Annotated in this window: 50 protein-coding genes (2 of these 50 running past the window's edge); 25 read left to right on the top strand and 25 right to left on the bottom strand. The window is 38.3% G+C overall.

Annotated elements, in window-relative coordinates; translation table 11 throughout:
* A protein-coding gene (locus tag H6731_02950) for a TerC family protein (protein ID USN51926.1) crosses the window boundary here: on the top strand, positions 1-275 show its end. The gene continues 445 nt to the left of window position 1, outside the view; 275 of the gene's 720 nt are visible here — the last part of the coding sequence; its start codon lies beyond the left edge, outside the window; the stop codon is at positions 273-275.
* A gap of 271 nt (positions 276-546) precedes the next feature.
* Positions 547-1,530 (top strand): putative beta-lysine N-acetyltransferase, encoded by a 984-nt coding sequence (gene ablB, locus H6731_02945; protein ID USN51381.1) that lies wholly within the window; start codon positions 547-549, stop codon positions 1,528-1,530.
* Positions 1,531-1,613: 83 nt separating this feature from the next.
* Here the strand turns inward: ablB and H6731_02940 are convergent, their stop codons facing one another.
* Both H6731_02940 and H6731_02935 read right to left on the bottom strand, forming a co-directional pair.
* Positions 1,614-2,936 carry a TldE/PmbA family protein gene (locus tag H6731_02940; GenBank protein USN51380.1) on the bottom strand — a complete coding sequence of 441 codons (1,323 nt, stop codon included), beginning with the start codon at positions 2,934-2,936 and terminating at the stop codon, positions 1,614-1,616.
* Positions 2,937-2,938: 2 nt separating this feature from the next.
* Positions 2,939-4,369, bottom strand: coding sequence for a TldD/PmbA family protein (locus H6731_02935; protein ID USN51379.1), 1,431 nt, complete (start codon positions 4,367-4,369; stop codon positions 2,939-2,941).
* 769 nt (positions 4,370-5,138) lie between these two features.
* Between H6731_02935 and H6731_02930 the strand changes: the two genes are divergently transcribed.
* Positions 5,139-5,750: a DUF2059 domain-containing protein gene (locus H6731_02930; protein USN51378.1), complete on the top strand. Its 612-nt coding sequence runs from the start codon at positions 5,139-5,141 to the stop codon at positions 5,748-5,750.
* Between the two features lie 124 nt (positions 5,751-5,874).
* Here the strand turns inward: H6731_02930 and H6731_02925 are convergent, their stop codons facing one another.
* Entirely contained in the window at positions 5,875-7,164 is a 1,290-nt protein-coding gene (locus H6731_02925; protein USN51377.1) for an amino acid permease, read from the bottom strand.
* A 151-nt stretch (positions 7,165-7,315) separates the two neighbouring features.
* Positions 7,316-8,551, bottom strand: a complete 1,236-nt coding sequence (locus H6731_02920; GenBank protein ID USN51376.1) for a hypothetical protein — start codon at positions 8,549-8,551, stop codon at positions 7,316-7,318.
* A 421-nt stretch (positions 8,552-8,972) separates the two neighbouring features.
* Here H6731_02920 and H6731_02915 point away from each other — a divergent pair, with 421 nt between their 5' ends.
* Complete coding sequence (locus H6731_02915; GenBank protein USN51925.1) at positions 8,973-10,646, top strand: ABC transporter ATP-binding protein; 1,674 nt, start codon at positions 8,973-8,975, stop codon at positions 10,644-10,646.
* A gap of 106 nt (positions 10,647-10,752) precedes the next feature.
* Here the strand turns inward: H6731_02915 and H6731_02910 are convergent, their stop codons facing one another.
* Positions 10,753-11,178: a hypothetical protein gene (locus H6731_02910; protein ID USN51375.1), complete on the bottom strand. Its 426-nt coding sequence runs from the start codon at positions 11,176-11,178 to the stop codon at positions 10,753-10,755.
* 620 nt (positions 11,179-11,798) lie between these two features.
* The gene (locus H6731_02905; protein ID USN51374.1) at positions 11,799-12,227 is read right to left on the bottom strand and encodes a MarR family transcriptional regulator; all 429 of its coding nucleotides are present in this window, start codon (positions 12,225-12,227) and stop codon (positions 11,799-11,801) included.
* A gap of 121 nt (positions 12,228-12,348) precedes the next feature.
* Here H6731_02905 and bioB point away from each other — a divergent pair, with 121 nt between their 5' ends.
* The 5 genes from bioB to H6731_02880 are packed head-to-tail and all read left to right on the top strand — an operon-like array spanning position 12,349 to position 16,455.
* Complete coding sequence (bioB, locus tag H6731_02900) at positions 12,349-13,296, top strand: biotin synthase BioB (GenBank protein ID USN51373.1); 948 nt, start codon at positions 12,349-12,351, stop codon at positions 13,294-13,296.
* Positions 13,283-14,371, top strand: coding sequence for an aminotransferase class I/II-fold pyridoxal phosphate-dependent enzyme (locus H6731_02895; protein USN51372.1), 1,089 nt, complete (start codon positions 13,283-13,285; stop codon positions 14,369-14,371). The genes bioB and H6731_02895 overlap by 14 nt, the downstream gene beginning before the upstream one ends.
* Positions 14,368-14,943: a dethiobiotin synthase gene (bioD, locus tag H6731_02890; GenBank protein ID USN51371.1), complete on the top strand. Its 576-nt coding sequence runs from the start codon at positions 14,368-14,370 to the stop codon at positions 14,941-14,943. The genes H6731_02895 and bioD overlap by 4 nt, the downstream gene beginning before the upstream one ends.
* Entirely contained in the window at positions 14,943-15,539 is a 597-nt protein-coding gene (locus tag H6731_02885; GenBank protein ID USN51370.1) for a hypothetical protein, read from the top strand. The genes bioD and H6731_02885 overlap by 1 nt, the downstream gene beginning before the upstream one ends.
* Positions 15,520-16,455, top strand: a complete 936-nt coding sequence (locus H6731_02880) for an aminotransferase class III-fold pyridoxal phosphate-dependent enzyme (protein ID USN51369.1) — start codon at positions 15,520-15,522, stop codon at positions 16,453-16,455. Before H6731_02885 ends, H6731_02880 begins: the two co-directional genes overlap by 20 nt.
* Positions 16,456-16,888: 433 nt before the next feature.
* Here the strand turns inward: H6731_02880 and H6731_02875 are convergent, their stop codons facing one another.
* The 4 genes from H6731_02875 to H6731_02860 form a co-directional block, all read right to left on the bottom strand.
* The gene (locus H6731_02875) at positions 16,889-17,683 is read right to left on the bottom strand and encodes a hypothetical protein (protein USN51368.1); all 795 of its coding nucleotides are present in this window, start codon (positions 17,681-17,683) and stop codon (positions 16,889-16,891) included.
* Positions 17,684-17,943: 260 nt separating this feature from the next.
* Complete coding sequence (locus H6731_02870; GenBank protein ID USN51367.1) at positions 17,944-18,168, bottom strand: hypothetical protein; 225 nt, start codon at positions 18,166-18,168, stop codon at positions 17,944-17,946.
* Between the two features lie 318 nt (positions 18,169-18,486).
* Positions 18,487-19,827 carry an FAD-dependent oxidoreductase gene (locus H6731_02865; GenBank protein USN51366.1) on the bottom strand — a complete coding sequence of 447 codons (1,341 nt, stop codon included), beginning with the start codon at positions 19,825-19,827 and terminating at the stop codon, positions 18,487-18,489.
* Between the two features lie 320 nt (positions 19,828-20,147).
* Complete coding sequence (locus H6731_02860; GenBank protein USN51365.1) at positions 20,148-21,914, bottom strand: hypothetical protein; 1,767 nt, start codon at positions 21,912-21,914, stop codon at positions 20,148-20,150.
* 128 nt (positions 21,915-22,042) lie between these two features.
* On the opposite strand from H6731_02860, the gene H6731_02855 reads away from it, so the two are divergent.
* Positions 22,043-22,519, top strand: a complete 477-nt coding sequence (locus tag H6731_02855; GenBank protein USN51364.1) for a hypothetical protein — start codon at positions 22,043-22,045, stop codon at positions 22,517-22,519.
* A gap of 213 nt (positions 22,520-22,732) precedes the next feature.
* On the opposite strand, the gene H6731_02850 is transcribed toward H6731_02855, so the two are convergent.
* The 4 genes from H6731_02850 to H6731_02835 all read right to left on the bottom strand — a co-directional run bounded on the left by H6731_02850 (position 22,733) and on the right by H6731_02835 (position 28,858).
* Positions 22,733-23,287, bottom strand: coding sequence for an alpha/beta hydrolase (locus tag H6731_02850; protein ID USN51363.1), 555 nt, complete (start codon positions 23,285-23,287; stop codon positions 22,733-22,735).
* Between the two features lie 170 nt (positions 23,288-23,457).
* Positions 23,458-25,731, bottom strand: coding sequence for an aconitate hydratase (locus tag H6731_02845; protein USN51362.1), 2,274 nt, complete (start codon positions 25,729-25,731; stop codon positions 23,458-23,460).
* An 83-nt stretch (positions 25,732-25,814) separates the two neighbouring features.
* Positions 25,815-28,241, bottom strand: coding sequence for a DNA internalization-related competence protein ComEC/Rec2 (locus H6731_02840; protein USN51361.1), 2,427 nt, complete (start codon positions 28,239-28,241; stop codon positions 25,815-25,817).
* Positions 28,242-28,471: 230 nt separating this feature from the next.
* Positions 28,472-28,858: a DUF393 domain-containing protein gene (locus H6731_02835; GenBank protein USN51360.1), complete on the bottom strand. Its 387-nt coding sequence runs from the start codon at positions 28,856-28,858 to the stop codon at positions 28,472-28,474.
* Between the two features lie 440 nt (positions 28,859-29,298).
* Between H6731_02835 and H6731_02830 the strand changes: the two genes are divergently transcribed.
* The 5 genes from H6731_02830 to H6731_02810 all read left to right on the top strand — a co-directional run bounded on the left by H6731_02830 (position 29,299) and on the right by H6731_02810 (position 34,540).
* Positions 29,299-30,099 carry a symmetrical bis(5'-nucleosyl)-tetraphosphatase gene (locus H6731_02830; protein USN51359.1) on the top strand — a complete coding sequence of 267 codons (801 nt, stop codon included), beginning with the start codon at positions 29,299-29,301 and terminating at the stop codon, positions 30,097-30,099.
* 222 nt (positions 30,100-30,321) lie between these two features.
* Positions 30,322-31,872 carry an AAA family ATPase gene (locus H6731_02825; protein USN51358.1) on the top strand — a complete coding sequence of 517 codons (1,551 nt, stop codon included), beginning with the start codon at positions 30,322-30,324 and terminating at the stop codon, positions 31,870-31,872.
* A 236-nt stretch (positions 31,873-32,108) separates the two neighbouring features.
* The gene (locus H6731_02820; GenBank protein USN51357.1) at positions 32,109-32,747 is read left to right on the top strand and encodes a hemolysin III family protein; all 639 of its coding nucleotides are present in this window, start codon (positions 32,109-32,111) and stop codon (positions 32,745-32,747) included.
* 35 nt (positions 32,748-32,782) lie between these two features.
* Positions 32,783-33,766, top strand: coding sequence for a C40 family peptidase (locus H6731_02815; GenBank protein ID USN51356.1), 984 nt, complete (start codon positions 32,783-32,785; stop codon positions 33,764-33,766).
* A gap of 159 nt (positions 33,767-33,925) precedes the next feature.
* Complete coding sequence (locus tag H6731_02810; GenBank protein ID USN51355.1) at positions 33,926-34,540, top strand: inorganic pyrophosphatase; 615 nt, start codon at positions 33,926-33,928, stop codon at positions 34,538-34,540.
* Positions 34,541-34,544: 4 nt separating this feature from the next.
* On the opposite strand, the gene H6731_02805 is transcribed toward H6731_02810, so the two are convergent.
* The 4 genes from H6731_02805 to rpsB all read right to left on the bottom strand — a co-directional run bounded on the left by H6731_02805 (position 34,545) and on the right by rpsB (position 38,233).
* Positions 34,545-35,417 carry a hypothetical protein gene (locus tag H6731_02805; protein ID USN51354.1) on the bottom strand — a complete coding sequence of 291 codons (873 nt, stop codon included), beginning with the start codon at positions 35,415-35,417 and terminating at the stop codon, positions 34,545-34,547.
* Positions 35,414-36,148: a hypothetical protein gene (locus H6731_02800; protein USN51353.1), complete on the bottom strand. Its 735-nt coding sequence runs from the start codon at positions 36,146-36,148 to the stop codon at positions 35,414-35,416. Before H6731_02800 ends, H6731_02805 begins: the two co-directional genes overlap by 4 nt.
* Before the next feature lie 137 nt (positions 36,149-36,285).
* Positions 36,286-37,224 carry an elongation factor Ts gene (locus H6731_02795; GenBank protein ID USN51352.1) on the bottom strand — a complete coding sequence of 313 codons (939 nt, stop codon included), beginning with the start codon at positions 37,222-37,224 and terminating at the stop codon, positions 36,286-36,288.
* 106 nt (positions 37,225-37,330) lie between these two features.
* A complete protein-coding gene (gene rpsB, locus H6731_02790; GenBank protein USN51351.1) occupies positions 37,331-38,233 on the bottom strand; it encodes a 30S ribosomal protein S2 in 903 nt (300 codons plus the stop codon).
* A 317-nt stretch (positions 38,234-38,550) separates the two neighbouring features.
* Here rpsB and H6731_02785 point away from each other — a divergent pair, with 317 nt between their 5' ends.
* From H6731_02785 to H6731_02765, 5 genes are all read left to right on the top strand, one after another.
* Positions 38,551-39,825, top strand: coding sequence for an HlyC/CorC family transporter (locus H6731_02785; protein ID USN51350.1), 1,275 nt, complete (start codon positions 38,551-38,553; stop codon positions 39,823-39,825).
* A 220-nt stretch (positions 39,826-40,045) separates the two neighbouring features.
* The gene (locus H6731_02780; protein ID USN51349.1) at positions 40,046-40,696 is read left to right on the top strand and encodes a hypothetical protein; all 651 of its coding nucleotides are present in this window, start codon (positions 40,046-40,048) and stop codon (positions 40,694-40,696) included.
* Between the two features lie 80 nt (positions 40,697-40,776).
* A complete protein-coding gene (locus tag H6731_02775; protein USN51348.1) occupies positions 40,777-41,364 on the top strand; it encodes a glycerol-3-phosphate acyltransferase in 588 nt (195 codons plus the stop codon).
* Between the two features lie 16 nt (positions 41,365-41,380).
* Complete coding sequence (locus H6731_02770; protein USN51347.1) at positions 41,381-42,514, top strand: tetratricopeptide repeat protein; 1,134 nt, start codon at positions 41,381-41,383, stop codon at positions 42,512-42,514.
* Positions 42,515-42,527: 13 nt separating this feature from the next.
* Positions 42,528-43,421 (top strand): FHA domain-containing protein, encoded by an 894-nt coding sequence (locus H6731_02765; GenBank protein USN51346.1) that lies wholly within the window; start codon positions 42,528-42,530, stop codon positions 43,419-43,421.
* Here H6731_02765 and H6731_02760 read toward each other — a convergent pair.
* Positions 43,407-44,441 carry an asparaginase gene (locus H6731_02760; protein USN51345.1) on the bottom strand — a complete coding sequence of 345 codons (1,035 nt, stop codon included), beginning with the start codon at positions 44,439-44,441 and terminating at the stop codon, positions 43,407-43,409. The two genes, H6731_02765 and H6731_02760, sit on opposite strands and share 15 nt — an antisense overlap.
* Positions 44,442-45,094: 653 nt before the next feature.
* Between H6731_02760 and H6731_02755 the strand changes: the two genes are divergently transcribed.
* Positions 45,095-45,781 (top strand): hypothetical protein, encoded by a 687-nt coding sequence (locus tag H6731_02755; GenBank protein ID USN51344.1) that lies wholly within the window; start codon positions 45,095-45,097, stop codon positions 45,779-45,781.
* A gap of 97 nt (positions 45,782-45,878) precedes the next feature.
* On the opposite strand, the gene H6731_02750 is transcribed toward H6731_02755, so the two are convergent.
* The 3 genes from H6731_02750 to H6731_02740 all read right to left on the bottom strand — a co-directional run bounded on the left by H6731_02750 (position 45,879) and on the right by H6731_02740 (position 49,864).
* Complete coding sequence (locus H6731_02750) at positions 45,879-48,161, bottom strand: DNA translocase FtsK 4TM domain-containing protein (protein USN51343.1); 2,283 nt, start codon at positions 48,159-48,161, stop codon at positions 45,879-45,881.
* A 175-nt stretch (positions 48,162-48,336) separates the two neighbouring features.
* Entirely contained in the window at positions 48,337-49,719 is a 1,383-nt protein-coding gene (locus tag H6731_02745; protein ID USN51342.1) for an FAD-binding oxidoreductase, read from the bottom strand.
* Complete coding sequence (locus H6731_02740) at positions 49,712-49,864, bottom strand: hypothetical protein (GenBank protein USN51341.1); 153 nt, start codon at positions 49,862-49,864, stop codon at positions 49,712-49,714. Before H6731_02740 ends, H6731_02745 begins: the two co-directional genes overlap by 8 nt.
* Before the next feature lie 274 nt (positions 49,865-50,138).
* Here H6731_02740 and H6731_02735 point away from each other — a divergent pair, with 274 nt between their 5' ends.
* Both H6731_02735 and H6731_02730 read left to right on the top strand, forming a co-directional pair.
* Positions 50,139-50,594: a hypothetical protein gene (locus H6731_02735; GenBank protein ID USN51340.1), complete on the top strand. Its 456-nt coding sequence runs from the start codon at positions 50,139-50,141 to the stop codon at positions 50,592-50,594.
* A 90-nt stretch (positions 50,595-50,684) separates the two neighbouring features.
* Positions 50,685-50,957 carry a hypothetical protein gene (locus tag H6731_02730; GenBank protein USN51339.1) on the top strand — a complete coding sequence of 91 codons (273 nt, stop codon included), beginning with the start codon at positions 50,685-50,687 and terminating at the stop codon, positions 50,955-50,957.
* A gap of 265 nt (positions 50,958-51,222) precedes the next feature.
* On the opposite strand, the gene alr is transcribed toward H6731_02730, so the two are convergent.
* Complete coding sequence (alr, locus tag H6731_02725; GenBank protein ID USN51338.1) at positions 51,223-52,356, bottom strand: alanine racemase; 1,134 nt, start codon at positions 52,354-52,356, stop codon at positions 51,223-51,225.
* 29 nt (positions 52,357-52,385) lie between these two features.
* The gene (locus tag H6731_02720) at positions 52,386-53,345 is read right to left on the bottom strand and encodes a hypothetical protein (protein ID USN51337.1); all 960 of its coding nucleotides are present in this window, start codon (positions 53,343-53,345) and stop codon (positions 52,386-52,388) included.
* A 146-nt stretch (positions 53,346-53,491) separates the two neighbouring features.
* Here H6731_02720 and H6731_02715 point away from each other — a divergent pair, with 146 nt between their 5' ends.
* Positions 53,492-54,340, top strand: a complete 849-nt coding sequence (locus H6731_02715) for an acyltransferase family protein (protein USN51336.1) — start codon at positions 53,492-53,494, stop codon at positions 54,338-54,340.
* 119 nt (positions 54,341-54,459) lie between these two features.
* On the opposite strand, the gene H6731_02710 is transcribed toward H6731_02715, so the two are convergent.
* Complete coding sequence (locus H6731_02710; protein USN51335.1) at positions 54,460-56,154, bottom strand: dual specificity protein phosphatase family protein; 1,695 nt, start codon at positions 56,152-56,154, stop codon at positions 54,460-54,462.
* A gap of 546 nt (positions 56,155-56,700) precedes the next feature.
* Between H6731_02710 and H6731_02705 the strand changes: the two genes are divergently transcribed.
* Positions 56,701-57,671, top strand: the 5' portion of a protein-coding gene (locus H6731_02705; GenBank protein USN51334.1) for a hypothetical protein. Its footprint extends 991 nt past the window's final position; the window shows 971 of its 1,962 coding nt (coding positions 1-971); its start codon is at positions 56,701-56,703; its stop codon lies beyond the right edge, outside the window.

The raw sequence follows: 57,671 nt of genomic DNA, 5'->3' as shown, positions 1-57,671 counted from the left end.
TGGTTTCGCACTTAGTCATCATGGCTGCAGCCATTGTTGTTGCGGTTATTGTTATGATTTATTTTTCTCAGTATGTAGCGCAATTTTTACAAAGACATCCTTCCATGAAAGTGTTAGGTCTATCCTTTTTGTTGCTAATCGCTGTGCTTTTGGTGGCCGATAGTTTTGGACACCATATTCCTAGAGCTTATGTTTATTTTTCTTTAGCATTTTCAATGATGGTTGAGGCAATCAATATTATTCATCGTAAAAAAACTCAAAAAAAAAATAAGTGACTTGATTTGTTCTCTACGGCAAAAAATAACTCAGTATTGAACTGCTTTTTATATTTTGGCAAATTCTCACGCGAATAAATCAGACAAATGTTGATTCTTGGGCATAATTATTTTGATAGGTTACACTAAGAAGATAAACGCTATTTTTAATGTCAGATCTAGAAATAGCGATGCACACTTACAAGTCTGCCCTCAAGAATTTTTCAATATTTATAAAAAACGATTTTTATAAGCTCGAGGGCCTTTGCTGTCACAATTTTAGGAGAAAAATATGGCCGCAGAATCTAATACTTTGATTGACGATATCCGTGCAAAGAGAAGTAGACCCCGTTCTAAGATGGGAAAAGTATCGCTTACCATTGATAAGGATCAAAGGGTAAAAGTGGTTGGAGCCGTTTATGGTATTTACTATAGTATTGAAGAAGAGGATTTTTGTGCTGATTTATATTTGGATCACTATAATCAGCGTCTCAAACTCAGCAATATTAGTGGAAGGAATTATAAAAAACTTTTTAAGCGAATTTTGCTTATTGCCCATGAAAATAATTTTGACAAAATTCTGGCAGTTGAAAAAGAAGAAAATCTAAAATTATTTTTGCAACATAACTTTATAATCGAAGCCAAGATAGATAACTTTTATAACCCCAATGTTAGCGCATATTTTTTGGCGCTTTTTTTGAGCGATGATCGAAAAAAATCGCAACTTGAAGAAGTGGAAGAAAATCTTTTATTAAAAGTAAAAAAACACGCTCCACTTAAAATAAATCCGAAAACACATTCTCTTTACACATTTAGACAAGCACGAAGAGAAGATATCCCTAAGTTATTGTCCCTTTATCGGAAAGTATTTGAAAGTTATCCTTCTCCCTTAATTCACAATGATTATTTGGAATTTATTTTTGCCAAGGAAAGTATTTTTTATGTGGCGGTTGAAAATAATTCTTTAGAAAATAACATTGTTGCAGCAGCTAGTGCTGAACTTGTAAAGGGAACTAAGGCTGCGGAAATGACTGATTGCGCCACATTAAAAAATCACAGAGGAAATGGACTCATGATTAATATTTTGTGGCAGTTAGAAAAAGTTCTGAAAGACATGAACTACAGTTGTGCTTATACGTCAGCGCGTGCACGAAGTTATGGTATGAATTTTGTATTTCATAGGTTGGGTTATCAATATTTGGGAAGATCTAAAAATCAGTGTGATATTCAAGGAGCTTTCGAAGACATGAATATTTGGTCAAAAACTTTATGCTAGATGCAGTAAAAAAACTAAAAGTTTTATAAAAAAACTTAAAAGAGTCTTTTAGCACTCAGATAAACTCTGAGTGCCAAACAACTTCACAAAGTGAGTCTTAGTTTATCAACTAAAACGCCTGGTACTTTAGCCCAGCTGGTAGCACGTTCTTCATAGGTAGTATTGTCGATGATTTTCTCTCTCATTTGGCTAATGCCCAAAAGGTTTTCACCAAAAATTCTATAGATAGAATCATCGAAGCGCATGACTGAAAATGGTGCCTCGGCTTTGCCATTTTTTACCGCATAACATAAAAATCTCGTCATGCCGGTCAAGTATCCATTTTGTTTATCAGAAAAATTGAGATACCAAAGATTATTAATGACAAGTCCGTCACCTAAAGTCGGCAATATATCGCTTTCACTCAGATTGCCCGGAAGCATTTCTATTGAGCACATGCTTTCGCCATCATCAGCGCCATTATGGTCAAGCTTGTATTCTCGAGCTGTTTTAGGCGAGATAAGGCTGTTTTTAAGTGTTCCGTTTTCAATAATGGCAAGCTTGTCTTGCTTAATAAATCCATTGGCCTGAAAGTTCGGACCGACGCCCTCTTTTGTGTTTTCGTAGAGAGAAAACATTTCGGAAAGATTTTTTTTTCCTTCAGCCAATAATGTCAACAAAGAACTTTTTAGTTCGAGAGCTTTTCTAGAAAAGCCCTGCCAATTCATCATACAAAGAATTTCATAGACAGCGCTCGGAGCAAAATAAACTCGGTATTCCTGAGGCTTAATGCTGAGTGATGGCTTTTGAAAAAGTTCAAGTCCTTCCCGAGCCTGATTCATTTTTTGTTGAAAGATTTCATGATTAAATGTTGTATCTGAATAACTTTGTTTAATAGCTTTATCGCCGCTGTGATAAACGCTGGTATCAACAATAAAACTGGCACTTTCAAACCAGTTGCGCTGTCCAAATGAGTTGGCAAATCCCTTGTAAATAGGGCCTCCAACGTATGAACCAACCAGGTCAAGTCCAGCTGCTTGATCAAGCACTTGACTGACAACACTAAATTTATCTTCAACTTTATGAGAGCCTATGACTTCACTAGAGCAGGCTTTATCGTTGAGCATCAGGTAGGGATCAGGGCTGCTAAAAATTATTAACTCTCTTAAATGTTTGAGCGCATTGCCAATACAAACAGTATCGACATTGAGATTTTTAGTTAGGCCAAAGGTCATGGAAAGGTGTTTTTCGTCTACGATTAAACTCAGTGTAATATTTTGCTGATATGTTGTGCCTGCTTGGCGAATTTGTGCGTGATTAAAACGAGCATAATCTAGTACTTCGCCAGAAAACCAAAGGGTATATTTCTCTTGGGGCAGAATTTTCTTTTCAAGAATACCAATCACATCGTAAAAATAATTTTTCATGGTTACTCTCCACCAAAAACGTCAACGTTATTAAAAAGGCAAACAGGTGATGCGTGCCCTACGCGAATACATTGATTGGGCTCACCTTTTCCGCAGTAAGGTGTGCCCATCACTTGTCTTGTGGAGATATCACCAACCATTTTAAGATTTCGCCAAAAATTTGCGCTGATACCTCGATAATTAGGGCTTCTTACTACCTTGGTGAGTTTGCCATTTTCGATCAGTTGTCCCCATTCACAACCAAACTGAAATTTATTTCGTGAATCATCGATAGACCACGATGAGTTTGATTTTAGATAAATGCCTTTTTCTACACTAGAGAGCATTTCCTCAAAGCTATGAGAGCCTGGCTCAATATTAAGATTAGCCATGCGATCGATAGGAGGGCGATTCCAAGATGAACACCTGGCGTTGGCAACACCATCTATCTGAGCTCTTTTTTGTGAGACACGAGCGCCGAGAGGGCGCACTAAAATTCCATCTTTGATGACAAATTCTTTTTGCGCTTTGGTCCCTTCGGCATCATAGCCGTAGGATGCGAATTGTTTTTCAATGGTAGGATCAAAACTAACATTGAGTACAGAAGAGCCATACTGGTAGGAGCCAAACATGTCGAGCTTAACAAAACTGGTACCTGCGTAGTTTCGTTCATCACCCAATATTCGATCGAGTTCTATAGGATGTCCTATGGATTCATGAATCTGTAACATCATCTGATCCGGATCAATCAGCACATCCATAGTTTCGCTTGGGCAGTTTTGAGCATGGACCAAATCGACAGCATCTTGAGCGATCATTTTTGCTTGCTCTACAAGATTGATATCAAGCAGGCTTTCAAGTCCACCTTGTTGGCAATAGGCACGCATACCTCCAAGAGTTCGCGCTTGCGTTACTCCTTGGTGGTGAGCAATAGCCGATAATGACGGAACGAGTAAATTAAATTCTTGGGAAATATCAGCGCCAAGAGAATTTTGATAAGTAGTTTGTGTATCGATAGTCCACAAGAGTGCATGGGTATCGACAATATATTTGTTTTTCAAAGCCTCATCAGCTTCTTTTAAAAGATCCAACTTATCTTTGATGGAGACTTTAGAAAGTTTAGTTTCCTTATTGGGCGCATAGCTGCCGTGATTATTTTCAAAAGGAAGATCAATATTTTTGAGCAAAGAATATGTTGAAAGACGCTCAGCCCACTCCAAAGCTGCATCAAAAGCGGAAATAATTCCTTGCTCGCTAAAATCTTGCGTAGAAGCATAGGCTATAAAATTATTTTTTATGACCGTAATTAGAGCGCCCGTATCTTTTTTAACAGAAAATGGTTGCTGCAGTTGAGAGCGAAAACTTAGCTCATTGTGCTGCTCCGATGAAAGATAAAGCGACCAAAAGTCAGCTTTATCGCCATAGTTTTTGAGGGGGTTTTTGAAGTCTAACATGTGGAATCCTAGAAAATATTTTTTTAGGCTTTGGGTGCCAAGCAAGCGCCGCAGAGATATTGTGTCATGCAATGAAAAAGCGTCAAGTATGGGGTGTTTTCAAGAGATTATAGCTTTGGGAAAAAACATCATTGTTCTCATGTATAGTGAAATATAGACAGGTTGGGAAAGATTGATATGATGGCGTGAAATTTTTAAAGCGAGGTTATATGTGCCGTAGAGTTGAGTGTGCCGTTTGTAAAAAGCCATCGTTCGTTGGTTGTGGAAGGCATATTGAAGAAGTTCTTGGTGATGTCCCGAAAGATCAGCGCTGCAAATGCCAAGAAAAGTCGCCAGCTTCTGTTAAAAAAGGATTTAGACTTGGCGAAATGTTAGCAAAATTATGGAGAGGAAAAGGTCTGTGACCCCAGATGGCAAGAGCCATAAATTTTGCTATAAGCGCAAGCCCTCTAAACTTAAAATCATTAGGGCATAATTTTTCAATCAAAGAACTGGAATTGAGATTGCCATGTTTAATAGTTTATAATTATCCTTTTTTTCCTCGATTTAATGAGATTTTGTATGACTGTGTTCGTGCAATTTAAGTTTAATAGCCCTTTGCAACAATAAAATTTGATGATAGCGCAGACTTTATTTTTCTAGTTAATTCATTTTCTTCGTTCTATTTTTTATAACTTTGTTATGCTTCAATAAAATTATCAAACAAAGATGGGATTTTTTTCTCCGAAGCAATGCTTGATAAATAGAACTTTCATTCTGGAGAGTGTAGATGAACACCGGTAAATTTGTAGGTATTATTTCCTTGGCAGCTTTGGTCTCTTTGGGCATTGGTTTTGCTATTGGCTCGTCCATGTGCAAACGAGGCACAAATGCTCCAAATATGTCCGATTTAGAAAATAAAAATGTAGATGAACTCAATGTTATGTTGAGCGACGTTATGTTGCCTCAAGATGAATTTGACAAACTCAGCAGTGCCATTTTGCAAAGTGCCATGGGGCTTTTTATGGCTCAGGCTCAAGGAGCAGGTATTAATGTTGGCGATACAGCAACCAATGAACTTAAAAATAAAATTGAGGCCAAGTACTCGAGAAAATATTTTAGCGATATCAATGCAGAATCGATGAAAGATCTTTCTAAAGAAGAATTAGTTGCAATATTATCTTTTTATGGAACTGATGCAGGTCAAAAGTTTTTGAAATTATCACCTGAGATTATTCAAAAAACCATGAGCACTGTGCAAGCAGATCTATCAAGTTGGCTTCCTAACGCCGTAAATGAGGTGGTAATTAAGCTTAAAGGTGGAGACTCCCAAGCCGCACCTGGTGGCGATTCCGGCAATGACGAAGCTGCTCAACCGATGGAAGATGGAGCACAAGAATAAAATTTTTTGTGAGTATCAGGCTGCGGTGCTATTTAAGGATGCACGCCGCTTAAAATAAAAAACCTTTTAACTTTATAGGCCTCATGGGAAAACTAGAAGTTAAAAGGTTTTTTCGTGCAGGCAATTAATTTGAACGACGTGGCAGTAAAAAGAAAATAGGAATGCCGCTCACTGCAAATAATGATGCTATGCCAATGGTGTGCCATGAAGTTTCAAAGAGTACCCACAGACAAAAAAATCCGCCTATGCATGCTGCAATCAGGTAAGCAAGGTGTTTTATGAGTGTCCTTTCTTTATAAGAAATTCTAAAGAAGGCAGCAACACAAGCAAAATATACAAAGATAAATGCCGTAACTGAAAAATCTATGATGGTGTTAATTTGCTCACTCAAAGTTTCATTGGCTGTTAGAATTAAAATGGGAATAATTCCAATGCAGCTCGATAAAATCCCCCAGCGAGGTGCTCCAAATTTATTTTTTTGTTTAAAAATAGCAGGCATTAATCCTGCTTCAGCTAGTCCCAATGCCGCTTGTCCCGAGGAGAGCGTCCATGCATTAGCGGTACCAATGCAAACTACCGAAGCAATCAAAGAAATAAGTAGGTGCCAATTACCGCCAAACATATGCTGTGCAGCATCTGCATAGGGAGCTCGCGACTGTGCCAGTTCGGCTCCAGCCATCAAGCCCATGATGCCAAGGCTGTTGAAAAAATATAAAATACCCACGCACAGTGTGCCTATAACAATGGCGCGAGGAATAACTTTTTGAGGGTTTTCAACAGAGCCTGCAGCTGTAGTTGCAGTTTCAAGACCAATAAAGCCCCACATGGTAAGCAGTGCAACGGAGCTTAATATGTGAGAGAGCGAAGAGCCGGCTACTTTTTCAGTATCAACAGTAAAATTATCCATTTTAAAATACATGAGAGCTAATATAGGCATGATGATCAAAGGAATAATTTTAAGAAGGCTTAAAACGAATTCAGCTCGACCAGCGGCATAAACTCCTCTCAAATTGAGCCACGTCAATGCAAGCAATAAAATAATTTCAAGGCCAAGTAAAATTTCAGTGGGGGGATTTCCTAACATAGGTGAGAGATAACCTACGCTTGCAACGTATAATACCGGAGTGCTTACCCATGAAATTACCCAATAGGTCCATCCAGTAAAGAAGCCAGCAACAGGGCCAAATGCTTCTTCAACGTAGGCATAAGGACCGCCCGTGCGGGGAAATTTAGAGCACAACCAACCAAAGACGAGAGCAAGGGTAACGGCGCCCGTCCCAGAAATTAACCAGCCAGCCAAAGCGTAAAGCCCGTATGGCGCTAAACTCGCCGGTTGTACAAAAACTCCTGAGCCGATTTGACTTCCTGCTACTAAAGCAAACACAGCCCAAAATCCAATTTTTTCCGTTTTCACGTATTCACCTATTATTTGGCCAACAACTAATTGAGTCTATGGGGCTAGCATAAACGAAGACTTAAGGCGAGACGTTATTTTAGAGACTATTTCGTATGTTTTCCCAATGATTTTTAGGGTATTTACTTTTTTACTTTATAAACCAGTTATTTTAATGAGAGCAGTTTGAATTGTCATACTGATCGCCATTACAAAATGACTCAATTATTTTTTGGGCATCTGTATTATAGAACCTTCCATTTTCCAAATAATGCTTCTCTAGAATTTGCCCTAAGTTTAAGCGTATCGCATAGTTGCATTGTTCAACTACTTGCAAAACCTCCTCTGAAAGCCGAGAATCATTCTTTTCGGGCTCATATTGACACAGTGAGAGCATAGAAGCTGGGTAGTTTTTAAACATGTAAAAATTTCCACAGCCTGTGCTGCTCTTTAGGATTTCTTCAAATAGATTAGGTGAATTGAGTAATGCGGTTTCTAGATCATTCCCCATAAACGCAGTGCAACTTGTTCCATCTTTTTGCCTGTGCTCACAACCAACTACTACATTTTTATTTAGATGTGTTATAGCTCTGGCCTGATCCAACATGAGTTTGAAATTTCCTGAAACTGTTTCACGAACTCCTCCTTGGTTTTCTATTCTGCTTTTATTGTTGCTGTAGCCCACGCTATCAAAAATAAAATAGTAATCCATGTCATCTATATTCTGCTTGCAAAGCAAATTTGAATGATATTCATAGGTGCATAGCAAATAACTCCCAGTCTTCATATTATTTATAATTTCTGAAAAAATATTTTGGTCCATAGAACTCGTCACGCATGATGAAATATGAGCATGATGAAACTTGTTAATTAATTTCCTTTTGAATGCTTCAATTCCAACAGCTGTAAGCATTCTCTTTCTGGGCTTTTGGAAAATATCATCATATTGATAATTGGAGTTGAGTTTTGTATTAATGGCGCTAACAAATTTTGGATTGGTATTAACATCCATCGCAACATAGCCGAATAAATCCTCATTGTTGGTATCCTGTATGACCGGTTTGAAAACAACGGCTTTAAGCTCACGGCTTGTACAAATGATTAAATCATATTCTATATTTTCTTCAAATACTGTCTCTACGTGAGTCTCGCAGAACTCTGAAATTCCCTTAGGAGTAATGTAGTAAGTATCATTGCTACTTATAAAGAATTGTTGTAATTTATTTTTGTTATTCTGTGAAATTTTTTCAGCAATAAGCTTGCTAAACCCTGATTGGGGTAACACCCATTTAAAGTAATCTTCTTTTTGGATTGATTGGGTTTCTAATGAGCTTAAGTCAGAAGAATAAGAATCAATACCGAAAAAAGCAACGCAAATATATGTGATTTTAATAATTAAATTTTTCATGAAAAATCCTTTATAATTATTGCTTTTTGTTGGTATTGTATTTGTTTAAATTGGTCAACATGGTTGCTAGGAATGATGCTGGTTTATGTGTTATTTTTATTGTTGTTTTTAAACATTTACAGTTGGGTATTTTTCTTTGAGTTTATATTTAATGATTTTAATGCCTGCTGTAATTCCTGGCGGGTGATAACTTTTAAAACGTTATTATTGCTGTAAATTTTGAATGCTCTCGTTCTATGTTTTGTTATACTGGCAAGCGTTATCCTATTTATAGGAACTTTTCCTGACAGAAAATTATGTGTCAAATGTGAAATACTCTTAGTGGTAAGGGAGAGTTATGAGCTTTGCTCAGCGCGCGTACACAGATGTTTATAGTTTTTTATGGCAAGCAATACGGCCGTATAAATGGCATTACTTTGTCATGTTATTGGCACCATTGCTTACAGCATTTTATGATTTTGCTAATAATTATGCGCTCAAGCTTGTGATCGATGCATTTTCTGCTGATGATCAAGCAAGCTTTCAAGTACTCATGAAACCAATCATCTTGTTTGTATCTGCGAATATTTTACTTGATGTAATTTGGAGAATTGCGGATTGGCTTAAATGGAGCTCAGAGCCTTTTGTTAGGCAGGCAATTATCAATACTGTCTTCGATTATGTTCAACACAACCCCTATCATTATTTTCAAGATACCCAAAGCGGCACTATTACAAGCCGTATCAAGGGTATTATTGATGGCTACGATAATTTTTGGGCTGCTATGCAACACGATTTAAGTGCTCGATTAGCGAGTGTTGTGGTACTGACAAGTGTGTTAGCTGTAGTGAATGTCAAAATATCCTTATTTATTGGCACATGGGCTCTTGTTTTTCTTGTGGTCATGTATCGGCTTTCACAAACTATGGATAGGCTTTCTTGTATAAATGCCAACAGTCGGCATCATATACTTGGTTTGATTTCTGATGCTATATCAAATATTTTTACTGTGTTTTCATTTGCTGCAAGAAAAACTGAAATAAAGAATATTAATAAGGCGATTAATGATGACTTTATTCCTTCAAATATAAAAGTGTATAAATTTGGTTTTATATCTAATTTAGTAGCTGGAATTTTTTATTGGTTTATGCTGATAAGCATTTTTATTTTTATGATTCATCTGCGCCGAACAGGTGAGGCATCAAGCGGTGATTTTGTTTTTGTTATCACAACGACGCTTAAAATGAGTTGGGAGTTATGGCAGGCCGTGCAAAAGCTGCAAGATTTTATGAAAAATATGGGAGATTTAAAAAGTTCTTTTGCCATCATGAAAACTCCTCATGACCAATGTGAAATTCAATCGAGCAAAACTTTGGTTATTGATACTCCAGAAATTGATTTTAGGGATGTTGATTTTTCCTACGATACAAATCAACCGATTTTTTCCAAATTAAATCTTCATATACGAGCGGGAGAAAAAATTGGCTTGGTGGGACTGTCAGGCGCAGGAAAATCTACTTTGATTTCGTTGCTACTTCGCTACTTTTCGATCGATGGGGGAAAAATTTTTATCGATGGAAAAGATATAAGCGAATATTCGGTTGATTCCATTAGAAAAAATATTTCAGTCATCCCTCAAGACATCGTTCTTTTTCATCGCACTGTTTTAGAAAATATTCGCTACGGTAATGAGAGCGCTTCTAAAGAACGGGTTGTACAAGCGGCCAAGCTTGCCAATATCGACGATTTTATTATGAGTTTGCCCCATGCTTATGACTCTATGGTAGGTGAGCGAGGCGTCAGGCTTAGCGGAGGGCAACGACAGCGGATTGCTATTGCTCGAGCTATACTAAAAGATGCACCTATTCTTATTCTCGACGAAGCTACTTCCAGTCTCGATACAAAAACAGAGCAGCTTATACAGACAAGTCTGAATACCTTGTTGGAAAAATCAAATACCACGGTCATAGCCATTGCTCACAGACTTTCAACAATCAAACACATGGATCGTATTATTGTGTTGCAACAGGGAAAAATAATAGAAGAAGGTAGACACGAGGAGTTGCTGAAAAATCAAGAGACCTACAAAAAACTTTGGCATCTTCAGAAAATCTAAAGTTGACAGCGTGCCAAGTATTAAAAGCACGCTATTGGGTTTACTTTTTATTTAAATAAATTTTGAATGAATCTAGGTGAACAAAAATAAATTCAAAATAATTTTATTAATTTGAATTAGTTACTCGATTTGTGATTTCTTCTTCGACCATTTTGAGTTTTTTTCCTATAACATTATGTACTATCGAGAGCCATACCTTATAAGCATAAAGCTTTCCAGCGTTTAACGAATTTATTTCAGTCTCTATAGTTGGTTTAAAGCCAAGAATGTCAGCATGGTTCAGATCAGAGCGACAAAAAAAATCCCTCAAAAAATCGGCATCCAAACGACCCGAGGATGAAAAGTTGTTTATCGGTTGATCTATAATGTTACGTACACGATTTACAACGATGTCATTGCTAAAGGTGGAAAAAAAATTATTTTGACTTTCTTTCTTATGGGCTTTTTGTTTTATAGCCATTGGAGGGGTTTCTTCATGAAAAGCATAAAGGCTAAAAGAAAGAGAGCATAAGATACATGCAATTATTTTCATAATTTTCTCCTTTGGGTTCTTGCTAAAAACTTACTCCATAGATGAAACAAACTAAGAAATAGGAGTTAAGGATTCACTATTAACTTTTATTTTTAATCACTCAACTACCGCATGAATAAAAGCAAATTGAAAAAACTTTCTTATGGGCAAAGCATAGTGCATATCTACAATCAAAAAAAAATCCCCTCTTGTTATAGCGCTAAGCAAAGAGATCCTAACGAAAGTAGCCGTATCCACATGGCATATTTAACTGACTTACACGAGAAAGCTGTGAAATATTTTTTGAGTTATGATTAAATAATCTGATTTTTTCCTAAACTTTTGTATAAAGTACTTAGCTCGATAACTTAAAATACCTTAGGTGTTAGGGATATTTCCCATGTTTTTGAAGCTTTCTAAAATTATTTTAACCCAAATCAAAAAGGAAGCAGGCTTCAATCCATACCTCTGTACTTGTAGAGAATGGCTTTAACGGTCCTTTTATATCTTATGAAAAGCGCAAACAACTTTTGCGATCATTTAAATGCTGCGCGGAGATAATTCGTTGCTTGATTGAATAGTGGTAATAATATCAATCCTAGCTATTGAAAGGTCAGCTATATGTCTATCATGTGTGGCCATCACCTTTGGGTAAATCTTTTAGCAAACTCACACCAAATTGTTATCTCATGCGTTGAAAGTTTGCGCTCGAAATCTTCTTGTGCGTTATGATGTAAAGCAATAATACCCTCTAGACTAGAGTGTGCGGGTGTTGTCAAAATGTATTTAATTCTGCGTGAGTCTACGCTATCCACGCTTCTTTCAACAAGACCTAGTGTGCGTAAATGTTTAAGGCTATGGCTCATATTGGGAAGGCTTGTGCCAAATAATTTTACCAGTTCACTTGGTGATACTGGTGAGTTTTCAAAATAGATGGCTGCGAGAATAAGTGATTGCAAAAATGTGAGTTCACGTTGTTTTAAGATTTTTTGCATTGGTGCGACGAGACGCTCATGGAGTTTATACGCTGCCCAAATAGGATAGGTGTTTAGAAATTTTTCAAGCTTCACATGAACTCCTCAATAGTTAAACTATTCAACCATTAAAACAATGGATAAAAAATATTCTTGTTTTATGGATTTATTTATATCCTTATTGAGTAATTTGAAATAGGGCACTAGTTCTGCTTTCATGTTTACTACAGAACAAATACGCAAAACCTACGATTTGTCGTTGATGGAACTTTTGTTTCGAGCACATAATACGCATCGCGATCATCATGTGCCAGGAAAAATAGAGCTTTGTCGCTTGATCTCACTTAAGACTGGCGGGTGTCCTGAAGATTGCGGCTACTGTGGCCAGTCAGCGAAGATTAGATTAGGCATGCGAACATCATTTATGGCGCATGAGACCATTATTGCTCATGCAAAAAAAGCTAAAGCGGACGGCGCAACTCGCTTTTGTATGGCCGCAGCTTTCAGAGGCTTAAAAGATGGCGATCTGCTGCAGCGAATTATAAGAGCGGCAAGAGAGGTGAATGCGCTTGGTTTACAAGTATGCTGTTCACTTGGCATGCTTAATCAGACGCAAGCATATGCCCTTAAAGAAGCTGGTGTTTATGCATACAATCATAATCTCGATACCTCGCGTGAGCACTATCATAAGATCGTTTCAACGCGCACTTATGATGATAGGCTTAACACTATACAGATTGCTCGAGATGCAGGCCTTAGCGTGTGCACTGGTGGCATACTTGGTTTAGATGAAAGTAAAGAAGATCGGATTTCTTTTTTATGCACGCTTGCTAATCTCACCCCGCAAGCTGAGAGCATCACTATCAATACACTTGTAAAAATTGATGGCACAAAATTTGCTCATGCACAGGATTGTTCATTTTACGAACTTCTTCGTACTATTGCTTGTGCTCGCATTTTTATTCCTCGCTCGAGAATTCGTTTAAGCGCGGGCCGTAAAGATAGAAGCGTGATAGAGCAGTTTTTGTGCTTTTATGCGGGAGCTAATTCAGTTTTCATTGATGACTCATTGCTTGTGACCAATAATATTTTGCTCGAGAAAGATCACGCAATGCTTGAAGAGTTGGGACTTTTACCGATGGATGACAGTGATGTTTTCTGCTGATCATCATGTTTTTTTTCTTCATCAAAGGGCTGAGAAGTGTCAACGTGATTTTCGTGTGCTGAACGGTATTGATTTCTGCTCGAATGATTATCTGTCATTAAAATCAGATCCAGATATCAAAAAAGAGCTTTCGCAGTTTTTTTCGCATGAAAATACCTGGTGTTCTACAGGATCTCGGCTTGTATCGGGTAACTCTGAAAATCTGCTTAAGCTTGAAGAAAGATTCGCTCGCTTTGTTAATCGACCCTGTGCTCTGTTTTTCGCCAACGGCTACCAAGCAAATTTGGCAGCGATATCTATACTTTTTTCGGGATGCATAATCTTTTCTGACGAGTTTAATCATGCAAGTATTATTGATGGAGTAAGGCTTAGTAATGGCGATAAATTTCTTTATCGACACGGTGATCTTGATCATCTTGAAGATGCGTTAAAAAAAGATTCAAACAAGCCGCGTGCAATTATTACGGAGAGTATTTTTAGTACCAGCGGTCAGATGAGTGATATCGCATCACTTGATTTTCTCGCACGAAAATATCAAGCATTTTTGATGGTGGACGAGGCGCACGCGACCGGAGTATTCGGGAAGTCTGGTGCTGGTTTGCTTGAAGAACTTTTGTATCGAGGAGACCATATTGTGAGCACACATTCATGTGGTAAGGCTCTTGGGTCTTTCGGATCATTTGTTGCATGTAGCAATAAAGTTTATGAAATCATCAAAAATCTCAGTCGATCTTTTATTTGTACAACTGCGCCGCCACCTTATTTGACTGCGCATGTACATGCAGTTTTACGACGTATTCAAAATGAGTCAGTTCTCCGAGAACGTCTATTTGAAAACATCGCGCATGCACGTGGCATTCTTAAAACTAAGAGTCCTATTATATCCGTTTCAGTGAACAACGATCAATGCGCGCTTTTTATCCGGGAACATATGGCTCAAAATGGCTTCGATATTGCCGTTTTTCGCTATCCATCTGTGCCAAAAGATCGTGTGCAGCTGCGTATCACGCTTCATAGTGGCAATACGAGCGAGCAAATCGATCGTTTACAGAAAGAACTCGAAGGTATTTTATGAATCACACGCGCTTTGTCACAGGTACTGGAACTGACGTGGGAAAAACCATGGTATCAGCCTTACTGACTCTTAAGTTCGGAGCGAATTATTTTAAGCCAATTCAGTCTGGTTCTCCGACGGATTCCGATCTGATACGATCCCTTATAGGTTCAGAACGTGTCTTTGATGAGGACTATCTATTAACGAGTCCTCTTTCTCCAAACCAAGCAGCACAAGCTGAAGGAAGAAGAATCGAAATTTCTCGTATATCCGTCAGCGAAAAAATCAACAAAGGCCGTTTGATTGTTGAAGGCGCTGGTGGTGTTTTAAGTCCGATCAACGAAAGTGAAACCATTGTTGATCTCATTGCGTTTTTGAAACTCACGACCATATTAGTTGCGCGCTCAGAGCTCGGGACCTTAACTCATACCCTACAAAGTGTGAATGCGCTTGAGGACAGGCGTATTCCCATTTCGTGCATCATATTGTTTGGCAAGCCAAACTCGCTCAATCAAATGGACCTGCAAAATCGAACTTGTATCTCAACCTTTCACTATAGCGATATAAAAAATCTGTCCTGGGAGTTGATTTGATGATTGATGATATTTTGGATCGTATTATTAGTAACGATAAACTGCACGCACTTTGGCTGAATACCCTTAGCTATCTGGAGTATGTTGGTGCGCGCAAGATGATGAAGAGCCAGTGGGAAGAAGACGTTGACTATTCGGTGCTTGAGCATATGGCTGAGGAAATTCGTCATGCACTCATTCTTAAGAAAATTGCGCGAAAAAAATTCACACTTGATGTCAGCAATTTTTCAGCAGCGTGTATGCTTGAAAAGCATGCTGCAAAAAACTATTTTCAAAAAATTGATGCCAAAAGTTCTGAGCAAGCATCAAGTACACGTTATGCCTATTTGCTTACTTCATATCTGATCGAAACTCGCGCACTTAAACTCTATGGTGCATATCAAAATCAATTAAAGAAGCGTGAAATGTTTCAACTAAGCCCGATCATCAATCAAGAAGAGCGTCATCTTCAAACAATCAAGTGCATGCTCATTGACTTGGATCCCGCACTTGAAGCCAAGCAATATTTCTATCTCGCCTATGAGGAAGAATGTTTTCATGAATGGCTTGAATTACTTGTACAAAGGTTAGACTCATATGAATCGTACACTCGCTAGTTTTCGTCCTTTTACCCATTTGAAATCAGCGAGTGAGCCCATCGAAATTGTAAAGGCAAAGGATAGTCTTTTATTTGATAGAAATGGCAAGCGTTACATTGATGCAATTGCGTCGTGGTGGGTTATTACGCATGGTCATTGCCACCCTCATATTGTTAATGCGGTAAAGGTAGCGGCTGAAAGACTTGACCAAATTGTGTTTGCTAATTTCACTCATGCGCCAGCACGTGCATTGTTAGATGAGCTTAGCCATATGCTTCCCGAAGAATTTGTCGCTGCATTTTTTTCTGATAATGGTTCAACCGACGTACTTAAGGCTGCACGTGCAAAAGGCATCTTGGTAATTTTTGACGAAGTGATGACTGGATTTTATCGAACAGGATACCGCTTTGCATTTGAAGCGCTCAATTTTGTGCCTGATATTTTGTGTCTATCCAAAGGCCTCACTGGCGGATTTTTGCCGCTTTCACTTACGCTATGTCACGACAAAGTATTTCAGCAATTTTGGCATGATGATAAAGCAAGGACCTTTTTTCATGGCCATACATTTACTGCGAATCCCCTTAGTTGCGCTGCTGCAGCTGCGAATTTACAGCTCATGGGAGATAGTGTTGAGAAAAGCGTATCTTCGATTGAGCAACTGCACCGCCATCGAATAGAAAATATTAAGAGTTCATTGATAAAAGAAAAGCGAATGTGTGGCACTATCGCCATATTAGAATTGCATGGACGTGACGGTTATCTCTCATCTGCTTCGCAGCTTATTTCATCATACTGCATGAAGCACGGTGTCTTTTTACGACCGATTGGAAATATAGTCTACATCATGCCACCCTTTTGCATCACAGACGCTGAGCTTTCATATGTATGGGACGTTGTAGAGTCTGCCATATCCATAATTGGAGACGATAGATGATATATCGGTGGATTATGTACATAAAATGTTGAAATCATATAGCGGGGCAAAAATCATGTGCATTGATAAATAGACCTATAACGATATCGCGCATTCTTTCAGACTTTGAAAAGCAGTAGTTTTTCCATCAGGCGCTTGATTCTTGTGCACAGAGTAAGATGCATCCTCCCTATTCGCCTTTTCCATTGATAGCTGCTCTGTGCTGATCTAGCGTTCACGTCCGCCCCAGCCATCGGTGAAATAATGCTCTATACCAAAAGGCTAATAGCATGGACAAAAAGTGGTAAATAAGCGGTCATGCCCTGCCCTCAAACCTCGTTCTCGAAAAAACTCAATTTGTTATAGAGGGCACGATAGAAGTCTGTTCAACAAATTCATTTGTAGTTGCGACAGAACCATTTTTAGAATTGTTGGGATTTAAAATGAATTTCTCTTAGTCTAATATGTCAATTCTAGACAGAGAATTAACGTCGTAAAAAATTTTTATGATAGATTTTTTGAGCTCATTAAGCTCTTTAAAAATTTGAGCGTCTTCATCCTCTAGCATATTATAAAAGGCGCCCACAAAATCTTTATATCCCGAAAAGTCTTTTTGCTCGCTGCTTAAATTAAAGCTTTTCAGTAGAAGCTTTTGTAATTGTATGCTTTTTTCTTTGAGGTTTTCATCTTTTATTTTTCTTATTTCTTTCACTACAACGTGAATAAATTTTTTTCCCTTTTTACTTTTTAAGTTTTTGGGGCGCTTATTTTGGTTTTTCTTCATGGCTTTTTTTTCAGCCTCTAAACAAATCACAGTATCAGGCATCAACTCAAATGTTTCAAAGTCTTTATAAACCGGGCTTAAAACATAAAGAATGAACACAGAAAAATAAAGTTCCCTGGGGCCAAAGCTTATTTTTTTTTCGTAGTCACTGCCATTTTTTTGATAGTCGTATTCGGAAAGTTTTACTAAGGTGTTAAAATAATCCTTCACTTCTTGAGGCGCTGTAATCACTATGGGTAGCAAAATTTTTTTGAGGAAGAGTAGGTAAGATTTTTGCTCATTATGAAATTTCTTAGAAAGTTTTTGGTGTTTTTTGTGAGTCTCAAAAAAATTATCCTCTCGCAGATTTTGGTATAAAAGCGAAAATTGTTCATGATTATTACGAGGATTTTTCAAAAAATCTAAATTATCATGAACTAAACGAGCAAGTTCTTCTTTAGTCTTATGGTAAAAAATACGGCGCAAATAGTTTAAATCTCTACCAAAGTTTGTGCTTTCTCTAGTGAAATTTTTAATTATTATCCAGTTTTTTTTCTCTGTTTTGACCAGATTAGCGACATAATCATAAGGACAAACTTTAAGTGTTGTGCAAATGCATAAAGATTTTAAGTAGAAAAAAGAATAAAGTTGGATACGTTCTTCTTTTTGTTGTCTTTTGCTGCTTTGTTGTAAAGAACGTTCAGAGTTAGGGGGCTGATATACTAACTTCGTACCTTTATAAAGATCTAAAAGTTGTTCTGAATTTTTTCTTTTTTTTTAACGCTCTTTTCAGAAGCAAAGCTCAATTTAGGGCAGCTCTTAAAAAAAATATTTAGCGAATCTTCCGGGGAATTGGGTTGAAGTGAATGTTCAGATTTTTTGTTTTCTTTTAAAGACGATTCTTCTTCATTTACAGCTTTTATAAAAGCATGATGAACTATCATTAAAAGACAAATAAATAGTTTTTTCAAACTTATCTCCCTTTAATTTTTATAATTCCGTCACTTAAGCAGTAAAACTTAAATAATATTCCCTGAATAGAGGGTATGGCTTTGTTGATCCGTCGTAGCATGTTCCTTGCCATTGCAATAAACATCCAAGAACGACAGGTTATTGGATTATGTTCATAGCCTTTGCTCTTAAGATAAGCCATTACAGTTCGGGACTAAGCATCTAAGCATTTGATGGTAAATCGGTCTATGATTTTTTCTGTCAACCTAAAAATACCTATGCATTAAAAAGTGCCCAAAAATTTTTAAGTAAAATTCACAGGCACACCCGAAATAAATTTATTCAGCTAAACTACGCAAAAATAATTTGCTCGCACGTATGCTTGACTCATAGGCCCCGTGCACAGTGCCATTGTGCTTAGGTGAAGAACAAGCTTCACCAGAAAAAAATAGTCGTTCATCCACGGGCTTTAGTAAAGTGTTATGGGTGGTAGATGCTCCTGGGGTCACATACGAATATGCGCCTAAACTCCAGGGATTTTTTCCCCATTTTGTTAGAGCAGATTTTTCCAGTTCTATCTCAACCTTACTACCGTACATTTTTTCTAAAACTCTTTTAGCATGATCAATTGCAGCTGCATCATCTTGCTCAAAATTTTTGGCTTGTTCACCGCCGTAAAATGCTACTGCAATAGGAGTATCGAAAGGGCGAATCACGAAGGCGACATTATCATTGCCCGGGCCATCCCATAGTACCCATGAATTTTTCGGCGTATCCTCAAAGATATCTTTTTTAAATTGCAAAACAACTTTATTGAGCAGGCCCATAGGAAGTTTTTTGATAGCTTCTTGTTTCCAGTTTGGTAGGGGGGGATCAAAATAAATTGTTCCTGAAGCAAGCACGCCGGTAGAAACGGTTACAAGTACCCGGCGAGCAAAAAATTTCTCGCCGCTCATCAGACTGACTCGCACGCCGCTTGGACCATATTCAATTTTATTTACAATAGAGTTAAGTCTTACAGGAACATTTTTGCCAAAGCTTTCCACAAATGTGCCAAGCCCTTCTTTAATGAAATCATCGTTACCTGTTTCAAAAAGGCCGGCAGCAATACTTGAAACTTTTTCAATCTCGGCACCATTTTCGAAAGGACCAATATTTGAAGCTACCAAATCGGCACATTTTTTATCTTTGGGTAAAAGCGCGCTTATAGGAACATCTCGTCCTGATTCAATCTGTTTGTCCATGGCTTTTTCAAGCTGTTCGTAGATTTTTTCACAAGCATCTGTCTCAAGTTTAGAGGCTTTTCTATTAGCAATGTAAATGGGACCACTTAAATTTGTATCTACTCTCTTGAAACCCATCTTATCGGCTATCTGCACTAAAGGATTATCTTCTACTCCATGAAACCATGCGGCTCCTAAATCAATGGGTATCAAAAAGTCTTTATTGACAATAGTTCTGCCTCCGATTCGATCTTGTGCTTCAAGAACAAGAAAACTTTTTTTAGCTTCTTGCATTTGTTTTGCAGCTGTCAGTCCCGCAATTCCAGCTCCGACAATAATTAGATCGACCTGAGATTCATATGTTGTAGGTAAAGGTTTATTGAGAGTGCAGGCTCCAATCAACAACATAGATAAAAGAGCATTTATGCTCATGCTCTTGCTTCGTGTTACTTCCATGTTTTCTACCAGGGCAATAGTTTTTAAGTATGGTAATACCAGTGTATTATGATTGAAAAATATTTTAGCATTGAAGGTACAGTTCCTACAAACTATCTTGAAAGTGCTTAAAATCGTCAGTTTATTTGCGCGGGATGTCAAAGAATATCTGAGTTTAATTGCTGTATTCTGGCGCCATATCTAACTTTTGTACTTTGCTCTAATCTATTGTTGTTGTTAATAGAGAAGATTTTAAATAAATAAAAAAATGCTCTGACCTTCATGTTCAAAACATATTGGTCAAAGCATTTTCATGCGTATTGAGTCTTAGACTCTGCCCGTTAGATATCGTCTGGAGTTATGTCATCCTGTGCCCATGAGGTGACTTTTCTTCCTAAACTCTCTCCAGATGCATCTCTTTTTTCGCCACATCTTATAGGATTGAATTCGTTGAGGCATGAGCTTGATTGTTGTGCATGAGCAATTGATTGCATCATAGGCTTAGCAGTATCAGTTTCTTTATTGGTGCAGCGATCATAAGCTCCGATTTCGCTGTTGTAAAAAAGGCATAGATCAATAGCCGCAGGGCGAGCAACAGTCACGCTACCATTGATAGAAATTTTCTTCGTGAATTTTACCCGAGAAATATTTTCGACATTTCTGATATCTGTGTGCCAGTAAAAGCTCGCTGCAGAAGAAACAGCTTCATATAATCTTTCACCCCACCAAATATAAGACACAAGTTTGGACCATAAAGATTTGCGATTAGGAACCACACGATTTCTGCTGATGTCTTTTTGCATTTTGTGTAAGTATTGGTTTTTTTCTTCTCTGGAAAGCTGTGTTCTTTTTATAGCATATTGATCAAATGTGCGTTCGATTTCTCTTAGGGCCTCGAATCGAGCTGATTGAGGATCGCCACTTATGTATTCTATGCTACACAGTTCACCCGAACTGTCATCTTTTGCATCTAAAACTTGGGTAATATCATTGTCGTAAATTACCAAACCATCCCTGATATCAGTTCGCCCCTTGATAGAAAAGGCGTTACTAAAATCGCAAGTGAGAACAGCTTTTGCTGGATGGAGTTTTTGCTTGAATATGGCCTTTACTCCCAGTGGAGGAATAAAAGTACCAAGATGGTTGGCAAGGCCAGAGGCTCCTGTAATAGTTGTATCTATAGTGATGTTAGCGCCAAGATAGTCACCCATCCCCTTGATGCTACGAAACATTCGGCTGAGTCTGCCACTTTCCTCGCCAGATTCTTTTTGCCATTCGGTCAAAGGAAAGAATTGTAATTCTTCAGTGGGGAGGAGAACTATTTTCACTCCAGGAAGATATTTCGTACGATAGAGTATCAAAGCTTCAAGCTGCTTTTTAGTAAATCCGCCATAGATATTAAATGACATGTAGCCACCGTATGAGTTTGCAAGCCGACTGAGTTCAATGTCAAATTCTCTAGAAAGGACTTGAATATCTTTTGAGTCTGAATAACTAAAGTTTGATCCCATTGCAGAGATGTTATGCAAAGCATCATCAAAGTATGCTCTACCCATGCCAAAGGGGAGCACGTAGATGCCCTCGGCGATTTTGTTTTGTAGCTCCTCGAGCGCAGCAGTGCTTTCTGCAAGATAATTTTCTTCATCGGCAAGAGATTTTTTTCTCAACGCGATCAACTCATCTTTACCTGTTTCTATTGCATGTTCTAATTTATCATGTGCATCTCTAACATATTTTCGATTATCTCGGACTTTTTCCTCAAGCTTGGATAATTCTTCTTGCGAATAATTTTGTCGTCTGCTTTCGTAGTCGGCGACTTTCATTCGCGCCTCAGCAAAATTTTCAATGTTGTATTTATATGGCGCTACTGTTGCAGCGCCTTCATTATATTGCCGAACGTGAAAGGGTGGAAGATAGTAATAGAGATTGGCATCATCGGAATCTTGATACACCTGAAGTTTTAATGCTTCTGATACTAAGCTAAGATCATTATCTTCAATTTCTTCAGGGCAAGGAAGGGTGGTTAGGTCTGGTTTGGGCATGGCCATGAGTGAAGAGCAAAGAAGAAAAAACAAACATATCTGAATAGATTTTACACCGATTTTCATGAATACCTCCTCAGGGTTGGTGTTCGAAGAGATTAAAATCGGTGTAACTTTTATTGCATCCGACATTTGGCGGATGCTGCGAAAAAAAAATCGGAGTATCGAAAAATAAACTTAAAAAAGGAAAAAATATGATTAGGTTATGCATTGGTATTTTCGCAACGGTAGTTTTGGTTTCAATTTCTTGCGGGATTACACATAAAGAGGAAAAAACTCCATCTGAAAGTGAAACTACGATGACTGCTGATGCGAAGGCGCTAAGCTCAGAGGGAAACCCAAAACAGCCTGGAGTCATTATCGAAGACATTACTGATAACGAAGAAGAGCTAGCAGTGCCAATAGCTGACGATCAACAAAATAGTAAACAACCAACGCAACCCAAAGAACCAGAACAGCCACAGGATCCTGCAAAACCTATCACTCACTATAATAGTGAGGCGCTTGACAATGCAGTGAGAGAAGAAGCAAAAAAATTTGGCAAAGACCCGAGTACCTATCGTAAATTTGTTAGAACTGAAGCTGATGGCACAGAAATTTATAGAATGATTGGAATGTTTGTTATTGTTCACCCGATGAATGAAGAATCATTTTTGCCTGATGAAATATAAAAATTTAAATCTTGATCGGAAAGATTTGATAAAGTTTGGGATTTCAGATGAAAAAATTGAATTCACTTGAAATCCTCAAAGACTGTTGATTTCTTAAAATAAAAAAAATGATTGAGTTTTGCAAAAAACTCTTAAATGCATCTACAAAAAAGTGACATCTTATTATTGAATATCGAAATATAATTTTATCTCTTTTTCATTTTTGAAAAATAATTATTTTTGTGTTCGAACTTTGATGAAACAAAGAAGCTCTTCGAAACTTTTTTTATCGTAGTCACTGCCAAAATGGCCAGCATTGGGGAATTCAAAATAAAAGGCATCAAGGCGGTCATTGAGAAATCTCGCCTCCTGTACAGGAATCCAAGGATCATCCTTTCCTGCAAAGATTCCGATCCATTGCTGGTTTTCTTTAATGGCCTCAAAATTCCATTCCTGATCAAAATATCCGCTTTGAATTTCTGCATCCATATTGAGATGAGTATGATATGCACCAACCAATGCTGAGCCTAAAATTTTATTATTTTCGGCGTAGCGCATGGCGGCAATTGCCCCAGATGAATGGCCAATCAAGATGGTATTTTCATCTGCGCCCAAAGCCTTTATATGGGGAAGCCAAAATCGCGCACGTGCTAAGATATTGTCAGGAAATTCCTCTGCTATTACATCGATACCGAACCGGGGAAGCTCTTTGGCCAAGAATGGAAACCAGTTATCTTTGGGCCCGCCACCGCCGTTTCCTGGAATTAATAAAGCTTTTAATAAACCCATTTTTTTCCTTTTTTTATATTGCTAGATTTCTTGGAATTGAAGGTTATTATCGGAAACTTATTCAGAAGTTTTTTTATTTTGTAGCTTCAAATAACTAATTTTCTCAAAAAAATGCATGGTGCTTTTTGATAAAGCACCACACTCTTAGAATTAAGTCACGCAGTTTTCATCTAACAATTTTTTGCAAGATGATTGAGCGCAGAGCCTGCTTTAAACCACTCTATCTGTGCAGGTGACATAGTATGATTGGTTAAGATCTCTTCGATACTACCATCGCTGTGTTGGATTTTAACCTTTACGTTGTTTCCTACTGAAAGCTCAGCAAGAGATACAATGCTGATGCGATCATCTGCCTTGATTTTTTCATAATCATTTTTATCGTTGAAAGTGAGAGGCAAAATGCCTTGTTTTTTTAGATTTGTTTCATGAATACGAGCAAAACTCCGAGCAATGATTGCTTTACATCCTAAATGGCGAGGCTGCATAGCTGCATGCTCCCGGCTCGATCCTTCTCCGAAATTTTCATCTCCGATTACAGTCCACCCAATGTTTTTGGCTTTGTACTCTCTGGCCAGATCGGGAAGGATAATTTCTTGAGAACTTTTTTCTACTACGTTGAGCCCAGTACCTGGAGTAGAAGTAAATGCGTTGATAGCTCCGATATAGGTATTATTGGAGATTTTATCTAAGTGGCCTCGATACTTAAGCCAAGGGCCGGCTTGAGAAATATGATCAGTCGTGCATTTTCCTTTAGCTTTAAGTAATACCGGCATATCAATAAAATCTTTACCATCCCATGGTACAAAAGGAGTCAGTAGCGCTAAACGCTCTGAGTTTTTATCAATAGCAATTTCTATTTGACTCCCATCATGTGGGGGTTTGATGAAACCTGAACTTTGCAGATCAAATCCTTCTTTGGGAAGAGCAGGACTATGAGGAATAGAAAGACGAACACTTTTTTGATCCGGAGTTGTGAGCGTATCTTTTTCGGGATCAAATTCTAATTTTCCCGATAGAGCCATAGCTACGACCACTTCAGGGCTGCTTAAAAAGGATAGGGTTTCTCGGTTGCCATCGTTACGGCCAGGAAAATTTCGATTGTATGAACTTACAATGGAATTGATTTCACCTTTTTTGATATCGTCACGCGCCCATTGTCCAATACAAGGACCGCACGCATTGGCAAGCACAGTGCCTCCAATTTGCTGCAGTGGTTCTAAAAATCCAGCTTTGCTCACTGTTTGATAAACTGTTTCCGATCCAGGAGTGATGTAAAAGGGAATTTTAGCTTTTAGGCCAAGTTTGTTGGCTTCAGTAGCAATTGATGCCGCTCTGCCAATGTCCTCGTAAGAACTGTTGGTGCATGAACCGATCAAGGCTGCGCTCAGTTCGTTTACATAATTTTTTTCTTTGATTTCATCTTTTAATGCGCTGAGGGGGCGGCACAGATCAGGAGAATGGGGGCCCACGATGTGAGGGCTTAAAGTATTGAGATCAATTTCGATCACACGATCGTAATAGTGCTCTGGTTGTTGATATACCTCAGGATCAGCTCGTAAAAATTCTGCATATTGATCGGCAAGCTGAGCAATTTGTGCTCGCCCTGTCGCTGCTAAATATTCTGACATGGAATGATCGTAGGGAAAGATCGAGCAGGTTGCTCCATGTTCTGCTCCCATGTTGGTGATAGTGCCTTTTCCTGTTGCAGAAATATGCTGGGCACCTTCACCAAAAAATTCGACGATATGTCCGGTGCCGCCTTTTACGCTGAGTATTCCCATCAGCTTAAGGATGATATCTTTTGGGGAAGTCCAATCTTTGAGTTTGCCCTTAAGATGCACTCCGATCACTTTTGGCCATTTGAGCTGCAGGGGACCTCCCACCATAACGTCAACCGCATCAGCTCCTCCAACACCAATAGCGATCATTCCAAGACCACCAGCGTTGGGAGTATGCGAATCGGTACCGATCAACATGCCACCGGGAAAAGCAAAATTTTCTAACACAACTTGGTGAATGATGCCTGAGCCTGGTTTAAAAAAACCAATGCCATACTTTGCGCTCGCTGTTCGCAAAAAATCATAGACCTCTTTATTGCTTATTGAAGCTTGTTCAAGATCGCGGTTGGCACCATAGTGAGCTTCTATCAAGTGATCGCAATGTACTGTGCTCGGTACTGCAACGTGATTTTTTTTGGCTGAAGTAAATTGTAAGAGCGCCATTTGTGCAGTTGCATCCTGCATGGCTACACGGTCAGGATAGAGGTGAGCGTAAGAATTCCCTGGCACAATGGTTGCGCCTTCTTCATTTTCAATACGCTTCATATGAGAAGAAAGAATTTTTTGAGTAAGCGTGAGAGGGCGTCCGAAATGTGCTCGAGCCTGCTCATGTTTTTCTTTGAATTTAGAGTAGAGCCTCGAGACGATGCTTAGCTGATCTTTCATAGAGCTGTCCTTTTTAAGTGGAGTGTCGATGATGATTGATTTTTACTGGCCAATCTTGTGCCCAAAATAGTACGCGCAATAGCTTAAGTTTTGGCGCACACTTGGTGTGAGATGTGACTTGAAAACCAATTTTTTTCGACAAACTCTTCATGCAAGATTTTTCCAGCTTTCTTTTTACATGGAGATGTAAAACCGGCAATGTCGATCTGATTATTGCTGATTAAAATTTTAATTTGCCCATCGATAGCCGTATCAAAACTAATTGCACCTTGTTGTTGGTAACGTTCTACAACTTCCTGATGAGGAAAGGAAAATCGGTTATTTTTTCCGGTTGAATAGATGACATATTGAGGATTCATTTTTTTTACGAAAGCCTTTGTAGAAGAAGTGCGCGAGCCATGATGCGGGGCTTTCACAATATCTGCGTGAAGATCTTTATATTGACTCAATAAAAGCTGTTCGCCTTTTTTCTCGATATCTCCAGGCAATAATAAATTTTTCCCCCCATATTCTATTAATAAAACAAGACTGTTGTCGTTGGCCTTTAAGTCTTTAAAGTAAGGATCTTGTGAATTGGTAAAAGGGGCAAGTACACGCAATGTGCTATGACCAAAATTATGGGTGCCTAAAATTTGCTCTGTAGTTTTAATGGGAACAGATTTTTCGAAAGCTTTTTTAGTGAGGCGCTCATGAAGGTGATGTCCTGGTTTGTATCCGCTGTGCCATATTTCTTTGATTTCAAAACTATCCAGTACAGCAAATGCTCCCAAAATATGATCCGGATCTGGATGGGTGATTACTAAAGCATCAAGTTTTTTTACACCGAGATGTTTCAGCGTTGGCACAACAATATTTTTTCCTGGATCGTAGTTACTAAATGGATTGCCCCCCGCATCTACTAAAATATTTTTGCCACTTGGTGTTTGTATAAGGCTTGCATCACCTTGCCCTACTGGAATTATCGTAACTTTGAGTCCTTGTTCCTTTGAGAAAATCAGACTGATGAAAGCAAGAATAATGCTGCTGCTGCTGAGCGTGATTAATAGAGAATGTTTTTTTAGTAGGCTTAAAAATAAAATAAATGAACCGATAGTGCAGCATATCAAAGCCCCGAAAGAAAAATGTGGAAGAAAAAAAACGTTACCTATCTGTGAACTTAAAAAATCGGTAAAAATCTCGATTAGGTTTGCACAAAATCCTGCCAAGGATAAAAGCCAGGTCCAATCTGTTAAGGCCCCGATAAGCCCAAAAATAATTGCTGGGATCTGTAAAATGGAAGCTATGGGCACTAAAAATAAATTGGCTAAGGCGCCAGATGGCGCCCAGCTTGCAAAAAATAAGCACGTGATCGGCAGGGTAGCCAAAAAAGCTCCCATGGAACTGATGGCCCATCCAAATAAAATCGTGAGAATATATGAGCGAGATTTAAGAAAATGAATCCAATCTTTGCCAAAGTGATGCGTGCATATTAACCCCAATGTAGCTGCATAAGAGAGCAAAAATCCTAAATCCTTAAGACTTAAAGGATCGAAAAGCAAGCAAAGGAAACAACTTGCCAGCAGTGAATCCAAAAGATCAACTTTGAAACCAATGAGCGCCGGAAATAACGCTATGCTTGCCATTAGGCCAGCTCTGATAGCTGAAGGCGGAAAGTGACAGAGTGCAACAAAAAACCACAGCAAAAAAACGCTCAATAGGGCGCTTAGTTTAAGAGCTATCAAGGATTTTTGTGGGCGAAGAATTAGGGAGAAAAAAGGACTGAGTGTGAAAAAAATAATTCCAGCTAGCATGCTTACTTGTAAGCCACTCACAGCAAGCAAGTGCTGAGCGCCAATTTTTTGATAAATTTCTTTCTGCTCAGGTGAAAAAAGATCAGTCTCACCTAAAATCAATGCCAACAATAAAGATGATTGGTGGGGGACAAGGTGAGCGTTGATGCTATGACGAAGTCGATTTCGAATAGAGCTTATAAAATTTTTTGGTCCCTGTTGCCATAAAATATGGTGTGGATCTTTGATTGAAGCTCGCGCATGAATGTTATGGCTGAGTCCGTAAGAGTAAGAATCAAAAAGTATTTCAGATAAAGGTGGATCAAAACTTTTAAGTTGCCCATTAAATTTAATGTATTGTCCTGCCTGCAATGGAAGCGCAGAAGCAGCATCGTAAAGTTTGAGTTCGATTGTGGTATTGCCTGATTGAACTAATAATTTTTTTTGAGTGCCCGACATTGAGCGGATATCACTAATGCTGCCACTGTATTCTTTTGTTTTAAGCAGTGTTTGTACCTTAAGTTTATAGGTGTTTTTTTGGGCAGTAGCGTTAAAGGTAGTGATTGCTACAATAAAAAACAGTAGCGATACAATTCTGCCATGATTTTTAAAAAAACAAATAAAGCTGAATAAAAGTAATAAAGCTATCAATAAATGTAGAAGTGAAAAATTAAATTGAATTCCTAAAAATGATCCAATGAAAGTTGCTAAGCATAAAAATATCAATGGGCGTTTTTGCATTTTATTCTCAGTTTTAATTGAATTGATGAACTAAGAGTAAAACTTTTTTATGAGTGAAGGTAAAGCAAAAATTGTACTGATTTTAAAAAATATTTTATTTTTAGATTGTTTCAACTAGAAGATGTGTTGCATGCACTTTTTCTCGAGAAGATATCGCGATGAAAGCGGGATCATTTGAAAAAACAGCAAAAAATTTCTTATGGGCAAGTTTATTTTTCTATCAAGAGAGGTTAATCGAGTAAGTGAGCTCGCTCTTTGGCAGTTGGGAGGCGGCAACTTTCGTATTTACCAAACCACCGGTAGCGATTTCTTGCGATCCATCGATACACTGAATCTCTGATAATTTTTGGGAAAATTTTAAGCGCTCCAGCAAGAGAGAATATCCCGCCCAAAGCGATGAGTAGACCAATGATGGCGTCTGATTCGGTATGGATACCCTTTTCATCCAGCAAAACAACACTTTTAAGATCTTTGGTGTATTGAGGAATTTTTTCTTGAGCGGTTTCTCCCTGGAGAGGAGCAAAATAAAAAATATGTTTGTGGTCATGTTTGAGAGCAAAATTAATAAGTCCGTTGCACATAACGCACACACCATCAAAAAAGAGAATTTTTTTCATAGCAACACCTCTCATCACAAGTGATATTTCTGCTCCGCTCTAGAAGTACACAGAGCATAATTTCTATGCAAAGGTATACAGAAATTTATGCTAAGCGCTGTAAATCCAAAAAAATAGTTTTTACTATTTTTTTATTGCTTGAGTAGGGAATTGCGAATGTGATAGAGCGTTCAAATCATGGTTAATGAACGGAAAATTTTATTTTTTTTGTAAATTTAGCGCTGAGCGGCTCAAGGGTTTTTCGCTAAAATCATGGCAGGCAGGTTGGATGGCAATCATAGATGCCACAAGGAAAAACATCATGGTCCAAAAAATTGTGCGTAACATGTGTGTGCCCCCACCTTGATTGATTTCGTGGTCAACCTAACGATAACGAATGCTAATGGCAGTAAAAATCAGTAAGTTAGATCAAGCAATTTGTCTTTAAGTGGAAAAATCTGATGGCAACATATGTAATCGGTGATGTTCAGGGCTGTTTAAGGTCCTTGCAGTGCTTGTTGAAAAAAATTCAATTCGATCCATCAAAAGATCGCACAATTTTTTTGGGAGATCTTATAAATAGAGGACCTAACTCTTTAGAAACTCTACGTTTTGTCTATGAGAATCGCTCTTCTATGGAAATGGTTTTAGGCAATCACGAAATTTTTGCTCTAGCACTTTATTTAAAGGCAATAAAAAATAATAGCTCTCACACTCTTTCAGATTTATTCTGTGCGCCTGATGTGGCACAGCTTATGGCATGGCTGCAAAAACAGCCTTTTATAATTAAAGACGGGCAGAATATTTTTGTACACGCAGGAATTGCTCCGGCGGTGAGTGTTGAAGAAGCCATTGGATATGCCCACTTATTGGGTCAAAAAATTCAAGGCCCAAAAGCCAAAAAATTCTTGGCTAAATTTTATCAAAAGAAAACTGCTAAGCTCAAGCATTGCGATTCAAGAAAAAAACTTTTGCGCTATAGCTTGAGCTACCTTACGCTCATGCGTATGTGTACTTCCAAATCAAATTTGAACCTAGAATATAACGGCAGCCTTAAAAATGCTCCTAGGAGCATGACACCATGGTTTAAATTGCGGGAGTCCGAAAATTATGAGATTTTTTTTGGTCACTGGGCCGCTTTAGGATTTTATAAATATAAAAATTATTATTGTTTAGATTCAGGCTGTGTCTGGGGGGCAAAGCTCTCCGCATGGAATTTAGAAGAAAAAAAGCTAATTCAGGTAAAGTGTAAAGAAATGTGAAAAATCAAATCATCAAATTTCGGCCAAGGTCGAGCTAAGAGAGGTCGCCTTAAAAATAAATTCGTAGTTTGGATTTTTTTAAGAATTTTTACTGGAATTTCTTGTATGAGAAGGTAGTGAAGCAAGAAGAATTCCAATTTTAATGAAGGTTGATGGCTTCCGCTTGGTCATTTTAAATCTTATTTATTCATCTAAGAAATTATTAAAAATTGTTGGCCTGTCATGACAGATATAGAAATGAATCCTCAGTTTGAACGTGCGTTGAGCTTGCTTAAGAATCAGCACAAAAGTCTTTTTATTACCGGCAAGGCAGGCACAGGTAAATCGACACTTTTGGAATATTTTTGTAAACAATCCTCTACTGAGCCAGTAATTTTGGCTCCTACTGGAGTAGCTGCTCTTAACGTGAGAGGGCAGACTATACACCGTTTTTTTAATTTCTATGTCGATGTGACACCAGAGAAGATTCGTGAAAAAAAGATTAAGCCGCGCAGCAGTAAAATTTATAAGGCTTTAAAGACGATTATTATCGATGAAATCTCAATGGTTCGAGCCGATCTTTTGGATTGTATTGATGTTTTTTTGCGTATGTATGGACCGGATAAAGAGCAGGCATTTGGCGGTGTGCAGATGGTCTTTGTTGGTGATCTTTACCAATTGCCGCCGGTTCTCAGCAGAGAAGAAAGCCAGGTGTTTCAAACTTTTTATAAAAGCCCATATTTTTTTAGTGCCAGAGTTTTTGAGTCAATTTCTATTGAGCTTTTGGAGCTTGAAAAAGTTTATCGGCAAAAAGATCAGGAATTTGTCACTTTGCTTAACAGAATTCGCAATAATTCTATGGAAAGAGAAGATATTGTAAAACTTAATAGTCGCTTTGACCCTGAGTTTAAGCCCAATACCAATGATTTTTTTATACATCTTACCACTACCAACAAAAAGGCAGATGAAATAAACGATCGACATACCAAAAGTCTCACATCTCGTATGCATTGTTTTAAGGCTGAAATTACCGGCGATTTTGGCAAGGAATATTATCCTTCAGCACCTTATTTGGATATCAAGTTGGGATCGCAGGTGATGTTGCTCAACAATGACGCTCGTAGACGCTATGTCAATGGCAGCATGGGTATCGTTGAGTCAATAAAAACAATTGATGGCGAAGATAATCTGGGAGTGCGACTAAAAGATAATGATCGCCTGGTCTATGTGACGCGCTTTACCTGGGAAGTGGTGCGTTTTAAGGTTGAAGGCGATGAAATAAAATCTGAGTCAGTTGGCACCTTTACACAATTTCCCGTGCGACTTGCTTGGGCGGTAACTATTCATAAAAGCCAAGGAAAAACTTTTGAAAATGTAATTTTGGATGTGGGCAATGGAGCATTTGCTCCGGGGCAGATTTACGTAGGGCTTTCTCGATGCACTTCATTTGAAGGTATAGTTTTAAGCACTCCCATTCATCGGCATCATATTCATACCGATTCTCGTATCATCAAGTTTTTGACTTCCTTTCAGTATCAAAAATCAGCTGAACACTGCTCAAATGAAGAAAAAATAGCATTGCTTAATGAGGCTATTGCCGAAAATGTATCAGTGGAGATGATCTATCTAAAAGTCAATGACACCAAATTAAAGCGCGTGATCAAACCATTAAAAGTGGGCAAAGAAAGCTATCGCGGTAAATTATTTCCCGCTTTACGTGCATGGTGCGATGAAAACAGCCAAGAGCAGATATTTCATGTAGGTAGAATATTGGAGCTGAGCAAAACACGTTAAAATGTTCTTTAGTTGCAGAAACTGTTTTTGGAGATACTTAGAAGGTCGTTTGAGCTGCTTTGGCTATCAAAAATGATCTATTCTTGATTGGCATGCGGTGGTGCCAAATTTAACTTTTGTCGCTCTGCTCGAATTTTTTTACTGTAGCAGTGTTAAGAGCTCAAGCACAAAACATCTAAGGCTTTTATTAAAATTAGAACATGCTAAAAGACGCCAAAAATAAAAAAGAGAATTTTATGAACATTAACGTGAAGCAATATTCCCGAGGAGAAGAAATCGCAAACAGCATTATTCATGGGATTGGCGCCCTGTTTAGTGTTGTCGGTACGACTGTTCTCCTCACCTTGGCGATACAAAAACATTCTGCACTGCACTTGATAAGTTATACAATCTACGGATCTTCTCTTATATTTTTATATACTGCATCAACCCTGTACCATGCGCTTCCTTTTTTAACTGCCAAAAAAATATTCAAAATTTTTGACCATATCGGAATCTATTTGTTGATCGCTGGTACCTATACGCCATTCCTACTGATCAATATGAAGGGAACTTTTGCCCTGATCATGATGGCTGTCATATGGACATTGGCAGGTATGGGTTTGATTTTTAAACTATTTTTTACTGGGCGCTTTCGTTTACTCTCAACTATTTTGTATGTGGCCATGGGATGGCTGATCGTGGTTGCCTATAAACCTCTGGCTCAGGCGCTTGAGCCGGCAGCTATGCAATGGCTGTTGATTGGTGGGCTTTTTTATACCGGTGGAAGTGTTACGTATCTAATGAAAAAAATATCTTATCATCATGCCATTTGGCATGTATTTGTTATTTTAGGAAGCTTGTCTCATTATATTGCTGTTGTGCGATCTATGTGATAGCCAAATGTTGTGTTTTTTGAGAATTTAAATTTATGAAAAATGTAGAAATAATTTATTGTTTTATTTGTTTAATAAGTTCTTTTTCCTTGCTTGCAGGCAAAGAAAAAAAGATCGTAAACAAAGGGGTCGCTTGTTGCTATTTGGGACCTATTAATGGAAATAATTACCCTCATTATAAGCAGTCAGCCCTCAAGAAAATTCCTTCCCCGGGTTTTTTGGATCGTGATTTCTGTCTTTGTGAAGAGTACCTATTTAATGAGTCAGTTTGTTATGAACCGAGTCTCAAGAGCAAAAATTGGGGATTTTGCTCTCAAAAAATTAAGGGTGAGTACAGCTTTGGTGGCCTTATGGAGCAAAGCTCACTCTCAGAACATCTAGACTCTGCTTTTACTCATATAGTGATTGATCCTGTGCTCAAAGTTGACCTCTCTGAGCAAAAAGATATGCAGCTCTCCATGGGGACTCATGTGAAGATTTTGGGAGAGCTTGGAGAAAAATATTTTGTACAGATCCATGGTGATAATGGTAATTGGGTCAGTAAAGAGAGTTTGAGCAAGATAGATGAACTTAAAAATATGGATGAGGTGCGGCTGCGAGCCCAAATAGTCGCCCAAGCGCGAAAATTGATTGGACAGCCCTACAAATGGGGAGGTCGCTGTGCTTTTGAAGGGCATGGCTATGATTGTGCAGGATTGGTTAAAACCGCTTATATGAGCTGTGCCAAAGAATTAGCTCGCCCGGTTGGATACCAGCGACAAATGAGCACAAAAATTTCATTCGATGATCTTTTGCCTGGAGATGTTCTCTTTAGTGTGAACAAGCACGAAAAAGCGGTGCACGTTGCAATGTGGACCGGTGAAAATACTGTGATTGAGGCATCGCCCATCTCAATGGATGTGAGGGAAGTTTCACTTGAAGAGGCCTTTGCTTGTGATAGGGAAATTATCAGGAAGGGGAGAGTGTTTTACAGTGATAAAACGGGTGATTACTCTGTTTCATGTGCTAAATTTTTTTAAGCGCTGTGTGCATTTTGATTAGTTTTTAAGTGTTATTAAATAGTAATAATAAAAACCTTGTTGAAATATATTGTTTGTGTTTTAGATTTTTAAATCTTAGAAAAGTGCAGTTGAAAGCAAAAATAGCTGCGCATGAGAATACTTTATGAAGGCAGGCTTATGAATTCAAAAAAATCATCCTTTGCCCATTGGCGTCCACATCCTTGGCATGGATTACTGCCAGGGAAGAATCCACCACAAGATGTCAATGTTTACGTAGAGATAACGCCCTTTGATCTAATCAAATATGAAATTGACAAAGAAACAGGATATTTACGTGTAGATCGTCCTCAACGTACAAGCTCTCACCCTCCATCACTCTACGGTTTTGTGCCGCGTACCTATTGTGGAACAAGGGTGCAAAAGTTGTCTCCTCGATCTTTACGTGGCGATGGGGATCCTTTAGATATCTGTGTTATCAGCGAGCGTATGATTGCTCGTAATGAAGTACTATTAAATGCGCGTGTGGTGGGCGGCATTCAGATGATCGATGATCAAGAAGCGGACGATAAAATTATTGCCGTGCTTGCTAATGATAATGTATGGGGAGAGGCAAGCTCTATTAATGATCTGCCCAAAGTTTTGATTGAGCGTCTGTGTCATTATTTCAGTACTTATAAATTAATTCCAGGACGTCCCAACACCATTTCAATTGAGAAAGTATATGACGCGGATCATGCTTTTAAAGTAATTGAAGCGGCTATGGAAGATTACGAAGATACTTTTGAAAAATAGTTTTTTAAATAAAAGCATCATCCATGCCGTTGACAAGCATGGCGGCAAGCAGAGGTTTGAGCTCTTGCTCAAGCTTTTTGTTACTAAAAAGTGTTATTTTTTCTCTAAGCTCAAGACCAACAGTTTTGGGCAACGCGTACTCGATTGCGCTATGCCAGCGGCTCTTATGAAAAGATAAATAAGCTGCTGCAATACTAAGCCCAATTTTCTCAAGTGTTAATTTATGGGTGACACATATTATTTTTATAAGGACACTTCGGAGTGATTTATATTCAAAAGGGTTAGGATTTTCGAGTTTAGATGCATCGAGAAAGTCAACAGTTTTAATTTTTTGGGATATGAATTTTTCAAACCTCTGCTTTTTTAAAACTTGGGCAAGGTTAGCTATGCCATAAGAACCTGCAGCTTTCATTACCTGAAGAAAATTATTTTCATTGAGGGCCTGAAGTCTCATGAGAGCAGGATCAAAGAGTGCAGCTTTAGGTTTTGTCTTAATAAAATTAGGCAGAAAATTTTGCAGTAGAATTTTTGGTGAAATGATACTTTTTTGCTCGAGCGTTATATTTTTTAGACTTGCCTCAAGAGAGCTTCTTAAGTAGAGAGGTTCTTTTTTAAGCTCATCTTTTATCCAGCTTGGGTGTACCCAAGCAATGGTGTGTTCCGGCACAAGGAGCAATTTTCTAAGCTCAAGAATAATTTGTGTCATGCGTTCATTTTTTTCGAGTTTTAAAAAACGCGCCTTAGCTCCCTCTATGCGCCAGATTTGCTCTTCAGGAAAGAGATTTAAAATATCATCGAGGTTATTTCGTGAAAAAAGCATGGCAACGAGCAGCAAGCTTTGTTCATAGTGATGCAGTAATTTCTTGCTTTCTTTCATGACAGCTCTTTTACATTTGATGAGAATTTCAATTTTAAGTAGGGCCTAAAAAATAGGTATCCGGCAATTAACAAAGCAAGAATCGTTAAGAAAATAAGCCCCCAAATAATCAGAGATGAATTTTTTCTAGAATTTTTCTCCACACCGGCTTCTGGACTTTTCACGCTAATTTCTTTTTCTACAACATGAATATTTTCTAATGAAATGGAACCGAGTGATGAGGCAACAAGGTTTTTAATATCATCGATGCTCGGAGGGGTAGCGCCTGACTGAGTTTTGTTAACAATGCTGACCGAGGCGCTTTTGGGAAATTGATCTGCCCCCAAAGAAAGCATCACGCGGGTATCAACTACTCCGGGAAGAATACGGATAAGACTTTCGATTTCTCCCTGGCTTGCCATGATAAATCGGGCATTTTCATCGCTTTTGGTAGGAATAAATCCCGACGAACCTGGAGGGTAGACCTCCTTAAATCCTGCACGGTAACTTTTAGGAAGTTGATTATTTACTAAAATTCTTAAAGCTTGATCGAGATGTTTATTTTTTACCGTTACTTGAAAGCTCGATTGTTTTCTATCTGGAACTCGTACTTTTTGAGCTGAAATATTGTGGTCCTTGAGCAAAACAATAATTTCATTTGCATCATTTTGGCTTAGTCCATCGACAATGCTTTCACGATGTTCACATGCCATGAGGAAAAGCAAAGTCAGGGGAAGAAGATATTTTTTCATTCGCACGCTCATCAAAATTTATTTCCTTTTGATTTTTTGCGACCACTGTTCAACGCAAATATTAAAGAGCCTTTAAAAAATGCCAGCATAAAGCTGGCACCCTTTTTAACACGCGAACTATCAAGAATATTTAATAATTAAGCGGTCATCTTTTTTACTTCTTCTGCAAGATTATCTTCTTTTTTCTCAATTCCTTCGCCAACCTTGAAACGCACCATGCACGAAACACTTAAACGAGTACCGCTCGATTTAGCCAATGCATCAAGCATTCCTTGAATGCTTAAATCAGGATTTTTGACGAAAGCTTGGTCAAGCAGGCAGAAATCCTTTTTGTGCTTGGCCATTTTTCCATCAACGATCTTATCCACCATGTTCTCTGGTTTTCCAGAAGCAAGAACTTGTGCTTTAAAAATTTCTTTTTCGCTCGCTATCCAGGAGTCTGGAATGTCTTTTTCGCTTATAAAAGCTGGGTTAGATGCAGCAATATGCATAGCGATATCACGAGCGGCTGTTTGGACTTCTTCTTTCTGTGCTCCTTGAGGATCATCAAGCTTGCACTCCACTAATACCCCGATAGAACCTGCTCCATGAATGTAAGATCCATAGAGATCTCCACCCGACAAAACAGCAAAACGTCGTAGGGCAATTTTTTCACCAATGGTGGCGACCTTATCGGTGATAAGTTCTTCCACTGTTGCCCCGTTTGCAGTCTTGTAAGATGCCAAGAGGCTTCCATCGATCTCTGTGCAATCTGCACACGATTGTATATCAAAATCTTGAGCAGTTTTACTTATAGTATCAAGCACGTTTTTAAAATCGTCGTTTCGAGCAACGAAATCAGTTTCGCAATTGAGTTCTGCTATAGAGGCTTTATGCCCAGAAACGAGTATGCCAATGAGTCCTTCTGCTGCGATGCGGGAAGTTTTTTTAGCAGCTCGTGCAAGTCCTTTTTCTCTGAGAATCTTGATGGCTCCTTCCATATCACCAGCATCTGAGAGGGCATTTTTGCAATCCATCATACCTGCGCCAGTTTTTTCTCGTAATTCTTTCACCATTGATGCACTGATTTGTGTCATTTTTTTTCCTTATGTAGTCGTAAAGCTGCCCAAAAATCCAAGTCTGATAATCTTTAGAATTTTTAGGCAGCTTTTTAAAAATGTGAAAACAAAGTTGTTAACAAACTTAAGATGCTTGATCTTCACCAGCTTCTTCGCTTTGGGATTCTTCTACAGCTGCTGCTGGCTCAGTGGCTTCTTGGGCTGATGTCTCGGATTCAGCTTTTTTAGCGACAACATGAACTTTAGGACCAGATTTCTTGCGTGGTTCTTTTTTATCATGTTGAGCTGCTCCACCTTCTTTGTCAGCAGTTTTTTGTCGTCTTTCAGCAAGGTCAGCTTGGTGAGCGATATCGCCCTCTTTGCAAGCATCCGCAAGTTTAGACACAAAAAGACCAACAGAACGAATGGAATCGTCATTGGCTGGAACTGGATAGTCTACGACATCAGGATCACAGTTGGTATCGAGCATTGCAATGACTGGAATTTTAAGAAGGCGAGCTTCACTTACTGCAATGTGTTCTTTTTTAGGATCAATAATAACGATTGCTCGTGGAGCCTTTGTCATATCCTTAATCCCATCAAGGTTTCTTTCTAATTTTTCTAGTTCGCGAGAAAGTTTGACCACTTCTTTTTTGGGTAACTTTTCAAAAGTTCCGTCAGTGGACATCTCACTTAGTTTTCTAAGACGTTCGATCGATTGTTTGATGGTTTTAAAGTTTGTCAACATGCCACCCAACCAGCGATAATTAACGTAGTACTGGTTGGAAGCGAGGGCTGCGTCTTTAATAACTTCCTGAGCTTGCTTCTTGGTACCGACAAAGAGAATCTTTCCGCCCTTTGAAACGGTCCCTCGCATAAATTCGTAAGCATTTCTAAAAAGGCCAACAGTTTTTTGCAGATCGATGATATGAATGCCATTTCTTGGGCCAAAAATATATGGTGCCATTTTTGGGTTCCATCTTTGTGTGGAGTGACCAAAGTGTGCTCCGGCCTCAAGCATTTCTCTCATACCAATTTTATTAGACATTAATTCCTCATTTAAGCTCGTAAGCTTGTTTAGGGTTATTCCTTCACACTCATTTACGGCATTGAAATCTCTTAGACCCCCTCTACAGGGGCACCCAAAGAGGCCTGAGTGTGTGTGTTATGAGCTTGCTATAGCAGTGAAAAACATAAACTGCAACGAGCTTGAATTTTTGTGTGGGTGAAAGAGTTATGGCCTTGTGGTATGCAAGCTATCAGACTGATAATAAATAATAAATTTAAAAAAATATAAAAATTTATTTAATTTATTGTTGTTTAATAATATTATAATTGAGAATTTTATAGGGGGCCATATTTTATATGGAAGGAGATCTGTCCTACTGGATAATACTGTTGTTGTGTCTGGTTTTAGCGGCTATATTTTCTGCGGCAGAAACCGCACTGACATCGGTGCCAGAGACCTATATTAAGAAATTAATTGATGAGAAGCAGATATTTATCAAGCCATTCGTACTGTGGATGGAGCGAAGCAATAGAATTCTCACTACAATTTTGGTTGGCAGTAACATTGTAAATACTTTGATCGCAGTAGTAGCAACACTTTATGCTCAAGAATTATTTCAAGATCATGTCATTACCATCGCCACAACCTTTGTTACGCTTGCCTTAGTAATTTTTGGTGAAATAACTCCTAAAACCTTTGCTCGGCACAATGCCCGTAGCATCGTCAAATGGATTGTTTATTTCATGTATCCGGTATATTTCTTGCTTTTTCCCGCCGTGTGGTTACTGACTCACTTTGCTGTTTTGTTAGTGCAGGCTTTAGGGGGAAACACCAAAAGAAATGGTCCCTTGGCCACAGAGGAAGATATTGAGTATCTCATAAAGCTTTCCCATCAAGAAGGTGTGTTCAAGCAAGAACAAGGAAAGCTTTTGCAAAGTGTGATTTCTTTTCGCGATACAACGGCACGGGAAATAATGGTGCCGCGCATTGAGCTTTGTTCGCTCAAAGTCGATTCCGAATTAGTAGATATTCTGCGCGAAGTAGCAGAGCATGGCTACACAAGATGGCCAGTATACGCAGACGACATCGATCACGTTGTTGGTATTTTTTACGTCAAGGATCTCATTAGATTTCAGCTAAGTCACGGGGCTGATTTTAATTTAAAAAATTACCTGAGAAAACCACTTTTTGTTCCTGAAACAATGAAGCTCAATGCAGTATTGAGAGAATTTCAAAAGCTCAAAGTGCATTTGGCTATTGTGGTTGATGAATATGGCGGCACTGCAGGGATTGTGAGCCTAGAAGATATATTAGAGGAAATTGTTGGCGAGATTCGTGATGAATATGATCAAGAAGAAAAAGCCGCAGTCATTAAAATAAATAAAGATCATTATGTTGCCGATGGCAGAGTAAGTATTTCTGATTTGGCAAAACTAAGCGGCATTCACTTGCCCACACACGATGCATATGAAACTTTGGGTGGATTTATAATTGATTATTTTGGGAAAATTCCTAAAAAAAATTCGCTTGTTAGAGAACAAGAATGGATTTTTAGGGTTATTGAAGTTGAAGAAAAACGTGTAGTGAAAATTGATATCAGTCGAGCATCTGAGCAAAAAATAGACGAGTGATCAGAAGTCTTTGCTTTAGGACTTTAATGAAAATAATTAAGCAATGCTTTTTGCTTGGTCTGGGAAAGCATGTCAAATGAAATAACTAATTTTTAAGTGCAAAAACCCACCAAATGGCTTTTTAACTATTTTTAAAGCAGCTTTAGGCAAAAACTCTGGTGTTATTGGCCAGTTTTTTATTTTTATGCTAAGTCCGCACCATGAGATTACAGGTGAGCTTGTGCCAGAAAAAAAAAGTTTTTTAAGTGATGCGCGTTTAGTATTTTTTTCTTCTCGACGTTTTTTGGAGGAGCGATTCTTATTGCTTCCGGCTAAAAGAATTTTTGCTTTAGCATTTTTAGGAGTTTTTTTGGGTCTAGGGCTGGGAGGTCTCATTAACTACGCCATTTCTCTTGCTGTAGAACACGACTTTCTAGACCGGGTAGAGATGTATCATTCAGCACTGGCTGCCTTAGGTCTTGATAAAGATTCCTTTATAGAAATGTTAAAATTGCAGCGTTCTTACTCATTTTTGCTGGCGGTTTTGTCTCCCGTTATCGCTTATATGGCACCTCATATTTTTGGGGGGGCTCTTTTCATTTTTCTTAGGCTTTTGGTTCGTCTTCCCGAGATAAAAATCGATTTTTTTCATACGATGGAGTGTGCTTCTGTTGCTTTGTGCTCCATGATATTTTACGCGATTCCTTTTATTGGGCCTTTGCTGGCTGTGACTTTGGTGGTCTTAAATCTATCCCGTGCACTTTTTAAACAATATAAGATGACAGGATTTATGAAGGGGATGAGTATTTTTTCTGCGCTTTACCTGTGCTTTTTTATTCCAGCCGCAACCTTGCAGGTATTGGCTCAAAACATGGTGCATTTATTTAAATGATCCAAAAATAATTTTGAAGCTCGCTAAAAAATTATTGCAGCTTTTAAAATGCGCTATCTTCTTTAAAAAAAGGAGATTTTATGAGCGCATTTTTCTACGAAATAATTCGGGCAGAACATCTTTTGTTTTATTTTTTTGCATACGCTTTAGCAGCTACGCCTACTTCATATTTAGTTGCCCGATTTATTCATAAGAGCGATGCGCGTTTAAAAAAAGATTTTGTTCATAGCGCATCGACAATATGGCGCACGTGGTCGAAAAAAACAGGAATTGCAGTTTTTGTGTTGGATTTTTTAAAGGGTTTTATACCTTGTGCCATAGCTTTTTCGCTGATGGTACCTGTAGAAATTATTGCTATTATTGGTCTATTTGCGGTGCTTGGTCACTGTTTTTCAGTTTGGCTCATGATGAGTGGTGGAAGAGGAGCTTCAACCAGCGCTGGAGCAATGGTGTTTGTAAGTTGGCCCATTGTTGTTTTGGGGTTAATAGTTTTTTTAATGTCAGTGCTCCTTGGTGCGCGAGTTGAAAGAGCAAGTTTTTATGCAGTTTTAGCAACAGTATGCGCTTTTTCTATTTGGTCAGTGAACAACTTGGTCTTTATAGGTGTTTTAGTCATGGGCGTTGTTGTGTTATGGCGCCATCGATCTTTTATTTTTATTAAACCCTGAATGTAGAGGTCAGCATATGAACAAAAAAGCTTTATGCATTATGGTGCTTTTTTGTTTTCTAGCTTTTTCGTGTTTTAGGCGCCATAGGCCCAATGAAAATGCTTTATTACAACAAAGGGCTTGTATAGAAAGTATCAACATTCAAGACTATGAACGCGCTCAGGTGCACTGTGAACTGTGTTTAGAATACGATTCATCAATGCCAGAGTGTTTAAATGCTATTGGTTTAATAGCTTTGAGCAAAGCTGATGAAAGCAAAGCGATAAAATTTTTTACCCAGGCTCTTAGGCAAGATAATGATTACTCAGAAGCACGAAATAACATTGGAACCATTTATTTTTCTCATGGAGAATTTAATGAGGGTCTCAAATATTTCGATAGAGCTCTTGAAGTTGATCCATCCAATACCGATGCTCGCTACAACTGTGGCTTAAGCCACTTTCGTTTAGCTGAGCGAATGCGTGCTCAGGGAAAAATAAAAGAAAGTCTCAAACACTTAGTGCAAGCTGAAGACCAGATAAAAAAATTATTGGTGATTGAGCCAGAATATGAGCATGCCTACCGAGATTTGGGGCTTATTGAATTGAATCGTTATGACCTTAGTGAATTTTCTGATAAAGCCAAAATACTTTTAAACAAAGCTCAAAAGGCATTTGCCGAGTGCCTTGTGCTTAACCAGGAAAACGATGGGTGTCACGAAGGTATGGCGCAGGTAAAAACCGAGCAAGGCTATTTTGATCAAGCATTTTCGCATTATTTTTTGTGCCTTTCCCATGCTCCAAATAATTCAGCTTGTCGTCATGGTATTGCTGCAGCTTTTGAAAAGAATGCGCTGGCAGAAAGAGGCTATCAAAAATTTCGTGAAAATCTAAAAGACGAACAGGGGAGCGCTGATGCGCACGAAGCATTTTGTGCAGCCTTATTCGAAAGAGGATTAAAAAGTGAGGCCAAAGCGGAGTGTGAAAGAGCATTGGCTAAAAATCCAAAATTATGTGGAGCTCACTTTAGGCTGGGTAATTATTATGCCGCACTTTTGGATGCAGACAAAGCCCTTCAACATTGTCAGGAATATTTGTTGTGTGAAAAAACTCCAATAAATGTCAAACAGCAGCGGGTGTGCCAAGAAATAGTGACGCTTACTCGGCGCTAGTGGAACTTCCCTTATGGCAATCAAACTCATAGTAAAATCTGACAAAAAAAATAATTCTCGTGAAGAATATGTGCTCGATGATTTGGTTATTAGTGTAGGGAGAAGCCAAAGCTGTACAGTGGTGTTGTTGCAGCGAGAGGTAAGCCGTCGCCATTTTGTTGTGAAATTTGAAAATGGCACATATTTCATTGTGGACGAAGGATCTACACATGGTACCTGGCTAGATGATGAAAAGCTTGAGCCTGGTAAAAATTATGTTTTGTCAACTTCGCAAATTGTCAAAATACCTGGTGTAACTATCGAGCTTTTCAACGATCATAAACCCCCAAGGACAGATAAAACTACTTTGGTTGCGCGCAAATTAATGGGAGAGCTTTTTGAAGACTTTTCCATGAAAGAGGAAGTTTCTTTTTTATTTGATATCACACATCAAAAAAAATATTTTTTCAACAGCGAATCATCCTCATTTATTTTAGGAAGAGCTTCGCATTTGGATTTTGTTGTAGATGATGAAGCAATTAAAAAAGAGCATCTTTCATTTGCCAGAGATATTAATGGCACCAGAGTCATTGTGATCAATAATGCTCAGCTGATTGTGAATGATGAGCTTATAAAAGATTCAACTCTTCTTTATCATGGCGATCTAATTTCTATTGGTGAAACCCAACTATGTTTTTTTGAACGCGAAGATCAAAAGCGTGTCAAGGAGCTTCTTTTAAAGCATTCTACGCAGGAAACAAAACAGGATGAGAAGGCTACACAAATAATAGAGCCAGAGGATAGTGCTACCAAGGAAGAATATTATGCTCGTAGGTCCACTGTTTTGAAGGGGCTCGATTATTTATTTTTTGTACTCTTTATTATATTTTCATGCGGTTTATCGTGGTTGTGGTTAAAAATGACATAGGACAGAGCCTGTTCGAATGCCACGAAAATTATGTAGCTCAGGCATGAAAGTTTCTAGCTTTGGATCGTGAGGCCATATTCCCAATCGGGAGAGAATTTCTTTTACGACGAGCGGGCGGATATTTTGCTTGTGATCCCCGTCAATAATTTTTATAGCGATGCCTGCGCCTTTGGGAAAGCGTTTGCTCGTCTGGATAGAGATTGCTTGCATACCGTCAGCGCCTGTCTTTGAAAAAATTGTTCCTTGGGCTGCTTTCATTAGAACAGTATCAAAGCGCTCGTGTCCTGCCACATATTCAGGGTAGCTGACGGCACCACTCCAAATTTGTACTAAAGACTGCGCATGTTTCATATCTGCATCGCAGTGTCCTAAGCGAGCATACATTAAAGCGATGCGAGAAAGCGGCAAACAAAACGAAGGCAAAGAGCAGCCGTCAATGCCGCTTTCAATCTTATCTTGATCATAGTCTGCAATAGTGCTGACAACATCTAGAATTCTTTTTTGAATTTCATGGTCGAGCCTTTCATATGCAGGGTCGGCTTTGAGTTTTTTGCACAATAAAAGCATAGCGGTGTGTTTTCCAGAACAATTATTATGCAAAGCAGTTGGTTTTTGATGATGAAGCAAAAGATCAAGCTGAGTAGAAAGGTGATAGGGAGCATGAATGCCACAGCGCAAATCACTTTCATTAAGTCCGTTGAGGCGCAAAATTTCTGCGAGCCGTTGAGTGTGATAGGTCTCACCACTGTGAGAGCTGATAAAAAGAGCGATATCTCTTAAACTTAATTTTTCTAAAATGCCCTCCTCAATAACTGGAATGAGTTGAAAAGGTTTGGCGCACGAGCGCATGTGCGTTCTCGCTTCAGTCTCACCCACCTGAAGAAGCGATGTGCCATCTGCATCTTGAACAGAAATCAATCCTCTGTGACTGCATTCCATGATGGGGTGGTGATGGTGCGAAACCCCTCGGTTTAAAGAAAAAAGTACAGGGGCTGTCTCTAATGTATTGTTATTATTCATTTTATGAAAATGCCTCTTTGATAACGACTTTTATTTTTTAAATCTAATTTAGCAATAATGTAAGTGATGTTTTGACGAGAATTTAAAAATTAAAGAAATTATGTTTTTGAATTACTGACTTAGAATTATGAGAAAAACAGGTAGAAGTTCAATACTTTTAACTATTGGTTTATGAGACCATTATAATCCACAAAAAAACACACCCCAACATCACTGGGGTGCTTTTATCCTATAATTGAGAAACACTCTTTCCGACTCCGAAAGAAAAATAAATTAACTCCCTCTTACATTTCGGCTTCGCTTGTTGTCTCACCTTCCTCAGGATCAGCGGTTGGAGCTGCTCACCAACAATCCAACCGCGCATAAACACAATGTTAATACTTTGGCTAACTTAATAATATGAACCAACCTCATTCGTCTAGCCAACATGATGTGTAACTACGCGAGTAGTTTTAACCAGATGAAGCAGGCAAAGCACGCCCTGATCAGGAATCAGCAAAGAGATTTAGTAGTAATCGATTGGTGAGAAAATTCTTTTTGCTTAAATTTGGTTATTTGGTGTTTTTAATTTCGTGATATTTTTATTTTATCTGTTATGTAATTTACGGTATTTTTATTTTTATTATTTATATTTGAATTGCAAGAGATTTTAAATGTTTAATTTGTTGGTTAAATTTGCTTTGATTTTAATAGTGTCCGTGCCAACTTCTGCAGGAAGCGCCTTATCTCCCATCACTGATGCTTTGAAATCTACATCTTGGTCGGGTAGGCTCTATCAAAGTGAAAGGCTTCCGGAAACAAAAATTCGCTTTCATTTAAGCCATCATCTAGGTTCCTCAGCAGGTAGCTATTATGAAATCTATCGGACCTATTCTGAGCAGATAGGAACTTTTCAACGGTGGTCAGAGGAATTGTTGAGCAATAAAAAATTGCCAGTCGAAACCCAAGTTGAAGCAGAAGAGAGCATTAGTGATGGCAAACGCAAGCTATCGTGGCTCATTACAGAAAAACCGAGATCTAAAAAATACTATGATGAAGCAACTGGTGAATACGTTGATAAAGATTATTTTGTCGAGTTTACTTTTTATGATAGCGGCTACCTAAACCCTAAAAAAGGCGATGTAGTTTTGCAGCTCAGTATTCCCTTAGAAGATTTTGGACTGAGATTCTCAGATAAAAAAGGCAAGGCATTTATTTCAGATAACTTGCATTCCTTGACTGTCCGCTGGGGAGATGAGGGACTCAAGGTGGGGACCAACTATGTAGAATCGAAAGTTCCTGCAAAGGGCATTTTTCAAAGCCGAGGAATTTACGGGTTTTTGGTGCAATTTGATCAATAAATAAGTCTTTTTAATACGCCCTCCGTACTTTTGTGGAGCAGTTGGATCATACTGAAAAACTGATAGAAGGGCGCTCATGAAAGCTCGGTTGTGTTTTTTATTGATCCAAAAAAATTTCTCGTTCGCCTTTCGCATTAAGAACCGGTCCCACCAGACCGGCTTTTTCCATGTGCTCAACGATGCGAGCTGCCCGGTTGTAGCCTACGCAAAGATGTCTTTGCAAAAAGCTTGTGGAGCATTTTTGGTATTCTCGTACGATTGCGATAGCGTCATTTAATTTTTCATCAGCCTCGCTGTTGTCAATGCTATCTCCCATATTTTCTGAAGAGTTTTCTTCAAAGTTGGCGATTTCTTCGTTGTATTCGCAAGGATGTTGAGATTTGAGGAAATCTACAACTCGCACCAGTTCTTTTTCTGAAATAAAAGCGCCGTGAACACGGGTAACATCGCTGGTTCCTGGAGGAATAATTAAAACATCACCTTTGCCCAATAATTTTTCTGCACCAGTTTTATTGATAATAGTTTTTGAATCATGGCTCGATGCCAAGCGAAACCCCATTCTGACTGGAAAGTTGGCTTTGATGACCCCTGTGATCACATCAACACTCGGCCGCTGGGTGGCTAACATAACGTGGATTCCTGCTGCACGCGCTTTTTGTGCAAGGCGCATGATGTAGCCTTCTACTTCCTTACCTGCTACAGCAAGTAGGTCAGCATATTCGTCAACTACTATAACAAGATAGGGAATCTGCTCGTGCTTTCTTCCATTGGGTTCTTTTAAGTGGTCAGAACCAATAGTTTTTATTTTTTCGTTGTAGGTGCTGATATCACGCACTGCTGCTTCTTTCATTAACTCATAGCGTTGATCCATTTCCTTTACGGCCCATTTCAGCGCGTTGGCAGCTTTTTTTGCTTCGATGATAGGTGGCAGTAAAAGATGAGGAATGCCGTTGTAGATTGAGAGCTCAAGCATTTTAGGATCGATCATCAAAAAGCGTACTTCGGCAGGAGTTGCTCGGTAAAGAATGGAGCAAATCATAGCGTTGACGCTTACGGATTTACCAGAGCCAGTTGTACCCGCTATCAAAACATGGGGCATGTCAGCAAGATTCATGAAATATGGATCGCCCTCAACATTTTTTCCGATGGCCATGCAAAGTTTGCCAGGCTGCGAGCGATAAATATCATTGGCGACAATTTCTTTTAAAAATACCGTCTCTCTATTGTCATTGGGTACTTCAATCCCAACGGCGCCCTTTCCTGGAATAGGGGTGACAATACGAACATGTACAGCTGACATAGCCATAGCAATGTCGTCAGAAAGAGCAGCAATGCGCGACAATTTTATGCCCGGCGCAGGAACAAATTCATAGTTAGTGACTACAGGGCCTGGTCTTATTTCTCGTATTTTTCCTTCAATGCCAAATTGTAAAAAAGCGCGTTGTAAGCGTTCGGCCTCTTTTTTAAAATGATCGGGTGCGACAGTATGAGGTGTCGGTGCATCGTAATTCAAGAGCTTTAATGGAGGGAGACTAAAGACAACATCTTTTTTTTTATTATCTTTCTCTGCTCGCTTAATGGCTGAGATATCTTTTTTTCGATCTCGTTCAATAATGTGGATATCGCTATCAAAGGTAGGGCTTTTCACCATAATAGGTGCTATTTCTGTTGAGCTTTCTGTTGCTGCTTGTTCAGGCTCAGAAATAAAAGATTCTTTATCTTGGTGACTTTGCTCAAGCCTTGGCTGCGCACGTTCAATATTGGATAATGATTCATATTTAACCACAACGTGAGTGGCTTTCTCCTTTCGTTTTTCTTTGAACCTTTGAAACAATAGACGAATATACGCACTGATGCGATAGAAGCCTTTAGCAATGAGGGGCCTATCAACAATTAAAACAACACCTGCAAAAATAGTACTTAGAGCTACGACAAAGAGCCCACCTTTAAAGAGATGACTCATAAAAAAAGCACTAATTCTAATTCCTAAACGCCCACCCAAAGCTGGAGAAAAAAATGAAAGAATAGGGGCTATTCCTAACAAAATAAAAGTAATGCCGGTAGCGCGGTAAGCATTTAGTATGCTTGGGTTATCAAAAATGAATTTAATGGAAAAAAGCAGGAGAGTAAGTGGAAGAATAACTGAGAGTATTCCCACATAGTTTACTAATACAGCAGATATTTTAGCCCCCACTGGGCCAAGCCAATTGTTAAGCTGATGTTCATTTAAACCTGGTAGATTGTCCGCTGAACTATAAGTAGCGATTGATAGAAAGAGCATAAACGAAAGAGCAAAACTTATGATTCCACAAAGCTCCTTTATGATTATTTTTTTCTGTGCGGCGTTTGTTTCTTGCTCGCCCTTTAAAAATTTTTTCATGAGTCGCCATAGTGAGTTTATTTTGTTTGAATAAATAGTGAATACTTTTGCCATAATTTACCTAAGTTAGCAGCCACATAAATTTTATTTGAAGTTAATACACAAAAGGTGTGAAGCAACATCAAGATGGCCGTATTTTTATAATACCAGCCCGATTCGCGAACAAAAATTTTCCTCACATATCAAAGATTTTTCCAGGATTTAATACATTATGAGGATCAAAAGTTTTTTTTATGCCTTTTTGGATATCGATGAGAGCTTGGGAGTGCTCAAGGTGAAGATAAGATTTTTTTTGCAGACCAATGCCGTGTTCTGCGCTCAATGTACCACCTAAAGAAAGTACTTTTAGTAACACTCTGTGACGTAAATCTTGCGCAGTATGGCTGTATTTTTCATTATTATACATAATTTGCACATGGAGATTGCCATCTCCGGCATGACCAAACAAAGCACACAGAAGATGAGGTTTTTGCTCTTGAGCTTTAAACCAATAGCTAAATTCCTCCATCGAGCATAAGGGTATAGCCATATCCTCTGATAATTTTTTGCCCAACCATGAAGAACACGCTTGGCTTAGGCTTGAGCGAATTTTTCTCAGGTGTTCGTGTTCTTCTTTGCTGTGCGCATATTCAGAGCGAAGCGTTAGATCTTCCAGATCGTTTTGAATCATTTCAAGCTGTTTTTGAGCGCCACCCAGGTAAGATGCATCGCACTCGATCAAGAGGGCTGCGCAATTATCACCAAGATGTTTGAAGTGTCCTTGGTGCTTAAGGGCAGATATGCAATTCTTATCGATATATTCGAGTGTTTTTGGTAAGTGTCCACAGTGCAGTACGCGCGTCACTGCCTTGAGGGCTGTGCTGTCTTTTTCAAATAAAAAAAGTGCGGCGCTTTCATCTTTGGGAAGGGGCAAAAGGCGCAGAGTAAATTTGGTGAACACAGCTAAAGTTCCCTCGCTACCGCATAAAAGTGATGCGATGTCATAGCCACTTACACCCTTAGGACAACGTTTACCGAAATTGATGACTTCTCCAGTTCCTAAAATGGCTTGTCCTCCCAAAAGATAATCTCTGGTGCTGCCGTATTTAAGCGTAGAAGGGCCTGATGCATTTTCTGCCACATTGCCGCCAATAGTGCACATAGTCCACGATGCTGGATCAGGAGGGTAAAATAAGCCATGAGCTTTAACTGCTGTTTGAAAATCTCCCAATATCACACCTGGCTCCACTTCAGCAGTAAGATTTTTTCTATCAATTTCAATGATGCGATTGAGTTTTGTAATATCAATAATGACACTTTGTGGTGTAGCAATAGCTCCGCCCGACTTGCCCGTACCAGCGCCGCGTATCACCAAGGGAATGCAATGATTAATGCATGCTTTGGTGACCCATATAAGTTCATCGATAGTGATTGCTTTGATAACAGCTAAAGGAAGAGATGGGGAAACGTTAGTTGATTGATCACACTGCGCGTAAAACTTTTCATCTTTGCCAAGCAGGATTCGATTTTTGCTGATTTTTGTTTTTAGAAATTCAAAAAATGCTTGTTTATCAGCCATGGTGCGCTCGAAAAAATATTATCATTCCAATGATGAGCGAAAGTGTAAAAGCAGAAATTATGGCTCGTACTGCAATGCGACCGATAGCTAAATTTCTCTCTCTTTTGTTTTCACTTAAACTATGTCTTCGTATGTTTATTGCCATCTGAAATCCTTAGAAATTGGTTTCATTAGATAAATAAAGCTTATTAAAATATATGCCATGGTATTTTGCCTGAGTAAAAAAGCCAAACCCAATGCGATAATGCTTGATAGACTCGTCAGTGAAAATTAAAGGACATATTTTGTTTTTTGGATCCAAGCAACACTCTTATTGAGAACAGAGTGAGTAAACAAGCCAAATATTTACTCTTGTGCACATAGTCATAAAAGGTTTTTATTGGTAGAAATAGTTTTGATCTTATGGTGATGGTGAACTTATGAAAAAGTTTCTCGCTTTGATTTTTCTAATTCTTTTAGCTGTAATAGGCTACGTCAGCTATGCCCACTTAAGTGGAGGTGCTGTGCCGACCTTTGGTCTTCCTATCGGAGGTGAACAGGTACTTATTAGGAAACAAGCATTGCGATTTTTTGAAGATATTAAATTTAAAAATATGAGTGGACTAAAAGATTTTGTCGATGAAAATACTGACTTAGCAACTGTTAATAATTTTATTGTTAAAACGATTGGTTTTGTTCCAGAGAATGTAGATCTGCAGTCAATGAAAGTAGAAAATATTGAGCTTGACTCGACCAAGAAACGAGCACGTGTAAAAATCCACCTTACTGGCATCGAGCTTTCTGAACATAAACCTTTTGATAGCAACAAAATAATTTTTTTGTATCAGGCCGACAAGCATCGTTGGCTCATCGATGTAGATAATATTTCTCTTTAAATAGCAGCATTCATATCTAAAAAAAATCACAATTTTTTGAGTGAACAGATTTCCCTCCTAAGCAAACAAATTGGCTAAAAGGGGGGAGATATGATTAAAAACTCTCAAAAAATTCTTGCAGTTATGGGTGTGTTGGTAATAACTTTCAGCTCGCTAAGTGCGTCCGCAACCAAATATTGTGCCTATATCGGTAAAGAGCCAGACGGCACTACAGTTCCAGGGGTAGAAGGTGTAGGTCAGGGCGCAACAATGAATATTGCATGTCAAAGGGCACTAAGAATATGCAATAGAAAGCTAAGTATTGCAAAACAAGATGGTATTGCAAGTCAAAATGCTGAATGTAAACGTTATCTAGTTCCTTAGAAAGTATTTAAGAAATCCGAGTATATTTCTATGAAATGTCGTGCGTATGAACGCTGTGTTTAGGTATATATGAGTAGCCGAACACCAAATCAACGAAAAATACTCTTAAATGGAAATTTTTAGATACGAGCTCTTAGTTTGATTTTCGCTAGAAATTTAGACTGAAAAAGGCGCCTCAAGGGTAATATATTCCGATATTTATCTGCGAGGAGCCGACAAATGTGTGCGGCATCAGTTATAGACTTTGATAGCCTGAAAATTCGATCTAAATCACTATCCTATCTAGGCGCGCTGTTATGGAAGTGAGTATTTCCCATACAATTGTGTTGCAGATGAGGGCCCAATCAGAGGCTTTGATGCATTTATTGTCTTCGTTTCCAATCAGTGTTGCCATCTCTCCTTCCTGAGCTTCAGGAATGTCACTTATATCGACGGCGCACGAGTCCATGGATATTGTGCCAATGATTGGGGCCTCTTGTCCTTTGATGAGCACTTTTGCCTGATTACTCAGACGACGCGAAATGCCATCACCATAACCAATAGCAAGAATAGCCACTCTTCGTTTTGTCGGTGCATGATAAGTATGTCCATAACCAATGCACGTCTGAGGTGGAATTTCTTTTATGGCGATAATCTGCGATTTGATGCTCATTACTGGAATAAGTTCACTTTTATTGTCAAAAGGGCTGTAGCCATAAAGCAGTAAGCCAGGGCGATTAAGGAGCTGAAGATGAGCAAATCGTTCGGACAAATTAATTTTTCTGAGCAATGTTGCACTGTTAGCAAAATGAACATAGTTGAAAGAAATATTGTTGTCCAAAAGATAATCCAAGCATTGCTCAAATCTCTTTATCTGTACGTCGGTAAAATCTGAGTTAAGATCATCGGCCATGCAAAAATGTGTCGCAACTCCTTCTATTTCAATATGAGCATGATTTTTTAGTTTTTTAAACTCTTCGTCATAACCGTGCATTAGGAGTTTTTGGTAATCGAAACCATTTCTTATGAAGCCAGTATCAAATTTGAGGTGCACAGAAATTTTTTGTTTTCTATGGGTGGCAAATTCTGTGATATCCCTCAAGGCTCGTATCGATGAAATTACTGGGGTGATTTTATATCGAAAAATATCTTTGCTTTTTCCAACAAATGCGCCCCCATCGAACAAAAAAATTTGATTCTTGATTCCATGTGCGCGTAAGCTTCGTGCCTCTTTGAGTGCTGCTACACCAAAAGCTATACCTGGCCGATCATTAAGAATCGAGGCTATCTGCAAAAGTCCATGACCATAAGCATTGGCTTTGACCATGACGATCATTGGTTGAAGCATTGTTAACTCTTCAATAAATGCCAAATTCTTAAGCAAAGCCTGTCGGTTGATTAGGGCTATCGAGCGATACATAATCATTCCCATAGAAAATAAACTCAAGTCTATTGAGAATAAAAGTCTTGAATAGCCCCCCTGGCTTTCAGGGCCTCAAACATAAGCGAAAAAGGTTCATTATTTTCTAGTAAATCCATGCCCTGGCTTACGAGACGGCTTATTTGAGCTTTATCGCGCTGTAAAAATTGTGCGACTTCACTCACGCTTCTTTGGGCTCCAATCACTGCGGCTGTAGCAAGAAGCCTTCGTGCCATCACCAGATCCTGTCGTCTGGAGGGGCTTTGTAGGTTTTCCAAAGAGATGCTCAGAAGCAAACTTGTACGTTGAGCCAAAGTTTTTACCGAAGATTTTTTGGCCGGATGGGCAGAGCCTGTGGCTTTATGTAAAAAATGGCTCGGGTTTTTTTGGCTTGAGCCAACTCCTGGACTGATTATCTTTACGCCATAACTATCTGCCTCCAAAGCTTTTTGCTCTACGAAGCGACTAAAGGCCCTGCGGCTCGATTCAATGTCATTGCCAAAACTTTCAAGCACCAACTTAGTTGAGACAAAATCGATGTTGTGTTGGAGCATTCCCATGTAAGCAGCATGGGAACTGTAAGGATAAAGTTCAGCTCTACGAAGAATGCCTTGGCGGACGGGCCATAGGTGAACTCCCCTCACTACATCTGAAAGGTCATGAGGATCAAATATGAGCGATTGAAACCTTCCTCGGAATAAGTGGCCTATGCTTTGAAATTTGCGATTCATATAGGCACTGTAACGAGCATGAAGCCGCTGCATAATGCGAGGCAGTATGAGGCGGTTAGGTTCAATTACCAATCTCAACTCTTTTTCGAGCAAGGCGAAAGCATAAACTTTAAGCAGACGATCTCGTGTCATCTGTCGGAGTACATCCAAGTAAAAACAATAGTCACTTTGCTCTGTAAATAAACTCCTACCTTCATTGGCATGAGCTATTACCAGATGCGGAACGTTGAGCCAGGTAATTCTCTTTAATCGTGACAATTTTTTCACCCAAAATAGTTAAAGACCAAAGTATTCTACCTTAATCAAGACGGTGAATTAAAATTTAACAAGCCGTTCTTTGCTTTGGTTCTTTTTTAAAATACTAACAGCTAGGATGGCCCATTATCCGAAAGAGTGGTGATCTTATGGCAACTTCTTTTATCGACCTCATTGAGGAATACGCTAATAATTTTATTGATGACGATACCAAGAAGCGTGTAGAACAGATTGCTGCACGACAGACAAATGAGTTTGGAGTCGATCAGTTTGGACTCGATGCGCGAACTTTACGTGCGGTTGTGCCAATTTTATGCTGGTTTTATCACCATTATTTTCGTGTAGAAACTTTTGGAGCCCAACATATTCCCAAAGGTCGCATGATGGTGATCGCTAACCACTCGGGTCAACTACCTTTCGATGGTGCGATGATTGCTGCAGCTTTTTTATTAGAAGCAAAAGAGCCGAGACTTTTACGGGGAATGGTTGAAAGGTGGACATCCGAGATTCCTTTTGTTTCTACTTTGCTTCCTCGTTTAGGACAGGTGGTGGGAAGTCCTTCTACCTGCAAAACCCTCCTAGAAAACGAAGAAGGGGTTATTGTTTTTCCTGAAGGTGTCAAAGGAATCTCTAAATTATTTTCGGAGCGTTATCAGCTCACAAGTTTTGGTACAGGTTTTATGCGTATTGCTTTAGCTGCTAAGGCACCAGTGGTTCCAGTAGCTTTGATAGGAGCAGAAGAGCAAGCTCCTGCTGTCGCAAACTTAGCACCATTGGCTAAAACTTTGGGTATACCTGCGCTGCCTATCATATTTCCTCAACTTGTACCGCTGCCATTACCGGTTAAATACCGTATCTACATTGGTGAGCCAATATATTTTAATGGGGATGGTACTGAAGATGACGATGATATTGCTGTGATGGTAAAAAGTGTAAAAGATACCGTTCAGCAGATGATTAAAAATGGATTAGAAAAAAGAAAACACATATTTTTTTAGCCTGTTTCAGTGGCGTTACCAGCTGTTCTTCCATGGCTGCCTTCCTTTGCTCGGAAAGCTAACCATATGGAATGAACGGCTTTTTCGATCAGGGTTCCTTAAGCGATATTCAGGTTAAATTAATTATTGTTATTTAATTTAACTACATCATTAACTAATTTATACTGTTCTTCAGTTTGAACTGAAAATATTCTTTGATTTTTTAATTGTTTTACTCGCTCATAAACATTTGTTTCATTATCAGAACCATATATTATACTATAAGCTGAAATGAATGTTCCAGCTCTACCCACTCCAGCGCTGCAATGAACTATTAAATTATCATTATCTTCATTAATACTTTTTACAGTTTTTATGATTTCTAAAAATTCAAGTGCATCCACTACTCCGTGATCAGGCCATTTAATATAGTGCAATATAATATGTTCTTTTTCTTTATTGTTTTTCTTCATAATTATTGTATACTTTATCAAGGAACCATTCATAAGATCTTCTTTTTTCATAAAAGAAACAGTAATATCTCCAGCTAAATAATCATCACAATCTTTAGGCCAATAACAAATGGCTTTAACTCTTCTGCTCTCCATAAAATTTGTAAGCATAATCGTAGTTTTTGAATCAGACTCCCAAATCATTTGCCATTGATCATCAATTGTACCCAAAAGAGGTGCTTGAGACTGAATAAATTTATGAGAAAAATCATCAAAATTAATAACGCTTGCATTTATATATCTATTATTATCTAACTTGTATTTAAAATTATTCATAAATGTAAGAATATCTTCATAACGATCTTTACCTTCTTGATAGGAATTTAATTTTTTTGATGACTTATTAAAGTCATCTATTTGAGAAAGATTATAAAATTCAATAGGAATCATAATGTTTTGATCAAGATTAATAAGTTTTAAATATAAATCATTATTTGTGTTTTTTATAGATGATATGCAGTATTTAATATTTTCAATATTTTTATAAATAAAATTCATAAAAGATATGTTAATATCTTTTTCATTTAAATGTTTTATTATTGAATTATAATTTTTTACTATAAAATTTACTACCTTATTGGCGCAAAAATTATTTATTGGATATTTGGATCCTAAAATTAACTCTAAAAATTTTATACCTTGCGATGAAATTTTATTTTTTTCTTGGAAATAACTTTCAAGATCAAAAGTGTTTAATTCTTCAATCATTAAGTAATCAACGGAGTTTATACCTTGATCCTCATCTATAAAATCTTCAATAAAATATATTGTTTCATCTAATGAATCTTTATATGTTTTTAAATCTTCTATAAATAAATTTAAATTTATATCTGTTTTTCTTTCTCTAAGGTTTAAAATAAAATCATTAATGCTTTCAATGTTGTAATCAATAAAATTGATAACTCCTTTTTTGAAGTTATTACACAGATTTTCATCTTTTTTATTGATTATTTCTATTATTTCAGGATACTTTGTTAGTATTGAAGTGATTATTTCATTAGAATTTTTTTCATCTTCTAAATAGTTTTTAACATCTAAAACGCTGTTTATTGTATTGTTAACATTTATCATAAAATCATTAATTTGTACTTCTGGTTTTAAAATATTATCAATAAAATTTTTAATCATTAAACATTTTTCATTATCAGATAATAACTTATTTTCTTCATCTAAATCTTTGTTAATTTTTCTTTTTTTTGTTGCCGGTTCACTGTCATTCTCTTCTTCAGAAGGTCTTTGGTGTCCATTGTTTCCTTGCTTGCTTTCAGTGTTTGTGGCAAATAAAGATGTTTGCAATAAGATGTATACTATAAAAAATTTCATATTTATTACCTTGTGTTATTAATAGTGGTTTCTTGTATCACAGTTTAGATAGATTGTCAATTATTAATGCGGACGGGAGGCGTACGTATAAATAAATAAGTTTTACTGTGGTGATTATTGTTGTATTGTTATTCGATTGTTTTATTTATTTTTTTACATTGTGTTGCCTGCTTTTTTTCTTCGAGCTCAAAAAATTGGTAATCAGTTTAGGGGGCTGAAGTCCAATGGTACGAAAACGTACGCTAAGGAATTTAGATTTTCTGCAAATTGATTTAACGGCCTGAGACCAGGCTCTTATCTTCTTTCTGTCATCCAGGCTGCATCTGATAAACAGGTTTCATACAAGTGTGACATGGTATTTCCTCTCGAAAAAATCTTATGTCATACTTTCAATTCTCAACGTTATTTTGGGTACCTATTCTCCTAAAAGACTTTTTTTACAGTCTCTTATTGCTATGTGTTTTAGTGTTTAAAATTTAGTTAATTAAGAGCTTTTTGATAGTGTGTATAGAGTGCTTTATTTTAATGGCTGCTTATGGGGGAATAATGCTAGTGTTTAGGCCAACTTTATTTTGTATCTTTACCCTTTTTCTTTGCTTAACTCAGTCTTGTAAAGACTCCAAATCTTCTGTGCAGAAAGCCCAAAAAAACGACTCGGCGGATGTTATCGATAATAAAGATATCAATGAACCAAACTCTCCTGATGATGGTGACGGCGCTAACAATGATTCTAATTCTGAACCTGGTACAGGTACAGGCTCGAGCGGAAATGGAAGTAGTTCTAAATCAAGTAGTAGAAGTACATCCAATTTTAAGGCAGCTTTTGCACAACCCAATGGGCAATGCGGTAATGGCGAGCAAGAAGTATATGAGCGTAGTACCCGCGAATGCATTTATGATCTTTATGGAACTGCGATCACTTACTACGATGTTGGAGCAACACCTCCTTTAGGTAATACTGGACTTTACTTTTTTGATAAAAATACTGGAGTAGGTTTTTATATTGCTACAATCAGTGATGGTGGTTCCGGGGTGCACGATGTAATGGCAATAGATTTTAGTCCAAATGGTGTTTTATATGGTGTAGGAATTCAATCTTCCAATAGCAAAAGCGCATTAATGACCATAGATTGTCGTACAGGGCTCGCTTCTATCGTTGGTGAAACCGGTGTCGAAATGATAGGTACAGGTGCTATTACAGATATTGACTTTGATTCTCAGGGTCGTCTTTATGCCATGTTTGATAATTATTCGGGGGCAGACACTCTGGGTATTATCAATCCTGAAACCGGCGAATTTTTTGCAGTTGGAGCAACGGGTACGTCAGAGTCAGGTAATGGTATTGCAAGTGCCCCATTTCCTAATGATACGCTCTTTCTTGCTGGCAACACCAACTTGTCGTCACTCAACAAGGGAACAGGGGCAGCGAGTATGATAAGCGCTTTAAGCTTTCCGCCTTTTCTCGATGAATATCCACAAATTGATGCAATGGATAACGATAACTTCTCCGATATAAC

Source organism: Myxococcales bacterium, assembly GCA_023898405.1.
Taxonomy (GTDB): Bacteria; Myxococcota; UBA727; order UBA727; family JABDBI01.
The sequence above is the reverse complement of the archived record's forward strand: the minus strand, read 5'-3'. Positions and strand labels throughout refer to the sequence as shown.

Coding starts and splice junctions, on each gene's coding strand:
- ablB (USN51381.1), top strand. CDS start 547: ATGGCCGCAGAATCTAATACTTTGATTGACGATATCCGTGCAAAGAGA.
- H6731_02940 (USN51380.1), bottom strand. CDS start 2,936: ATGAAAAATTATTTTTACGATGTGATTGGTATTCTTGAAAAGAAAATT.
- H6731_02935 (USN51379.1), bottom strand. CDS start 4,369: ATGTTAGACTTCAAAAACCCCCTCAAAAACTATGGCGATAAAGCTGAC.
- H6731_02930 (USN51378.1), top strand. CDS start 5,139: ATGAACACCGGTAAATTTGTAGGTATTATTTCCTTGGCAGCTTTGGTC.
- H6731_02920 (USN51376.1), bottom strand. CDS start 8,551: ATGAAAAATTTAATTATTAAAATCACATATATTTGCGTTGCTTTTTTC.
- H6731_02915 (USN51925.1), top strand. CDS start 8,973: ATGTTATTGGCACCATTGCTTACAGCATTTTATGATTTTGCTAATAAT.
- H6731_02910 (USN51375.1), bottom strand. CDS start 11,178: ATGAAAATAATTGCATGTATCTTATGCTCTCTTTCTTTTAGCCTTTAT.
- bioB (USN51373.1), top strand. CDS start 12,349: ATGTTTACTACAGAACAAATACGCAAAACCTACGATTTGTCGTTGATG.
- H6731_02895 (USN51372.1), top strand. CDS start 13,283: ATGTTTTCTGCTGATCATCATGTTTTTTTTCTTCATCAAAGGGCTGAG.
- bioD (USN51371.1), top strand. CDS start 14,368: ATGAATCACACGCGCTTTGTCACAGGTACTGGAACTGACGTGGGAAAA.
- H6731_02885 (USN51370.1), top strand. CDS start 14,943: ATGATTGATGATATTTTGGATCGTATTATTAGTAACGATAAACTGCAC.
- H6731_02880 (USN51369.1), top strand. CDS start 15,520: ATGAATCGTACACTCGCTAGTTTTCGTCCTTTTACCCATTTGAAATCA.
- H6731_02865 (USN51366.1), bottom strand. CDS start 19,827: ATGGAAGTAACACGAAGCAAGAGCATGAGCATAAATGCTCTTTTATCT.
- H6731_02860 (USN51365.1), bottom strand. CDS start 21,914: ATGAAAATCGGTGTAAAATCTATTCAGATATGTTTGTTTTTTCTTCTT.
- H6731_02855 (USN51364.1), top strand. CDS start 22,043: ATGATTAGGTTATGCATTGGTATTTTCGCAACGGTAGTTTTGGTTTCA.
- H6731_02850 (USN51363.1), bottom strand. CDS start 23,287: ATGGGTTTATTAAAAGCTTTATTAATTCCAGGAAACGGCGGTGGCGGG.
- H6731_02845 (USN51362.1), bottom strand. CDS start 25,731: ATGAAAGATCAGCTAAGCATCGTCTCGAGGCTCTACTCTAAATTCAAA.
- H6731_02840 (USN51361.1), bottom strand. CDS start 28,241: ATGCAAAAACGCCCATTGATATTTTTATGCTTAGCAACTTTCATTGGA.
- H6731_02835 (USN51360.1), bottom strand. CDS start 28,858: ATGAAAAAAATTCTCTTTTTTGATGGTGTGTGCGTTATGTGCAACGGA.
- H6731_02830 (USN51359.1), top strand. CDS start 29,299: ATGGCAACATATGTAATCGGTGATGTTCAGGGCTGTTTAAGGTCCTTG.
- H6731_02825 (USN51358.1), top strand. CDS start 30,322: ATGACAGATATAGAAATGAATCCTCAGTTTGAACGTGCGTTGAGCTTG.
- H6731_02820 (USN51357.1), top strand. CDS start 32,109: ATGAACATTAACGTGAAGCAATATTCCCGAGGAGAAGAAATCGCAAAC.
- H6731_02815 (USN51356.1), top strand. CDS start 32,783: ATGAAAAATGTAGAAATAATTTATTGTTTTATTTGTTTAATAAGTTCT.
- H6731_02810 (USN51355.1), top strand. CDS start 33,926: ATGAATTCAAAAAAATCATCCTTTGCCCATTGGCGTCCACATCCTTGG.
- H6731_02805 (USN51354.1), bottom strand. CDS start 35,417: ATGAAAGAAAGCAAGAAATTACTGCATCACTATGAACAAAGCTTGCTG.
- H6731_02800 (USN51353.1), bottom strand. CDS start 36,148: ATGAAAAAATATCTTCTTCCCCTGACTTTGCTTTTCCTCATGGCATGT.
- H6731_02795 (USN51352.1), bottom strand. CDS start 37,224: ATGACACAAATCAGTGCATCAATGGTGAAAGAATTACGAGAAAAAACT.
- rpsB (USN51351.1), bottom strand. CDS start 38,233: ATGTCTAATAAAATTGGTATGAGAGAAATGCTTGAGGCCGGAGCACAC.
- H6731_02785 (USN51350.1), top strand. CDS start 38,551: ATGGAAGGAGATCTGTCCTACTGGATAATACTGTTGTTGTGTCTGGTT.
- H6731_02775 (USN51348.1), top strand. CDS start 40,777: ATGAGCGCATTTTTCTACGAAATAATTCGGGCAGAACATCTTTTGTTT.
- H6731_02770 (USN51347.1), top strand. CDS start 41,381: ATGAACAAAAAAGCTTTATGCATTATGGTGCTTTTTTGTTTTCTAGCT.
- H6731_02765 (USN51346.1), top strand. CDS start 42,528: ATGGCAATCAAACTCATAGTAAAATCTGACAAAAAAAATAATTCTCGT.
- H6731_02760 (USN51345.1), bottom strand. CDS start 44,441: ATGAATAATAACAATACATTAGAGACAGCCCCTGTACTTTTTTCTTTA.
- H6731_02755 (USN51344.1), top strand. CDS start 45,095: ATGTTTAATTTGTTGGTTAAATTTGCTTTGATTTTAATAGTGTCCGTG.
- H6731_02750 (USN51343.1), bottom strand. CDS start 48,161: ATGAAAAAATTTTTAAAGGGCGAGCAAGAAACAAACGCCGCACAGAAA.
- H6731_02745 (USN51342.1), bottom strand. CDS start 49,719: ATGGCTGATAAACAAGCATTTTTTGAATTTCTAAAAACAAAAATCAGC.
- H6731_02740 (USN51341.1), bottom strand. CDS start 49,864: ATGGCAATAAACATACGAAGACATAGTTTAAGTGAAAACAAAAGAGAG.
- H6731_02735 (USN51340.1), top strand. CDS start 50,139: ATGAAAAAGTTTCTCGCTTTGATTTTTCTAATTCTTTTAGCTGTAATA.
- H6731_02730 (USN51339.1), top strand. CDS start 50,685: ATGATTAAAAACTCTCAAAAAATTCTTGCAGTTATGGGTGTGTTGGTA.
- alr (USN51338.1), bottom strand. CDS start 52,356: ATGTATCGCTCGATAGCCCTAATCAACCGACAGGCTTTGCTTAAGAAT.
- H6731_02715 (USN51336.1), top strand. CDS start 53,492: ATGGCAACTTCTTTTATCGACCTCATTGAGGAATACGCTAATAATTTT.
- H6731_02710 (USN51335.1), bottom strand. CDS start 56,154: ATGAAATTTTTTATAGTATACATCTTATTGCAAACATCTTTATTTGCC.